Raw genomic sequence first — 57,671 nt, 5'->3', positions numbered from 1 at the left:
AGCGCCGCCTTATTCTTTTTATCAACTTCATGAGCACTATAATGAAACACAGTGGCAAACCAAAACTCAGTTTATCACGGGACTCATTCAGCATATAAACCCCGATGTCATTGTGTTTCAAGAAGTCTTCTCACCTGATAGCTTACAGATGCTGTGCGAAGACTTAGGTCTTGTTCACTTTGCCACAGTCGATGCGCCAAGTCCTGATCACGTCTACCCATCGGTACTGTTTAAACCCGTGGTCGCTATCGCATCAAAACTACCATTTAAATCCTTTGCGCCGTTAGAGCCCTGCCCCGAATTACTCGAATACCTTAATAATCAACATCAATTTAAATTCAATCGCACCCCGATAAAATGTAAGTTCGACATTCCAGGCTTTGGGTTACTGGCGTGTTATGCCGTGCACTTTAAGTCTCAACGCGTACATTCAATGGCCCACATGCTGGGAGATTCCAATCAAGATGACCCGCTACTTACATTGCTTCACGAAACCGTAGGTACGATGCAGTCGCAGATATCACGTTCACTCGAAGCTTCCATCATTTATTACGATGCATTAAAGACACAAAGGGAGAAACAGGCTGCAACATTGGTGATGGGCGACTTCAATGATGCATTAGACAGCCCGGCATTATCTTTTATGACGCAAGCCTTTCCACCCGTCCTTGCTAGTAATGGCTTTGATAGTGTCGGGTTGTTCGACAGTTTTCTTTACGCTGACAACAACCACAAAAAAAAACCAGCCAGTCATTACTATCAAGGTGAGGGCAATGTACTTGATTACATTCTTTGTTCAAAAGAGTTCAATCCCAACCGAGAAACGCCCAGGGTGAAGTCGTTACATTACTACAGTTACGATGCTCACCTTGATCCAAAGCGTATGGACGAAGATATTTGCTATTCTGACCATGCAGCGATAGCAATAGAAATAACACTGTGAGATAATTCAATTTTTGCATAATCTGGACACGAAAATGAGAACACTTGGGGTTGAAATTTCAGGCAGCGAAGCTCTGCTTTGTATGCTAACGAAAGAAGATGATGTTTTTGATATTAGAGACATTCGTCAGCGCCGCTTTACGTTAAGTAACCAAGGGACAGAACTTGATGAAATGCGCAAGTTCCAATTCGACTTTGCAAAACTAGTAGAAGATTACGGCGTAGATTCTATCGCCATTCGTCAGCGCCCACACAAAGGTAAATTCGCAGGTAGTGCGGCTGGTTTTAAAATGGAAGCTGCAATCCAGTTAATTTCAGGTGTGGACGTGCAGTTACTTTCTGGCACTGAAGTTAAAGAGCAATTAAAAAGAAACCCAATTCCTGTTGACTATGAAGACACTGGGTTGAAAAAGTTTCAAGAGCAAGCTTTCATCAATGCCTATGTTTATATTCTTCGTAAAACATACGGCAAAGAAGAATAATCATATCAAGGGCCAGCAGTTACTTAGCTACTGGCCTTTTTATTTGCATCCACATTTATCTCCCCTGTAAATAATTCAAATATAAAATACTTGTAAAAAATTTGCTTTTATTTGATTCAGCCCTCCGCGCTTTTATGCTATTAATATAACCGTAATAAACCGCAAGGAGTGGATTTAGGTGTTACCTCAACAATATGGAAAAGCCGTTATTTTTTGCGCATGTTCGCTGATATCCGTAACAGCATTAGCAAATTCAAGCGCTAACCCTGCTTCTTTAATCTTTGGTGTTAACTCAGATAAACGTGTGTTTGAAAACACACGGTCACTCGAAAGCCAAATTCCAGTCAAAGGGCATTTAGATAGCAGCTCAGCAAACATTCAATATGCAGCAACCTATCATTCTATCGTCGGCAATTATTTTGAAGCAGAAAAACTCACCTCAGGGGTGATCAATCCAGATATGTTGCTAAACGATTATCGGCTAGTTCCTGCGCTAGAAATCATAGAGCAAAAGGCTGCTGACACGCGTATCACTATGGTAAACGAGGCGTATCATAATGCTAAACACCGAGCGCTAACGATTGCCCTGTTGAAGCCTTTATATGAACAAGGCTATCGCTATCTTGCATTAGAAGCACTCACCCCGCAGGTAAGCGTTGAGCAGCAAATAAATAAACATGGCTTTACAACATACGAACATGGGATCTACACCATGGAAGCGACTTACGCTAGCTTGATATTTGAAGCCAAATCACTTGGCTACGAGATTATTAGTTACGATCACGACTCACAACAAGGTAGAGCCAAAGCCGCGGCTGAACACTTAAAAGAAAAAGTATTTGATAACAATCGTGATGCAAAATTACTCGTTCACCTCGGGTTTTCTCAACTAGATGAGCAAAACCAACTGGCGAGTGAACTCAAACAAACATTGACAATTAATCCACTCACCGTTGATCAGGTTCGCTTATCTGAGGTTCAATCAGTGAGTGGCAATACTCCTTTGCTGCTCGCACGAGTAGCAAGCCAATCTCAGCACTACTCTTCAGATCCGCAACGATTTGATCTTTCTGTAACTTGGCCCAAAACCACGAAAATCAATAATAGGCCAAGCTGGCTTTCCTCAACGTTTGATCTACAACAACAATCACTTGGTGTATGTAAAAAGGTTTTTCCATGCTATTTAGAGCTGTCATTTTTTGTCGATGACGGTAATAAGCTCGTCCCAATCGACAAAATTACAGTAGAAAAACCACATGATCTGGTCTATTTAAAGCACTATTCTACGCCACTGACTTTGAGTAGCTATGATGCTGTCACTGGTGAGCTCATTACACAAAAACTACTCAACCAAAAACAACTATAATCATTCGTGCAAATTGAGCACCAATCTGTGACTCGCGCATTTCATACTATCAAGGTAGACTAGCTTCTGAACAAATTTAGGGATCATCCATGTATCGAGTATTTGAACGCTTTACCAAACCCTTTCCCGAGCAAGAAGTTGGTCAGCCACCACACGGTTTGTTGGCTTTCTGTCGCTTCTATACTAAGGGAATGGAATTACCCTTATTATTTATGTCGCTAAGTGCTGCGATCCTCGCAATTTTGGAAGTAACATTATTTGGCTTTATGGGTGATTTGGTTGACTGGCTCTCCACTTATACACCACAAACTCTATTTGAAGCCAAACAAGCCGAGTTAATCCGAATGTCTGTGATCACGTTAGTGGCGCTGCCACTGTTAGTCTTTTTTCACAGCGCCATTTTGCATCAGAGTTTATTGGGTAATTACCCAATGGCTATTCGCTGGCAGGCACACCGCTACTTGCTAAAGCAGTCTATGACATTCTATCAAGACGAGTTTGCAGGACGTATTGCAACTAAAGTGATGCAAACTGCCCTAGCTGTGCGCGAATCAGTCATGAAACTACTCGATGTACTGGTTTATATTTTAGTGTACTTCACCGCAATGCTCGCGCTTGTTGCAAGCAGTGATATACGTTTGATGATCCCCTTGGTTATTTGGCTTGGCTGCTATATCTGTTTCCAGTTTTATTTTGTTCCTAAACTAAAACGCGTTTCTAGTGAGCAGGCTGACGCGCGCTCAGAAATGACGGGAAGGATAGTTGATAGCTACACCAATATTTCAACCGTAAAGCTTTTCTCTTATACCAAACGAGAAGAAGAATATGCCAAAGACAGCATGGATGTGTTTATTCAACCTGTTTATAAGCAGATGCGCTTAGCAACTAGTTTAAATGTTAGTATTCAGGCCTTAAATTATCTGCTGGTATTTTCCGTTGCCGCTCTTTCAATCTACTTATGGTCATTTAATGCAATAACCGCTGGTGCAATTGCGATTACAGTAGGTTTAGCCTTACGTCTAAATGGCATGGCACAGTGGATAATGTGGGAAATTAGCGGCCTATTCGAAAATATTGGTACCGTTGCAGACGGCATGAACACACTCTCAAGACCACTTGATATTGTTGACCAACAGACAGCGCCACAGTTAGATTTTAAAGCCGGAAAAATCGACTTTTGTAACACTACCTTCGCTTATAAGCGTAAAGATGCAGCGAGACAACATAACGTCATCGACAACCTGAACCTACATATCAAACCCGGGGAGAAAATTGGTGTAGTTGGCCGCTCAGGTGCGGGGAAGTCGACCTTAGTGAACTTATTACTGAGATTCTACGATACCGACGGCGGCAGCATCGAAATAGATGGCCAAAATATTGCGAAAGTAAAACAGGAAAGCTTAAGACGTCATATCGCCATGGTGACGCAAGATACTTCTTTGCTCCATCGCAGCGTGCGTGACAATATTCTTTATGGTCGCCCTGATGCATCAGAAGAAGAATTAATAGCCGCAACAAAAGAAGCGCAGGCTTACGATTTTATCCAAGACTTAGAAGACAGTCACGGTAATACTGGCTTTGACGCACAAGTAGGTGAACGCGGTGTGAAACTATCAGGTGGCCAACGCCAACGTATCGCCATTGCCCGTGTATTACTAAAAAATGCGCCAATTTTAATTTTAGACGAAGCCACTTCAGCCTTGGATTCTGAGGTTGAGCAAGCTATCCAAGAGAGCTTAGATGCACTGATGGAAGGTAAAACCGTTATTGCAATTGCCCATAGGTTATCCACGATTGCACAAATGGACAGATTAATCGTTATGGATGAAGGTCGGATAGTAGAAGAAGGAAGCCATCAATCCTTGCTAGCTTTAGGTGGTATTTACGCCAAACTGTGGTCACATCAAACCGGTGGATTTATTGGCGTTGAGTAACGCCATTACAAAATAGCGAGACCGCCTTTTCAACTAATATATCAAGCTCTGCTTCTGGAAGCGGAGCTTGCCATTTTATCGCGCGTTCCCAATAGCCTAGCTTTTTCAGTGCGCCCCAAAAGTACGCTGCGGCAAAGTCCGCATCAAAACTACCAAGACACCCTGAATTCGCAGCATCTTCGAACCATTGGATCATCGCGGCTTCACAATGACTAAACTTTTCATTTAAATTCTGTGCTTGCTCAAAGCTACGCATCGATTCAATCATCACAATACGCGACAAACGCATATAATCCTCGTCATTCAACAAAGTCATTGCGCTTTTCGCAAGATGTTGCAGTTGCACTGAAAAGTCATAGTTTGGGATAAATTGTATCGCAGTTATCGGCTTAATTCGCTCAATTAACAGCTCAACAACGGCATCAAAGAGCTCGTCTTTGGTCGAGTAATGCTTGTATAACGTGCGCTTTGATACTTCCGCTGATTGACTGATCGACTCCATCGTCGTCGCCTGCAAGCCTTTTTGAGCGAATTCTTCTATCGCTGCACATAAAATTGACTGCTGTTTTGGTGAAAGTTGCGTCATTTACTTATTCTGTCTTTAATTAATAGTGGGAAAAGCGAGCCATTGATAGCTGCTACTCACATGGTCAGTTGTATACCAAGAATCACCTCTCTATACAGAGGTAAGCCTTCTTCGTAATAAATCAACATTCCCTTTATTTTAATCAATAAAGTCGTTAATAAAAAGTACACATGATCGTATACCTAAATTGAAGAAAAGTACACGCAACCGTTTACCTTTTATTTCTTTAAGTATACACTACCGTTTACTTGTTTAATTGTCGAACAAATAGCCTTTACTTTGGTGTGGTTAAGGTATGAAATGAAGTCACTTGACTGATTGCATCCAGTTGAGTGTGCGTTATTAAAGGCAAATTGCAAGGTAGTTCCCCGTCGAAGCCGGGGCAGCATAAAATGATAATATAGGAATTGGAGTGTTCATGTATCCAGCATCAATACGCAGTCGTGTTAAACACCTATCTTTTTTAATGCTCACGTTAGGCACTTTGTCAGCGTGTTCAGAAGCACCACAGCAAGGGGGCCATGCAATGCCACCTGCGCAAGTGAGTGTACAACAAGTTACTACTCAATCAGTACCTTTCGATATCGAACTTCCGGCCACTCTCGCGGGAGATAAAGAAGTCGAAATTCGTTCTCGAGTGTCTGGGATCATCGAATCTCGCAACTTTGAGGAAGGTCAGTTTGTAAAAGCTGGTCATTCATTATTCACCATCGAGCTTAAACCTTTTGAATTAGCGGTAGAAAAAGCGCAGGCAGCACTTCAGGCAGCAAAAGCAAACGTTGATCAAACTAAGCGCGAGAGCGAAAGGCTTGAGCGTTTGAAGAACGAGCGTTCAGTATCAAAGCGCGACTTTGATAACTCAGTATCGGCTTACGATATTGCAGTTGCGAATTTAGAATCTGCAAAAGTCGCGTTGAGTGAAGCTAAGCTGGACCTTGAATATGCCAAAGTTGAAGCACCAGTTTCTGGTATTGTGGGTCGTGAGCTGATGTCAGAAGGCAGCTATGTTTCCGGTCCGAGTGTACTATTAACTGAACTTACCGACATCAGCACCATTCGTGCTCGCTTTGGCTTCTCAGAGCGTGAGCAGCTTACAATGCGCCAAGATGTAGAAAATGGCTCATTGTCATTACCGGAAAACAATGAATTTGATACTACGATTATTCTGCAAGATGGTTCACTGTACGGACAAGCTGGTAAAGTAAACTTTAGCGACGTCCGGGTAAACCGCTTTACGGGTACCAGTGAGTTACAAGCTCGTATTCCTAATGAAAATGGTGAGTTAAGACCGGGTCAGTTTGTGCGAGTTAAGCTCTCTGGTGCGGTACGCAATAATGCCGTTGTACTTCCACAAAGAGCGGTACTAGACAATGGTACGGGGAAATTTGTCTACATTGCTACCAAAAATGAACAAGGTGCAACCGTAGCCCTACCTGCGCCAGTCAAAGTTGGTGAATGGGTCAAGCTTAATAATGAGAATATGTGGGTTATTCGCGAAGGCTTAAAAGAAGGTCAACCTGTCATCGTTGAAGGTATGGCGAGGATCTTCTTCCCTGGTATGCCAGTGTCTGTGAGCGAGCAAGGGGAATAATCTGATGTTCTCCAAATATTTCATAAACAGGCCTATTTTTGCCTTTGTTATCTCTATCGTGATAGTGCTTGCCGGGCTTGCTGCTATGCGCAGTTTGCCTGTTGCACAGTATCCCGAAATTGCACCACCTCAAGTTGAGGTACGCGCGGTATACCCTGGTGCATCAGCAGATGTATTAGAACAAACTGTTGCAACCCCTATAGAAAACGCGATCACCGGTGTTGAAGGCATGATGTACATGACATCAACCAGTACGAACTCTGGCGTAACGACGATCGCAGTTACTTTTGAGATTGGAACGGATGTTGATCAAGCTGCCGTAGATGTAAATAACCGGGTGAAGCAAGTAGAAGCTCGTCTCCCTGAAGAAACTAGACGCCAAGGCGTGGTGGTTCAAAAGACATCTTCTAACTTCTTACAAGTACACGCATTCTATTCGCCAGATGGTACTCGAGAAAGTCTCTGGACATCTAACTACGTCACCATGAATATCCTTGACCGCGTCAAACGCATTCCTGGTACGACTAACGTGCAGATTTTCGGTGCTAAAGACTATGCCATGCGTATTTGGTTGCGCCCGGATATTATGAGTCAACTGCAAGTCACAGCTGACGATATTGCGGGTGCAATTAGAGAGCAAAACTCTCAGTATGCAGCGGGTAGTATTGGTGCAACACCGACATCTCAAGACGCGCAATCGCTCGTTTATAGTGTCACCGCGAAAGGACGTTTATCGACGGCTGAAGAGTTCGAAAATATCATCGTTCGTGCAAACCCTGATGGCTCAACACTGCGCCTTAAGGATGTTGCTCGCGTAGAGCTTGGTTCTAAAGACTATAACTTCCAAGGTACTATTAACGGTAAGGAAGCGGTATTACTCGGTGTATTCTTACAACCGGGCGCGAATGCGCTTGACGTGGCTAAAGCAGTAGAGGCTGAAATTGAACAGATCAAACCTCAGTTCCCTACAGGTCTCGCTCACGTTAACTCTTACGACACCACACGCTTTGTAGAAGTCTCAATTCGAGAAGTGTTAAAAACGCTTGGTGAAGCAATGATCTTGGTATTCTTAGTGGTTTACCTGTTCTTGCAAAACTGGCGTGCAACGCTAATTCCAACGCTTGCAGTTCCGGTCTCGTTACTTGGTACATTTGCAGGTCTCTATATGCTCGGTTACTCGATTAACACGCTTACGCTGTTCGGCATGGTGTTATCGATTGGTATCGTGGTAGATGACGCCATCGTAGTACTTGAGAATGTCGAGCGGATTATGCATGAGCAAGGCTTGCAGGCTAGAGAAGCAGCGGTTAAAGCGATGCAAGAAGTAAGCGGCCCCGTAGTCGCGATTGTATTGGTATTGTGTTCGGTGTTTGTACCTATCGCTTTCCTGGGTGGGTTAACAGGCGAACTATTCCGCCAATTTGCGATCACAATCTCCATCTCTGTAAGTTTATCCGGTGTGGTTGCACTGACAATGACGCCTGCACTTTGTGTATTGCTGCTTAAGCACGAGCACAAACAAGATGCCAAGTTTTTCTTGTGGTTCAATGACTGGTTCCATCGTGTAACCGGACGCTATGTTGGCACGGTTAGCTTTATGGTTCGCCGTGGTTTTGTAGGCCTAACATTGATGGTAGCGATGATTGGTGCAACGGTATTCCTGTGGCAAAAAACACCAAGCTCTTTGGTACCAGACGAAGACCAAGGTTACTACATGATAGCGGTGTTTTTGCCTGACGGCTCTTCATTAGAGCGCACCGCTAAAGTGGCCGATGAAGTGATAGCTGCTGCAAAGTCTAACCCTGCTAACGAAAACGTCGTGGCGTTTACGGGAATGGACTTCATCGGTGGTGGCTTCAAAAACAGCGCGGCGACTATGTTCGTGACACAAACACATTGGGATGAACGCGATGTGTCAGCGAAGGAACTAGTTGGTGAGCTATTTATGAAAACCGCGCATATTAACGAAGCATTAGTGCTGGCGTTTAACCCACCGCCAATTTTCGGCTTGGGTACAACAGGCGGATTTGAAGTCTTCTTGCAAAATAAAGGCGGCTCTGATCCCGCTAAATTGAAGCAAGGCATGCAGATGATCATGGCCGAGGCGCAGAAGAGCCCAATCCTTACAGGCATTCAAACGCTATGGCGTCCTGATGCACCGCAGCTAAAGGTACATATGGATCGTGAACAAGCGCGTGCCATGGGGGTTAATATCAATTCTGCGTTTAACGCACTTGCAGCAAATTTAGGTAATTACTACGTCAACGACTTCAATAAGTTTGGCCGTGCATGGCAGGTGATTATGTCCGCAGAAGCCGAGTTTAGAATGACACCGGAAGATGTAGGCCGCATTTATGTGAAAAACAATCGTGGCGAAATGGTACCAATTTCTGCATTTACGGATGTTGAGTATAGTCGCGGTCCGGAAACCATGAATCGTTACAATAACTTATCTGCAGTTAAGTTAATGGGCGAAGCAGCACCTGGCTACAGCTCAGGTCAAGCTATCGCGGAGTTTGAGCGTATCGCCAACAAAGTACTACCACCAGATATGACTTTCGAGTGGACGGGTTCCGCGTTCCAAGAAAAGCAAAACTCTGGCACAACTGGTATTGCACTCGGTATGGCCGTGATCATGGTATTTTTGATCCTCGCAGCACTTTATGAGCGCTGGTCATTGCCATTCTCGGTTATGTTAGCGCTACCATTTGGTACTTTCGGTGCCTTGGTCTCAATCTGGATTGCTGGGCTGACCAACGACGTTTACTTCCAAATCGGTTTGGTTACCCTACTGGGCCTTGCAAGTAAAAATGCCATTCTTATTGTCGAGTACGCGCTAATGAAATATCAAGAAGGATGGAGTCCAGCAACCGCAGCCCTTGAAGCAGCGAGACTGCGTTTTAGACCTATTATCATGACTTCACTTGCTTTCATACTTGGCGTAGTTCCGCTGGTTATGAGTTCTGGAGCTGGAGCAGGAGCAAGACACAGTGTGGGTACTGGCGTAATGGGTGGTATGCTCTCGGCTACCTTCCTTGCAGTATTCTTCTTGCCCCTGTTCTTTTACTGGCTAATGGCAAGACGGATGTCAGAGAAGCGTTCTAAGCAAGAACTTTCAGATGAAATCGCGAAGCATCATAAAGATGAGCATGTCGATACAGATGAAGGATTAGCTTAATAACATCCCTTAAGTTAAACCACAAAACGCCTGAATTTTCAGGCGTTTTTTATATGTCTGATAAAGCTACTACCACCTTTCCACTACCTTGCCATTACACACTTTATCACTAGCCATTAGTCGTAATTTCATGCTTTTCGTCCAATTGCACTTGATTTTGTCGACAATTAGGTTATCACTGATAAAGCATAATGATAAAAACTAGAGATCAACAGCAAGGACAAGATATGACGACCGAGAGCCAATTAATAAAAGCAGGTGCACTTACAAAGAGTTACTTCAAAGGCCCCCAAGTAGCACCGCTCACTCAACTCACCATAGGGCAATATCTAGAAAATATTGTCGACAATTATCCAGAAAGAGAAGCCATTGTTGTCTCTCATCAATCAGTTCGCTTAAATTATCGTGAGTATCTGGCAAAAATAAATCAACTTGCCGCAAGCCTTTTAGCTGTGGGGATCAAACCGGGGGATAGAGTTGGGATTTGGTCTCCGAACAACCTTGAATGGAGTCTAGTGCAATTCGCAACTGCTAAAATTGGTGTAATTATGGTGTGTATTAACCCCGCCTATCGCCCAAGCGAACTTGAATACGTGCTAAACAATGTTGAGTGTAAGATGTTAGTTATGGCGAAGTCTTTTAAACATAGCCATTACGTTGACATGATTAGAGAGCTGGCACCAGAATCCTACGACTGCATGTTTGGCGAATTATCTTCACAGCGCCTTCCCTCACTCAAACAGATTGTGCTGATTGACGAGGATATTGAACCGGGTCTAATGAATTTCAGCACTTTGTTATCTAAAGCTAATGATGCCCACTATCTTGAGGCAAATGCGATTGCAGCCAACCTAAATGCCTGTGACGCTATCAATATTCAATTTACTTCAGGTACTACTGGCAATCCAAAAGGCGCCACCCTCACCCACAGTAATATCCTCAATAACGGATTACTCGTCGCCAATGCTATGAAGCTCACAGAGCAAGACAAGCTTTGTATTCCCGTGCCGCTTTATCATTGTTTTGGTATGGTACTCGGTAATCTCGTTTGTATTAGTAAAGGTGCGTGCGCCGTATTCCCTAACGATAGCTTTGATCCGCTTGTCACCTTAGAAGTTGTTGAACGAGAAAAATGCACCGGGCTTCACGGTGTACCAACAATGTTTATCGCACAATTAGAACACTCAGACTTTACGCAGTTTGATTTATCTTCGCTGCGCACTGGGGTGATGGCAGGTTCCACCTGTCCAGAAAAGGTCATGCGCCAAGTACAAACCCAAATGCATATGACCGATGTACTCATTGGTTACGGGCAAACCGAGTGCAGCCCAATCAATAATATTACCGAGATCGATTCGCCTGTAGAAAAACGCGTGCAGACTGTTGGTCGTGCTATGCCACATACCGAGGTCAAAATTATTGACGAGCTAGGACATATTGCCCCAATTGGTACGCCTGGTGAAGTATGTGCCCGAGGATATTGTGTAATGAAAGGCTATTGGCAAGACCCAGAAAAAACGGCGGCGACCATAGATGACGACGGCTGGCTACACTCTGGCGATTTAGGGGTAATGGACGACGAAGGGTTCGTTAGCATCGTCGGCCGCATAAAAGACATGATCATTCGCGGTGGCGAGAATATTTACCCCAGAGAAATTGAGGAAGTGCTTTATCATCATCATGATATTCAAGACGCCGCTGTATTTGGGATCAAAGACGAAAAATATGGTGAGGAAGTATGTGTTTGGGTTCAACTTAAGCCCGGGCACTATATTTCGGAAGAAGATATTCGTGTATTTTTAAAAGATAAACTCGCCTATTTCAAAGTGCCAAAATACATCAAATTGGTTGATGCCTATCCGATGACGGTAACGGGTAAGCTCCAAAAGTTTAAAATGAGAGATCAAATGGAGCAAGAGTTACATCAAACAGCCTAATTTGCGTTCGACATCCTTGATGCCACGCAAATGAGTGTTGCGTGGCAAATCAAATAATCCTCTAAAACTCAATTCTCCCAATACTCTCCTTAGTTAGCCTACAAAGAGTAGGAAGTTCGGTTTAATTAACACACATAAAAGCAATAAATTATTATCATTTTGTTTAACACCTATCGACTTTTGTACCCAAAAGATATAAAACAGTTTTGTTTCCATATACAGGACAATAACAATATGTTTAAATTATCAACAGTTGCCAGTCTTCTGGCATTAAGCTTTACAACGGGTGCAATGGCACAAATATCCTATCTTGAAGACACACGCGACCAAATTAGTATTCAAGATTATAGTTATGAACAAAAAGCGCTTGTAGCTGAGCAAGCAAAACTATTACTTGACGGTTTATACGTCAATAAATATGCCAAAAACCTGTACTACGGTCTTTCTCCGGCCGGACACTTAGACCCTGTCGTTGCAGTAGACGACTTAATCAATAACATGGGAAATCTAAGTTCTTCTCAATTTCATCAGCAGCTGCAAAAGATCTTCTTATCTCAGCGAGATTTTCATTTGGACTATAACTACCCGGCACCAATGAAAAACTTTGTTTCTTTTGTGCCAGTTCATTTTGCACAAACCGTCAATACAGATGGCAGCAAGGAAGTACGCGTAAACCGTATCTGGCAAAACTACACCGTACTTGCACCAGATACATCAACGGTTTCTTTAGGTGATAAAGTCATTGCATACAACGGCCAAGCAGTAACGGATGTAGTAAACAACACACTATTCCAAGGCGGTGGGGCTAATCCAGATGGCGGGTTTGTTGGTGCGTTAAATAACTTGACTATCAAATCACATAATAAACAGATGCCGCCACAAAATGACGCGCTAACGCTTACTTTGGAATCTTACGAAACGGGCGAAATATATAGTGTTAACTTGCCTTGGTTGGTTTACAACGGAAATCCGACTACACAAGCGAATACAGAGGATAATGCAGCGCAGTTTACGCAAAGTATTAACTATGAATTTGCTACATTTAAAGAGTTAGAAGCTGCAGCACAAGATAGTGCTTTTGCCCTAGCAGCCAATGCCACTGCTGAGCCGACGGTAACATGGAATAAAGTACAAGTAGACGGCGAGTCAGTCGGCTATATTAAGATTGCCTCTTTTTCACCTAAAAATGGAACTAACACTGCCCTTGTTGCCATCATAGATATCTTAGATAACCAGCTAAGTGACACGAAAGCACTTATTATTGATGTTAGAAGCAACCCTGGTGGTAATATTCTATATAACGACTATTTACTACAACTGTTTACACCAAAACGTGTTACTCCGTCTCATGTACGTTTTATCAACACACCTGAGAACCACCATATTCTAAATAATTCCCTGTTCGGTACTTACCTAAGTGATAATTGGCACCAAGTATTAGCTGACGTACAAGGCACCAATGAACAATACTCTGCTGCAACCTCATTCATGACAAAAGATGCAGCGAACCAGATTGGGCAGGCATATTATGGTAACGTGGGGGTTTGGGCAAACGCTAACACCTACTCTGCAGGTGATATGTTCACATGTGGTATGCAAGATAACGGTATTGCAACCGTATTTGGACAGCACGAACGTACTGGTGCAGGTGGCGCAAACGTAATTGAGCACGATTTATTTGTACAGTACGTGGGTGCACCATATCAAGCGCTACCTTATGATCAAAGTATGCGGGTGTCGTGGCGTCAGTCGGTACGTCAAGGTCATCACATCAATGCGCTCATTGAGGACTACGGCTGTGTTGCCAATGAAGTTGTCAGTTATAACGTTGAAGACATATTCGATGGTGATACTCAAGATTTCAATACGATCGCTCGTAAGTTACTCGCAAAACCTACAGCGCGTGCAACGGTAGCATTTAATTCAGATAGATTTGCGTCGGTTGCTGAAACTAACGGAGTGTATAATTTTGATGTAACCAACACAGAATACGTAGACGTATACATTGATGGCACTAAAGTAAAACGTATTTCTGCATTTGCGTATGGTACTCAAGCTAAAACGATTAGCTATACATTACCAAGTAACGTAACGACTGGTACGGTGCAGTTTGTTGGGTTAGATAGTGGTAAAACACGTTTATGGAATTCAACGAGGTTTTTCTAATACTTTAGCTACCATTAATTTCTAAATTTGCAGCGGATGAAACCGCTGCATTTCAACAGTCTGTATAATTCACGTAGCGCTTACATCACTCTGAAAACTTTGCTCAGTAAAACTCACATCCCCCGCCGACAACATTTATAACAGATTGTTTTTATTTCACTTTTATTTTGGTTCATTTATTGCTGTTAATTTCTAAATTTTATATGAAGGAAACGAGCAATGACGAAGTGTCCATTAACGACCACCGCAGGTAATCCAATCGCCGATAATCAAAATAGTTTGACCGCAGGCCCTCGAGGCCCCTTATTGGTTGAAGATTACCAGTTAATCGAAAAGCTGGCGCATCAAAATAGAGAGCGTATACCAGAGCGTACCGTGCATGCTAAGGGATGGGGTGCGTTTGGAACATTTACGGTAACAAACGATATAAGCCGATATACCAAGGCTAATCTATTTGCTGAGGTTGGTAAGCAAACCGACATTCTGATGCGCTTTTCAACGGTAGCCGGAGAAAAAGGGGCTGCGGATGCGGAGCGTGACGTAAGAGGTTTCTCAATAAAGTTTTACACTGAAGAAGGAAACTGGGATTTAGTTGGTAATAATACCCCCGTATTTTTTGTCCGTGATCCGTATAAATTCCCAGATTTTATTCACACCCAAAAGCGCCACCCAAAAACCAACTTGCGTTCCAACACCGCGCAATGGGATTTTTGGTCACTGTCGCCAGAAAGCCTGCATCAAGTATTAATTTTAATGTCTGACCGTGGCTTGCCAACGGATGTGAGACACATGAGCGGCTATGGCTCACATACCTTTAGTTTGATTAACGAAGACAACCAAAGAGTTTGGGTGAAGTTTCATATGAAAACCCAACAAGGCCACCAGCATCATACCGATGAAGAGTCAAAATCAGTAATTGGCGAAAGCAGAGAGAGTTTTCAAGAGGACTTGCTTGAGGCTATAGAGCGCGGAAATTATCCGAAATGGGATATGAAAATTCAGGTGATGACTGAAGCACAAGCAAAACAGTTCCGACACAATCCGTTTGATTTAACCAAAGTCTGGCCGCATGGCGACTTTCCACTCATCGATGTTGGCACACTCGAATTAAATCGCGTACCAGACAATTATTTTGCAGAGATAGAACAAGCTGCATTTAGTCCGTCTAACGTGGTGCCTGGAATTGGATTTTCTCCCGATAAAATGTTGCAAGCACGCATTTTCTCCTATGCCGATGCTCACCGCTACCGACTCGGTACGCATTATGAGGCATTACCTGTTAATCGCCCAAAATGCCCTGTGCATCATTACCACAAAGACGGTGCAATGCGGTTCTTTAACAATGAACCCGGTGGTAACGAAGATGCTTACTACGAGCCTAATTCGATGGGAGGCCTAAAAGAGAGCCCAGAGTATAAACGCCCTGCTCTTGAGCTTGAAGGAATGGCGGATAGATACGACCACCGCAAAGACAATGATGATTTTTCACAGCCTCGTGCTCTATATTGCCTATTTGATGATGCCCAAAAGCAGCGCTTGTACGGCAACATAGCGCGCGCTATGGCGGGTGTACCTGAGCATATCATTGAACGCCAACTTGGGTTATTTAAATCTGTTCACGAAGAACTTGAAGCCGGTGTTAGAACGACACTAGATCAATAAAGAAACTATCCAATCTGAACAAAAAGCTAGCACCTGAAGTGCTAGCTTTTAAAGCTGCTAAATTTGTGACCATGCCTTTTTGGTTCCAAGCGCGTAAGCCCCACCTATTACTAAGCAAATTGAGGAACTCACCAACCAAAACGTCATGCTGTTATCTGGGATCGTTGGCATGATAAAAACAAACCCAATTCCCCTTATTAAAAAGATTGCACTTATTACACACAAAGCGACTTTCATCAAAGGTAATTGTCGGATCCGTTTCGCCCCTGAAAACGCGTAGCATGACCAGAGCAGTAAAATCGTAGCGATAACGGCAGTGATAAGGTGAGGGTAAATAAGCCCTTGATCGGCCATAGTAGCCATTTCCTCGCCAGCACCAAAAAAGCGATACCAAGGCGCGCCAAAGATAATGCAGCCAATGTGCGCCACTGCCGCAATGGCTGTACACACACCCGCGAAGAGTAAAAAGTAGTTGGTCGTTTGAGTTTGCGCGTTCAAGTTCATTTCCCTATATTGTCAATTTGCTTGAGTATCGCTGCTCTGCCTTTGCCTGTCGATAGATATGCGTTTAGCAGAAAATGAGGCTAACAAAATAAATTTGTGAAGCTTGTTATTTGTAGGTCGTGATTTATCACGACAAAAGATTTCCGCTGCCTAAAATACGGCATTAAAACCAAAAAGATCGCGGGGTGAACCCGCTCCCACCCGATATGGGTCAGTGCAATATCAACGCTATGCTTTAGGCGCAACGAGGGGCAGATCAAACTGCACCATTAGACCACCTTTCTCGCGATTAAATAGCTTAAGTTGTCCACCGTGGGCAATGGCGACTTCATTACAAATACTCAGTCCTATGCCTGTGCCACTGGGTTTGGTAGAAAAGAATGGCAGTACTGCTTTTGCTAACTTTTCTTCTTCCATCCCTGCGCCTCTATCCACGACTACAACGATCAGGCGTTGATAATCAACCAGCAGTTTAACGCCTATTTCATCTATCTTAGATCCCGACTCATGGGCGTTTTTAACTAAATTAATCATCACCTGCTCTATCTGTATGGGATCGAAAAAGGCGCACTCAACAGAAAGTGGAGCCAGCAAAGTAAAGTCATAAAGCTTACCAACGGTATCAAGTAAGGGCTGCAAGGGTTGCTCTGTAATATTAGGCGCGGGCAACCTCGCAAACTCGCTATATTTAGCGACAAACTCACTCAAGTTTTCGGTGCGGCGATTAATGGTTGCCAGCATTTCAGGCAACAGTTGAATAAGAGCGTGGTTTTGCTCTTCAGCACTGCGCTCAACAATTGTATTTGCGGAGTTAGTCAGTGAAGAAATAGGCGCTAATGAATTATTGAGTTCATGACTGATAAGACGGATGGCATTTTTCCAAAGCCCTACTTCTTGACGGCTCATTTCGCTTGATAGATTTTGACACATAAGCAACACGTGCGGCTGGTGGTTGAGTGTTATGCTCTGCCTTGAAAAGTAATAGCTTTGCTTTTCATCATTGGCTTGAAAGGTCACAAACCCGGATTCTTTTTGTAGCAAAATAGTTTGCAGTTTAGGATCTGCATTTGCGATGGCATGATGAAGCACAAGGCCACTTAACGACTTTTTGTTATTAAGTAATTTTCCTGCTTTATCATTAGCGTATACCACTTGATCAAATTGGTTTAGTAATAAAATAGATACCGGTGACACCTGCAAAATGGTATCAAGTAGTAACTCCCTTTGGCTGGTGGCGTGGCGCTGCTTTTTTAGTGTTGTCGATAAACGATTATATTCCAAAATTAAATCAGACATTTCTATGCTTTCAAAATGTGTAATTTGAACTGAGAAGTCTTGATCTTTAAAACTGCGGATCCCGTCCGTTAAGCAATCTATGATCCGCTGTTGGCGAGAGAAAAAGTAACTGATACCGACAACGCCTACTACCGCCGCAACAAGCAGCCCCACCGGAATTGACAGAGTAATTGGTATTGCAAATGAAACTGCTAGCCATAAAATAGCCGCAAACACCAATAGTGATACAAACAGGCATGCAGACACCGCTGCTTGAAGAGACACCGTCATTTTAAACCAAACTTCTCCATTCTCCGGTATAGTGCTTGCCGACTTAATCCAAGCTTTCTTGCGGCTTTACTGACTACGCCATCAGCGCTGTCTAATGCAGCTTCGATATCTGCTTGTGTATATTCAAGCGGCTCTACATGTTGTGGTGTTTGAATTGCTAAATGCTCACACTCAATTTCTTGCCCGGGGCTCAGCAACACAGCACGGCCTATGGTGTTTTCAAGCTCCCTGACATTTCCAGGCCAAGTATGATGCTTTAACTGCTTCATTGCTGCGTTACTCAAACTCTTATTGCTAGGTAAAAAGTGATCCACTAACACGGCAATATCTTCTTTTCGCTCAGATAGTGGCGGCAATTTAAGCTCAATCATATTGATCCGATAATACAAGTCTTCTCTAAAACTACCTGCGCGAATGGCCTCTGGTAAATTACTGTTAGTGGCACTGATCACCCTAACATTTACCCTTTTCGTGACCGTGCTGCCAACGCGTTCAAACTCACCACTTTGTAAAACCCTTAGTAACTTTTGCTGACCTGTCAAAGACAAGTTGCCGATTTCATCCAAAAACAAGGTGCCTCCATCAGCTGCTTCAAAGCGCCCAGCCCTCGATTTTTGTGCGCCTGTATAAGCACCACTTTCAACCCCAAATAACTCGGCCTCAATGAGGTCCGCCGGAATGGCCCCCGCATTCACTTTAATAAAGGGTTTATGTTTATAGCTGCTATTGGCTTGCACAATTTCTGCAATTTTCTCTTTTCCAGCGCCGTTTGGTCCTGTGATCAGAATTGGCGCATCGGAGTGCGCAACCTGAGTCGCCATTTCAAGCAAGCTCAACATGGCCGGATCGGCAACCACCACACCACACAGGTCGTATTGCGCTTTTAGCTTTTGTAATCTGGCATTGCGCTGATTAGCAGCGCTACTTACTTGCTCTTGTAGTTCTCGCATTTCGAGCAAGTTTTTCACTGAGGTGACGAGTTTATGATCTTTCCAAGGTTTAGCTAAGTAGTCTGCCGCACCATCTTTAATAAGCTCCACCGCCATTTCAAGATTCGTCCAAGCGGTCAGTAAGATGATGGGTAAGTCTGGCTCTAAATCTCGAATGGCTTTATACAGGGCTTTACCTTCCGCGCCGCTGGTGGTGTCTCGGGTAAAGTTCATATCTTGAATAACTAAGTCGAACTGTTTGCTACGAACCTTCTCTAGGCCCAGCTGCGGAGAGGTAACACCTTCACACGGAATATCATTGAGCAACAAAAGGACTTTAATGGCTTGAATTACATCCGGATTATCGTCAATTACCAATACACTCATGAACGCTTTTGATCCTAATTTGTAGATTTAGCCCCTTTCGGGGCTTTGTTGTTTTTATTATTAACTGGATTTAGTTACTTGTGCCGGCGACACTTTCGCAGCTTCTTTGGCAGGCAGGTACACTGCCAATGTACTCACAAGCCAAGTAAAAATAGCTACCCCAACCAATAACGGGATCTCTACCACACTTTGCACGCGAACATTATTCATCAAAAAATAGTAAAGCAAAATCGAGAGACCAAAGCCTAGCACTAAACCGATAAAGACTAAAATTGTATTTTCTTTAATTAAAGACCACATCACTTTGCCTTTAGATGCACCTAACGCACGAAGAACACCATGATCTTTCTTTCTTAGGCTAACAGAAAAACTGACAAGTGCGATAATACCAAGCGCGGTGACCACGCATGCTATGATGCTTATACCTGCCATGGTGAGTGCAAAGGTGCTACGGCCATCCCACAAACGTTTTTTTGCTCTGGCAACAAACTCTACACGCTCAACCATTCGTCCGTTGGTGTGATAAAGTGCCGTTTCAACTTCTTCTAGCACTCGCTCAGACACGCCTTTTTCAACTCTGACTAAATAATTTGCCCGTTGACGGTTACCCCAAATAACCTCAGGTACAACCCCCGAATTGTAGGGTTGTTGATTGTATGTTGCGCCTTCTCCAAGCATTTTACCTTTATAAACACCAACTACTTGATGTGGAATGCGTTGTCTTGAAATATACACCGTCTGTCCAAGAGCAGAGTCATCACCAAATAAGGACGTGGCAAGGTCGTCACTTATCATAATAACGCCTGCATTTTTTGTTGCCTCATCACCTTTGATAAATTCACTGGCATAAAATCTACGCCCCTCAACGAGCTCAAGTCCAAGTACATCTACCCCTTTTTCATCTAAGCCAAAGTAGCCGAACACGCTGTAATCCGTTTCTGGTTGAGTATCTTTAAAAATAGTCCATCCAGGGCCTAAGCTGTTTAATACCAGCTCTCTACCAGCATAAGATGCGGCAACGACCCCAGGCACATTTTCAATCGCTTGAATATCCTTTTCTATAAGCGATTGCACGTCTACCGAGGTATCAAATACACGCGTCGTTACATTGAGAATTTGTTGCTCTTCCAACTTTGAAGGAATTAACCAGTTTTGCAGCGTTGCATAGCTGATAAACGCGGTATTGCTGACAATCATCACAGTGATCGCGATCTGTAGAATGATTAACAGTGCAATACTTTTTTGTTTTAAGATCAGTTTTAAAATATGTTTAATCGCCATACTTACCCCCTTAACTCTGCAGCTGGTGATACACGGCTACTACGGTATACCGGATATAATCCAGATATCCCAACCGCCAAGAAAATGCCTATGGTGGTCAAAAGTGCCAGCTCAATATCGAACTGATAGATTTGACGAACTTGCTCGGCAAACGCCATATAATCTGCCTGATACATACGTAGGTGGAACATCAATTCAAGTCCCGCGAATGCCAATACAAAGCCAAGTGCTACGGACGCAACCGTGAGCATCAAGATCTCTAAAAAGTGAATTTTCATTATTACCCCACGGTTTGCGCCGAGCGCTCGATAAAGGGAAATAAGCTTGCGATTGGCTTGGAATTTGGCGAGCAAAATGCCAACCGTATTCACTAAACAAATACCAAACAGAAAATACGAAAACGTTAGGTAAATGGCTTCCCATGCCAAAAAGCGTTGGATCAAAATATAGAGCTCGCCCATGCTATAAAAATCGGTGAGATTATTATGTTGAAAACGGCCTACCGCTTGCTGATTTGTAATATAGTTATTCAACCAAGTTTTTAGTTCTGCAAGATGTGCCGCACCCATATCATTTTGGTACTGGAACCAAACCGTCAAATAACCACATTCAGCACTTTTCAGCATGTCGATACTGCCGCTGCGTGGGTTGGTTGCGGTGTATAATTCATTTGTGCGGCAGCTTACTTGCCCCGTTCTTGGAAAGTTTTGCGTATAGGCATAATTTAGCGGGATAAAAGCATCGTGATTGTAATTATTACTAAAGCTCAAATCTTGGAAACGACGTTTATAATTACTTAAATCAACCACGCCCACGACTTGTATTTGTTCGCCTTGAACTTGAATAAACTGCCCAACAGAATTCGCCCCACCAAAAAGATGGTCGTTAGCGTTTTTACTGATCACAGCGACCGCTTCACCACTTTGTTGGCTTTGTTCACTCCAAGAAGCTCCGTGGATAAACGGCGCATCTAGTACACTAAACATATCTCTATCTGTACCAGAAGCTTCTACACTAATAGGCCTAACTGAGTTATCCGCCAGCCCCACAATAAACTCTGTGGTGTAGTTAAATGATAGATGCTCGTATGGTAAATCCGCTTGCTTAAGCGCCTCTGCATCTTGATATGTCCAGCGAGGAAATTGGTTAAAATCGACAACGTCTTGGTCGCCATCAAAAAAATTCAGACCCGCGGTGTACAAGTAATCACCCTTATGACCAATCACCTCACTGCTGCTTTGTTTTACAATGGCTGACATCGTCAACATCAAGGTGATCCCAACTGCAAGGTTGATCACCATCAGTGCGCTTAGCTTGGGTTTTTGCTTTAATCCCTGCCAAGCTAATAGTATTAGCTCTTTCATCGCTTACTCCTACACTGCCAGTTCGGTTAGCTGAGATTTAGTGATGTCGGTTAGCTCACCATCAAGAATTTGGATATTACGACCCGCTCGTCGTGCCAGCTCATTGTCATGGGTTACCATAATCAATGTGGTGCCCGCCTGATTCACTTCTTGTAATAAATCCATCACTTGTCTTGCCATTAAGCTATCTAAGTTACCCGTTGGCTCATCCGCAAGTAGGAATCTAGGTTTCCCTGCAAGCGCTCTGGCAATAGCCACACGCTGCTGTTGCCCACCACTTAGTTGTGCAGGATGATGTTTCATTCGGCTTGCAAGCCCAACGAGTTCAAGCGCTTCTTCAATGCGCTTTTTACGCTCACTGGCTTTTATTCCCCTAAAAATAAGGGGGACTTCAACGTTGTCATATAAAGATAAGTCGCTGATAAGATTAAAGCCTTGGAAGATAAAGCCAATTTTTTCGTTTCTTAGCTGTGACAGCTTTTTATCGTTAAGATTGGCAACGTTTTCACCATCTAAAAAATAGTCACCACGCTCAAAACGCTCTAATAAACCCGCAATATTCAAAAAAGTGGTTTTACCCGATCCTGACGGCCCTGTAACCGCAATAAACTCCCCTTCTTCAATGGTTAAATTAACATTGCTGAGCGCATGGGTCTCAATCAGATCTGTGCGATAAATTTTGCTTACTTCATTCATTTTTAACATTGTCTATTCCTTCTCATTCTTATTCGGTACGCAAGATGAGGCTACTTCCCGAGTAACACTCGCGCTTTGTTATTGAACGGATCTAAACTTGAGATCACGATTTCTTGTCCTTCACTCAGGCCCTCGATAATCTCAACTTCAGAAATACTTTTTACACCTAGCTGAATGGGTGTTTGATCAGCCTGTTCACCGACAACCGTATAGGTAAAACGCCCTGCGCCAGTTTCAACAAATGCGCCACGCCTTACTTTGAGCACGTCTTGCTTTTGCGACAGGATAATTCTTGTAGATACCTTTTGGTTTTGGCGAAGACCGCTTGGTTGTTCATCAAAACGTACTCGCGCACTGACACGGCCAGCTTCAATTTCAGGGGAAATAGCGACCAGTTTTGCATGATATTGATATTGATTGATAAATACTTCAGCGGCCATGCCGACTCCCAGATTGTCGGCGTAAATTTCTGGTATTTGCGCTTCAACCTCAAGCTCTGAAAGGTCAACCAAGGATATTAGCGCCGCATCTCGCTGTACAAATTGCTTTTGCTGAACATGCACCGTACCAACAATACCGGACAACGGCGATATAATGTTAAGTGCCGCTACCTGACGCTGCACTTCTTCTAAAATATGCTGTTGTCTGGTTAGGCTCAGCTCGCTACTTTTTAGCTCAAACGCAAGTCGCTCTTGCTCAAGCTTTAGCGAATCGATGGCGTGACGCTCTTGTAATTGCGCACGCTTAAGTTCAACCATTGACTGTTCAAGCTCTAGTTTTGAGATAATTTGCTTTTCGATGCTTTGTTTTGAGCGCGCCATTTCCCGCTCCGCCGCTTCTAAGTCTACTTTCGCCATTTCCATGCGTTGTTCGGTATCGAGTAGCTGCTGTTTAATCGAGATCCGTTGGCGCTCAACTTCGGTTTGTAAACGCTCAAATGTCGCCTCTTCTTGTAGTAAACGGTTGGTTAGCTCTGGACTGTCGATACTAAGTAACGCTTGCCCAGCTTTGATGGCATCACCGGGTTTAACGTTTAGCGTTACTGTGCCCGATGCGATGGCGTATAAGTCTGGATTATTCGCAGCGAGCGTACGCCCTTCAACACGAATATCTTCGCTGATATCACCTTTCACTACCGTGGCAAGACGTACTTGCTCCCGCGATACCGTCTGCTCTGCAGATAAAATCGTGTTAATGCTTGGCCAAGCACTAGTTAATCCACCTAAGGTGATGCCAACGGCCAACAACGCAATCACAGGCTTTTTTATGGTTCGCTTTTTTGCGATTTGTTTGTCTTGCGCACTTGTATCTTTAATCATGCTACCTCCTTGCGGACAAGTGGGTGTCCGCGATTATCATGTGTAACTAATTACAAGTAGCATGCCATAATTTATATTATTGTTTTATATGGTATTTATGAGATTTAACGGCTTTATTCAAAGGGATTGGACGGACACCGGACAGTTTGCGGACAATAGCAGAACAGGACTAAAACAGGTAGGTCGTGATTTATCACGACACCAGATTTTTGAGGTAACCGCACTCAAAAGAACGCGGGATGAACCCGCTCCCACCTAATACTGCTGCGCGTTTAGCACAAGGTTTGCCCTAGTAGCTCAGCAACACAGCTAGATCGCGATTAAAACTGGTAGGTCGTGATTTATCACGACATCAGATTTTTGAGGTAACCGCACTCAAAAAATCGCGGGATGAACCCGCTCCTAATCAATGTTGATGCGCGTTTAGCGTTAGGGGTAACCTGCTAACACACAAAAACTATTGGTGCTGGCTCACATCCCACAATTGCTTTAGCTCTTCAATAATGGCGGGGTCGTCAATGGTAGATGGCACGATAATGTCTTCTCCGTCTACTAGCTGGCGTAGGTTCTTTCTGAGAATTTTACCCGAACGGGTTTTGGGTAAACGCTCAACCACTTTAATAGTTTTAAGGCAGGCAATCGCGCCGATTTTTTCGCGGATCAGGCTTCTTATCTCCTCGGCAATTGCCGATTCAGTGGTGTTTACGCCATCTTTCAATACCACCATGGCAATGGGTACTTGGCCTTTTAACTCATCTTTACCGGCGAATACGGCGCATTCTGCAATTGCATTGTGGCCAGCAACGATTTCTTCCATTTCACCGGTTGACAACCTATGTCCGGCTACGTTGATTACGTCATCGGTACGGCCCATAATAAACAGGTAGCCGTCTTCATCAAAATAGCCGCCGTCACCAGAGAGATAATAACCAGGGTATTGTGATAAGTAACTGCCTTTAAAGCGCGCCGTGTTATTCCAAATAGTGGTTAAACAACCGGGAGGGAGTGGTAATTTCACCGCAACAACACCTTGTTGATTGGCTTCACATGTACTGCCGTCCACATCAAGGATCTCGACTTGATAGCCCGGTGTAGGAACTGTGGCACTGCCCGCCTTTGTAGGCATCAATTCAATCCCAACTGGGTTACACGCAATTGCCCAGCCCGTTTCCGTTTGCCACCAGTGGTCGATCACTGGCAGCTTTGTGGTGGACTGTAGCCAGTCGTAGGTAGCAGGGTCTAGTCGTTCACCAGCTAAAAATAGCGTTTTTAGACTGCTGGTATTGTAATTAGCCAAAAGCGCAGCGCTCGGATCTTCTTTTTTTATGGCACGAAATGCCGTGGGCGCACTAAAAAGTGCTGTCACTTGGTATTCTTCTACCACTCGCCAAAACGCCCCTGCATCTGGGGTTTTAATCGGTTTTCCTTCATATAATACGCTGGTGCAACCATAAATCAGCGGGCCATAAACAATATAAGAATGCCCCACAACCCAGCCAATGTCGGATGCAGCCCAAAACACTTCACCGGGCTTCATGCCGTAAACGGTTTTCATACTGTAGTTTAATGCCACAGCGTGACCGCCCTGCTCTCGTACTACTCCTTTGGGTGTGCCTGTGGTACCAGAAGTATACAAAATATAAAGCGGATGCGTGCTTGGTAACGGCACGGCATCAAAGGATTCAGGCGTGTTTGCCACCACAGTCCAATCTAGGTCCCTTGGCGATGACATCTGCGCTTGGTATGCCTCACGCTGTAACACAATGCAATGCTCAACTTGATGTTTTGCCGCCGAAAGCGCCTCGTCCAGCATAGGTTTGTATTCAATGGTGCGGCCTACTTCAATTCCGCAAGAAGCACTGATCACTAGCTTTGGCTTCGCATCATCTATTCTCACCGCAAGCTCATGAGGTGCAAAACCGCCAAACACCACGGAATGAATAGCACCCACGCGCGCACAAGCAAGCATGGCAACGACCGCCTCAGGCACCATGGGCATATAAATTACGACCCTATCCCCTACGCTTACACCAAGTTGATTTAAGCCAGCCGCAAAATGGCTCACTTGAGAGAGCAACTCGCGATAGCTAATTTTGCGTTTGGTATTCGTCACCGGCGAGTCATAAATTAATGCAGTTTGCTCGCCTTGGCCTTGGTGTACATGGTGGTCGAGTGCCAAATAACTGGTATTCATCAAACCATCACTAAACCAATGACTCAGCCCCTCTTGACCTTGGTTATGTCCGATTTTTGGTGGCGTATGCCAATCAAGCCGTGCCGCTTCTTTAAGCCAAAACGCTTCTGGGTCTTGGGTAAATGTGTGGTATGCCTGTTGATAGGTTATTGTTGTCATAATAAGTTACTCAGTTTCGCTGGAACTTAGTAAAGATAGATAAAAAACCGCCAAGTTTTGATGAGACTTTAGTCTTGCGAGGATGATATAGATCAAGGTTGATGTTAGGGAAAGGAGCAACCTCTAGTACAGGTGTTAATGAGCACTTGTTCTTCTAATTCGATATATATGTAATCACAGCGTCCTGAACAATAGCCATGAGAATAGATATGACTATTATTCAGAAATCCACTAGGGCCTATACAACCAAATTTACCTACTGCTCGCTTTCAAGCTTTAGCAGCAACGCTTTGATATCATCTTTTGCGCCGGTGATATGTTTTTTCAAAAAGTCGCAAGCCCCTTTGGTATTTGTATCGCGGCATAGCTCTAATAGCTGGCGGTGTTCCTCTGGTGCGGTTTTAATGCCGCCCGCAAGTAGGATGTGCATGCGCACGTAGCGCTCGGAGTTTTTACTGTACACATCTACCAGTTCGCGAGTTTGTGGGCGCTGCGCTTTGCTGTAGAGTTTGCTGTGAAATTCGGCGTTGAGTTTGCCCGTTGCCAGCTGTGTATCACCAGCGGCAGTGGCTTCTTCAAGCTCGGCTAAGATGGCTTCAGCTTCGAGCAGGTCGCGTGCGGTTAACTTGTCGATTGAGTGGCGTAACAGCTCAGCTTCTAACAATGCGCGTAGATCAAATATTTCATCGATTTGTTCGGCACTTAAGCGCGTGACCGTCGCACCTTTGTGCGCTTCAAAGTTAACTAAGCCTTCGGCTTCTAGTTGCAGGAGTGCTTCTCTAACGGGAATACGGCTTACATTTAACTCATCTGCCAGCGCGGCTTGCCTCAGCGGCTCGCCCGCTTTGATTTCGCCAGTGAGGATTTTTTCACGAATTGCTTCAGCAACTAATTGAGTTCGAGTTTTATGTACAATCGCCATAGTATTTAGTAATTATTGTTTTATGAACTCATTATAAACGTATCTGAGTTCAAATTGCATGTTTGTCGAGTATATAAGTTTGATGTGCGAATTATGTCTGAATAAATAAGCCCATAGCAGTACTATGGGCTTGGTTTGCTTAACTTTGTATACAAATTGGTCTTACGAATCGTTTGAGCGCTTCTAACCCTACCGATGTTGAACGTACATCGGTTGATGACGGAAACGGCCCACCGTGGTTCATGGTGGCGCACACTTCAACGCCCGTGGGCATTTGCCCGTAAATTAATCGACCTACGCGGTATTGTAACGCTTCTATAATATCTTCGGCTTGATGTAGGTCAGACTCAGTGCCATGAATACTGGCGGTGAGCTGTCCATCTAAGCCTGCGATTAAGTCTTCAAGCTGCGCTAAGTTGTCATAGCTCACCACTAAAGCACTTGGTCCAAAGACTTCTTCTTTAAGCCTTGCATCGGTTGCAAAGCTTTCGCTATCCGTTAGGAACAAGTGGGCGCTTGCGTGAAACGGCTGTGCTTGCTCACCTGCGCTTAATAAGATGACCTGAGGGTGTGTTTTTAGCGCCGTGATGCTGTTTTGATAAGCTTTTAAAATGCCTGGGGTCAATAAGGTATCTGAAGGCGCTGCACTAATATTTTGCTTAGCCGTCTCAATAAATGTTTGCGAACTACTACTTGGCACCAACCAAATACCTGGGCTAGTACAAAATTGACCATTACCCATAAGTAAGGATTGGACAAATTGTGCACCAAGCTCTGCGCCTTGCGACTGTACCTTTTCAGGTAAGACAATTTGCGGGTTTACGCTGCCAAGCTCACCGTAAAGCGGGATAGGTTCATGGCGCTTCACGATGGTGTCTTGCAATGCTTTTGCAACGCCAAAGGAGCCTGTAAATCCAACCGCTTTGATAGGCTCGGCTTTAACCAGGCAATGTGCGACATCGTATGCTTTCGCTTGCAGCATAGAAAACACCCCGCTGGGCATATCGCACTTGCTTATTGCTGCGGCAATGGCTTTAGTCATTAGCTCACACGTTGCTGGATGTGCTGGATGACCTTTATATACCACAGGGCAGCCAGCGGCTAACGCAGCTGCAGTATCGCCCCCAAGCGTAGAGAAGGCATACGGGAAGTTTGACGCGCCAAACACTGCAACAACGCCAATAGGAATATGCTTAAGCTGTGTTTTTGGCTTAGGCAGCGGTGTGCGATTTGGGTCCGCTTGCTCTTCCTTAGTCAGGCAAAGCTCAGCTAGGTTATCTCTCAGCGCTGCGGCAAATGCGTTTAATTGGTTTACCGTGCGGCCACGCTCGCCCTCGAGTCTTGGCCTTGGTAGGTTAGTTTCTGCCATTGTTGTGGTTATTAGCTCATCACCTAAGGCGAGAATTTCTTGGGCTATGGTCTCTAAAAATTCTGCACGAGCAGTCATCGACGTTTTACGATAAGCCTTAAAGGCCTGCTCCGCTGCATTAATGGCTTCTTCTACTTGTGCTTCACTGGCGTTAAAAAATGCTTGCGTTAACGGTTCATTGGTTGCCGGGCAAAACGCGTAAAACGTTGTTGCCGCTTGTGCGGCTTGCCACGCACCGTTGATGTAGCTCTTTCCTGATAAATTCATTGTTAGCTCCTGTTTTCTTTCAGTCTTAATGGCTAGAGCACCTGAAAACCAAATGCATATGGGTCTTCGTCATCTACAGTGATACAATTACTCCCCGTTTGACGTGCCCAGCCTTGAATACTTGGCAGAATTGCGGCTTTTCCCGCGACTTCAGTTGTGCCTTCAACCTTGCCGATAAATTGGCTGCCTATGATGCTCTCGAGAACAAAAGTATCGCCCTCTTTTATCAGTCCTTTTGCAAACAACTGTGCCATTCGTGCACTTGTGCCGGTACCACAAGGCGACCTATCAATCGCTTTATCGCCATAAAATACCGCGTTGGCCGCATGACTATCTGGATGTTGTGGCTTACCTGTCCATAACACGTGGGAGGCACCACACACGGTAGAGTCTTCAGGATGAATTGGATTTATTTGCGCGTTAACTGCCGCGCGCACTTTGGGGCTCCACGCCAGTAATTCGGCGGCGCAACTTTGATCCACACCAGCAAATAGACTTTGAGGCTCAACAATAATGTAAAAGTTACCGCCATAGGCAATATCAACGATGAGCTCCCCTAACCCATCAACATGGACAGGCACCGCTTGGTAAGCCAAAAATGCCGGCACATTGTAGAGCCTTACCCAAGTCACTTTACCTGCTTTCATCTCATAATAAGCATTCACGCGCCCCGCTGGGGTGTCAAGCTTGAGTACACCCTGTTCCTTTGGAGTAATAAGGCCGCCTTCAAGGCCAAAAGTGACTGTCCCGATAGTGCCATGCCCACACATAGGCAAGCACCCAGAGGTTTCGATAAATAGGATTGCCACATCCCCATCAGCAGTGGTCGGTGGATATAAAAAGGCACCCGACATCATGTCATGGCCTCTAGGCTCAAACATCAGTGCGCGCCTTATCCAATCGTAGTCACGTAAAAAATGCTGGCGCTTTTCACTCATGCTCTCGCCCAAAAGCGTTGGATGACCGCTTGTGACCAAGCGCACGGGATTGCCACAAGTGTGGCCATCTATACAATAGTAGGTGCCTAAAATCATACGCTTAGTCCAAGTTATATTGGCTTAAGTCAATTCGATTTGCCATCGCTTCATCGTACAAACGACTCACGTAAGCTTTTTGCTCTTGGGTGAGTGGCAATCTTGGAGAACGAGTCACTTCACTACCGCGTCCAGCCAAATGTTCTGCATATTTGATGCACTGCACTAGTGTTGGAATAGTATCTAAGCGTAGCAAAGGTAAAAACCAACGCCACAGCGCGCGCGCTTCCTCATAGCGACCTTGTTCAGCAAGTTTATAAATAGCCACTGACTCGCGTGGGAATACATTGGTCAATCCCGAGATCCAACCTGTCGCTCCCAGCATCAGGCTTTCCAGTGCGATATCATCAACACCACCAAATACCACGTAGCGATCGCCAAATGCGCTAAATAGCTCGCTAATACGACGGGTATCTTCCGTTGCTTCTTTTACAGAAACAATATTGGACTCCTCAGCTAAGGTTTTCATGCCTTCAATAGACACATCGACACCGTATGTCACCGGATTGTTGTAAATCATAATAGGTAATGCTGTGCTTCGCGCTACCTGTTGGTAATGATGAATCGCTTCGCGCTCGGTTGAGCGGTAGACCATCCCCGGCAATACCATTAGTCCATCTATGCCGAGCGCTTCTGCATCCTTGGCAAACTCGACAGCAAGCGCTGTTGTGGTTTCAGCCACACCACTAAGCAGTGGCACTCTATCACCTACCACTTCTGTTGCCGCTTTTAAAACTTGGCGTTTCTCGTCAGCCGTGAGTGAGCAGTTTTCACCGACGGTGCCTAATACTATGATGCCATGAACCCCTTCGTTAATCAGGTTATCTATCATCTCTTTGGTAGTATCAAAGTTGATACTTTCATCATCATGGAATTGAGTGGTTACTGCTGGATATACACCCTGCCAATTTACGTTCATGGTTCTCGCCTTTCATTAGGTTGTTTAGTTATTGTGCTTGCCATCATAGGTATATTGTATACAATAATCAATATTCAAAAGGCAGATTTTTTAGCCATCAACTCAAATGACTAGCCTAAATGTCTGTAATATTATGATTTATAAATGGTAAATTTTTTCTTTTAGGTATTTAAACGAGGCCTGATTGATGTCTATGTGGAAATACAATTTAGGATGGTGAGGTAAATTGTGGAAAGTAATAATAAAATTGCAGTGATAGGCGCAGGGATCATTGGGATCACCACCGCGCTGCAATTAGCTCGACGAGGCCACGCGGTTACCTTGCTCGATAAAAATCAGCCCGCAGAGGGATGCTCTAAGGGTAACGCGGGGCATTTTGCCACAGAGCAGGTATTCCCCATGGCAGACGCAGCTTTACTAACAAAGGTGCCTGGCATGTTAGTCAATCCGGTGGGGCCTTTGCGAATTGAGAGCACCTCTTTGCTCAAAAATATTCCTTGGTTTGTACGATTCTTAAAGCAAATGAAAAGCAGCTGCTTCCACAAAGGTACAATCGCACTTAGAAGTTTAAATGAACGCGCACTACCCGCATATCAGCGTTTACTTGGTGATAAGTATCATACACTTATATCTAGCAACGGCAGTTTACTGGTATTTGAAGGTGACGAAAGCTCTGCGCGTCAAAGCTATAACAAATACGCCGAACAAGATATCTCAGTGAGCTTACTTACGGGTGATCAAGCCCGAGAAATGGAGCCGAGCCTATCAAGTGCCATTACCTCGGCACTGTATTTTGATAAAGTCGCGCATAGCACAGATCCCTACGCTCTCTGTTTGACGTTATATGAACAGTTTATGCAGCTAGGAGGAGCATTCAAACAAGGCTCAATCGACAATATTACCCACACAGAGCGTGGCTACACACTTCACTCCAAAAGCCACAAGATGACCTTTAACAAAGTAGTTGTAGCAACGGGTGCTGCAAGTAAAACGCTCTGTGCGTCTTTAGGTTACTCACTGCCCATGATTGCCGAGCGTGGTTATCACAACATGTTGGCAGTGAATAATACGCTTACACGACCTGTCGCATCAAGTGAGCGAGGGTTTATCATGACGCCTATGTCACAAGGTTTGCGACTGGCCGGAACGGTAGAATTTGCTGCACTGGAGAGTAAACCCAACTACAGCCGTGCTCGCGCATTATTGCATCATGCAAGTATATTGTTAAACTCATCGCTGCCACAGCAAAATGATAACTTGTGGGTTGGCTGCCGTCCCTCACTCCCAGATTATTTACCTGTCATCGGACAAGCGCCAAATCATCACAACCTTTATTTTGCACTGGGTCATCAGCACTTAGGACTGACCCAAGCCGCAATTTCAAGTGAATGTATCGCAGATCTTATTGACAACAAGCCCAACGACATCGATCTTACTCCCTTTAGTATTGCTCGATTTAATTAGCTAAGGATCACGAAAATGAAAGGTATTGCATACCAGAGCGCGCAACAGGCGCTAGATAACTTAGAAGATATGACAAAAGGCGTAGCGCCAATTGGCGAAAGCGAGTATTTAGCAAGAATAGAGAAAGCTCAACAATATATGCAGCAGAACAACATTGATGCACTCTATTTAAATGCTGGTACAAATTTAAAATACTTTACTGGTTTGCAATGGTACGCCAGTGAGCGTTTGGTCGGTGCTATTTTACCCGCCAATGGACAAGTTCAGTTTATCGTCCCGTTTTTTGAAATTGGCTCTATTAAGGATTATTGGCTGATTGAAGGCCCTATTCATGCTTGGCAAGAAGAAGAATCTCCTTACGAGCTCCTCGCAAACGTACTTAACACACTCAATATTGATAGCACAGGCACACTCGCCATTGACGAAAGCACTGCGTTTTTTGTTGCTGATGGGATCAGACTCGCGGCACCTGAGCTTTCGCTTATCAATGCAAAGGCAGTAACCGCGCATTGTAGAATGCATAAGTCGGCTAATGAAATTGCCCTTATTCAACGTGCAATGGACATGACACTTGCCGTACATAAAGCAACGGCATCTATGCTGTATGAAGGGATCACCACAACCGAAGTTGAAGCCTTTATTAATGAAGCACACAAAAAAGTGGGGGCACCGGGCAATTATTTTTGTATTGTGCTATTTGGTGTGGCGTCGTCATTCCCACATGGTGTAAAAAATCCACAAACGCTGAAAAAAGGCGATGTGGTTCTCGTCGACACAGGTTGTAAGTTACACGGCTATCTTAGTGATATCACCCGTACTTATGTTTTTGGCGACCCCAGTGAAAAGCAAAAGTCCGTTTGGCAAATCGAGAAGCAAGCGCAAATTGCAGCATTTAATGCAGCCAAAATTGGTGCGCCCTGTGGCGCTGTTGATAAAGCCGCTAGAGAGTATATTGCCAGCAATGGGCTCGGTCCTGATTATCAACTACCTGGTTGCCCACATCGCACTGGACACGGTATCGGTTTAGATATCCACGAATGGCCTTATTTAGTCAAAGACAACCCTGAACCGCTTGCAGCTGGAATGTGTTTTTCAAATGAACCTATGCTGGTTATTCCTGATGAATTTGGCATTCGCTTGGAAGACCATTTCTATATGACCGACGATGGTCCGCGTTGGTTTACTGAACCTGCACATAGCATAGACAATCCTTTTGGGGTTGAATAACCTTAGTGATGGCTAAATGATGAGATGCTCTGATAAGCAGCTCATCATTTATCGTGATTGATTTAAGCACAGGTTAATTGGTATAAACTTAATATCTTCAATCTACTGCGTCACAACTTATGATAGCAACTACACCACCACCACCCTATTACGCCGTAATTTTTACCAATATTAAAAATGAAGACGACGAGGGCTACGCCCAAACCGCGTCGAGAATGGTCGAGCTTGCACAGCTTCAACCTGGATTTTTAGGATTAGAATCTGCGCGTGAAGAGATTGGGATCACCGTTTCTTATTGGCGCGACCTAGAATCAATCAAAGCATGGAAAGCCAATGCTGAGCATATTGAGGCACAAAAAAACGGCAATAAAAAATGGTATCAAAGCTATACAACTCGTATTGCTAAGGTAGAACGTGAATATAGCTTATAAGGCTACTAACGATTACCACCACCGACTAAATTGTCTTGCTCTAGCTGTTTTTATCTCTAGCAAGACAACTTCAAATTACGACAAAAGTCCTTCAAATAGCAACTAATATAAAAATTGCAACTTTTAAATAAAAAACTTCATAAATTACTGGTGGCATATTTTAAAAACTCTTCTATGATAAATTCTCAAATCAACGTAAGTTAACATTTTAAAGGAAAATAGAATGAAATCACTCATTGCGTTATCTATGGTATTAGGAGCATCGGTAGTATCTGCCCAAGAAGTTACTTATTATTCAAGTGAGTGCTATTATGCAGCTAATGGGATAACAAGCGTTAATGGCGTACTCTATAGTTATTCAGCTTCGGAGCGTTCAAATACGCCTTGGTATTTGACTGAAGAAGAAGCCACATGTGAAGGTGGTAAGGTGATACTTGGCACTTACAGGAGCTTTTTTGGTTCTTCAGTAATGTATAGAGATGTATATACCCCACTGCAAAGCAGTAAATTAAATACTAAAACCGTTAACGAGTAACCCCTAAATTATAATAAACCACTATAACTCCTATTTTTCTAATAGTGGTTTATTATTATAATTAATTTATTTTCTTTATTCTATTTTTAATTCTTGATAACCCTTGTGCCGTGCATCCTAGATAGTTTGCCAAATCTTGATTAGTAATCTTCATTACCCAATCAGTTCTATACTCAAGTAAAAATCGGTAGCGTTCTTCAACTGTGTTTAAAAGTAAAAAAGCTTCCTTTGCCTCTTTAAAGAGTAACTGTTGTTGAAACAACTTTAATTTAAGCTCTGTTGTTGTCTGCTGCTTGAACAGGTTCAAGGGAACGTGCACTAATATCGCATCTTCAATTACAGCTAGTTGAAAGTGGCTGGGTAAGTCCCTTATCCATTCGGCATACAAAATACATAGCTCACCTGGAAAATAAAACTCCTTATGCCTTATCTCTCCACCCTCGCTGATAGCTGAGGAAACTAGCTTCCCCTTTTCGATAAAATAGCCAATATCCTGTTTAGCACCTTGTGACAGCACTATTTCGCCTCGAGCATGTTTTGTTCTAATAAATTCAGGATGTTCATCAGTGAACGCTAAGAGTTCAGCTTTCATTGTTTCACAGAGCTGACCTAAAGTTTGGTAAGGCATACACAGTCCTCTCACTGAAGTCAAATTAATTACACTCGCTGTGATAATACCAATTTTTTGATCTACTTAAGTAACCAGAGCTTCAGGATAACAACTTGTTCGCTAGCAGCTGTTATCCCTTACTACTGCGTTAAATTTTCTTGCAATAGGCCAGCTATTGACGCACAAATTTGCCTTGTATTAAGAAATAAATTGTGGCTTGAGTGATATTACACTTTTGAACTTGGATATTTTAGTGGATTAACTAACTTCTTATCCCGAGTTCAGGTTAAGTAGATCAAAAAAGGCTCCATAAGGAGCCTTTTTAACGTGTGGTATTAACTTACCAACCCGCTTTCTCTTTTAGTGCAGAACCGATTTCTGCAAGAGAGCGAACTGTTTTAACACCCGCGGCTTCAAGTGCTGCGAATTTCTCGTCAGCTGTACCTTTACCGCCTGCGATAATTGCACCAGCGTGACCCATACGCTTACCTGGAGGAGCTGTAACACCTGCGATGTAAGAAACAACAGGCTTAGTTACGTTGTGCTTGATGTACTCAGCCGCTTCTTCTTCAGCTGTACCGCCGATCTCACCGATCATTACGATAGCTTCAGTTTGCGGATCGTTTTGGAACATCTCTAGTACGTCGATGAAGTTAGTGCCCGGGATTGGGTCACCACCGATACCAACACAAGTAGATTGACCGAAGCCAGCGTCAGTTGTTTGCTTAACTGCTTCATAAGTCAAAGTACCAGAACGTGACACGATACCTACTTTACCAGGTAAGTGGATGTGACCTGGCATGATACCGATCTTAGTTTCACCTGGAGTGATAACACCTGGACAGTTAGGACCAATCATGCGAACGCCAGTTTCTTCTAGCTTCACTTTAACATCAACCATATCTAGTGTAGGGATGCCTTCAGTGATACATACGATTAGTTCGATACCTGCGCTGATCGCTTCAAGGATAGCGTCTTTACAGAACGCCGCTGGTACGTAGATAACAGATGCAGTTGCACCAGTTGACTCTACCGCTTCACGTACTGTGTTAAATACAGGTAGACCTAGGTGAGTTGTGCCGCCTTTACCAGGAGAAACACCACCAACCATTTGCGTACCGTACTGGATAGCTTGCTCAGAGTGGAAAGTACCCTGACCACCAGTGAAACCTTGACAGATTACTTTAGTATCTTTGTTAATTAGTACAGACATTATTTGCCCTCCGCAGCAGCAACTACTTTCTCAGCAGCGTCAGTTAGTGACTCAGCTGCAATGATGTCAAGGCCAGAGTTAGCTAGTACTTCACGACCAGCTTCAGCGTTAGTACCTTCAAGACGTACAACTACTGGTACGTTTACGCCAACTTCTTTAACCGCACCGATAATACCTTCAGCGATCATGTCACAACGTACGATACCACCGAAGATGTTAACTAGTACTGCTTTAACATTGTCGTCAGAAAGGATAATCTTGAATGCTTCAGATACACGCTCTTTAGTCGCGCCGCCACCAACGTCTAGGAAGTTAGCTGGCTTGCCGCCGTGTAGGTTTACGATGTCCATAGTACCCATCGCAAGGCCTGCACCGTTAACCATACAACCAACGTTACCGTCTAGTGCTACATAGTTAAGTTCAAAGCTTGCTGCGTGTGCTTCACGAGCGTCTTCTTGTGAAGGGTCGTGGAATTCACGGATCTTAGGCTGGCGGAACAATGCGTTGCCGTCTACACCGATTTTGCCGTCTAGGCAGTGTAGGTTACCAGCGTCTGTGATCACTAGAGGGTTGATTTCTAGTAGAGCAAAGTCGTGGTTGATAAACATTTGCGCTAGACCCATGAAGATCTTAGTGAATTGCTTAACTTGAGTTGGGTTCAAACCTAGTTTGAACGCTAGCTCACGACCTTGGTAAGCTTGAGGACCTACTAGTGGGTCGATCTCAGCTTTATGAATTAGTTCAGGCGTTTCTTCTGCAACTTGTTCAATTTCTACACCACCTTCAGTTGATGCCATGAACACGATTTTACGTGAACCACGGTCAACAACAGCACCTAGGTATAGTTCATTTGCAATATCAGTGCAGCTTTCTACTAAGATTTTAGCAACAGGCTGACCTTTCTCGTCTGTTTGGTAAGTAACTAGGTTTTTACCTAACCAGTTTTCAGCGAATGCGCGGATTTCGTCTTTGCTGTCTGCAAGTTTAACACCGCCAGCTTTACCACGGCCGCCAGCGTGTACTTGACACTTAACAACCCACTTGTCTCCACCGATTTTACCAGCAGCTTCAACTGCTTCTTGAGGTGTATCACAAGCAAAGCCTTCTGATACAGGTAAACCATATTCGGCAAAAAGTTGTTTTGCCTGATACTCATGCAAATTCATGATGCTTTATCCAATTTTTTATACTAAAAAAGCTGAATATTTATGCAAATAGTCAGCTATCCCAAATTGCGCACATAGTATAGATCCCAAGGCTTCTGATGAAAACCCCACTTAGACCAAAGGCGCAAAAAAAAAGCTGTATGCGAGCATACAGCTTATTCTTTAAACAAATATTATACGTCTAGTAGTAGACGTGTTGGATCTTCAAGCAACTCTTTAATTGTTACTAGGAAACCAACTGACTCTTTACCATCGATTTGACGGTGGTCATAAGATAGTGCTAGGTACATCATAGGTAAAATTTCAACTTTACCGTTTACTGCCATAGGACGTTCTTGGATTTTGTGCATGCCCAAGATTGAAGACTGTGGCAAGTTGATGATAGGCGTAGATAGTAGTGAACCGAAGACACCACCATTGGTAATAGTGAAGTTACCGCCAGTCATATCGTCAACAGTTAGTTTGCCATCACGACCTTTAATAGCCAATTCACGAATATTCTTCTCGATTTCAGCAACAGAAAGCTTATCGCAATCACGTAGTACTGGAGTCACTAGACCACGAGGTGTTGATACCGCGATGCTGATGTCAAAGTAGTTGTGGTAAACGATATCGTCACCGTCGATTGACGCGTTAACTTCAGGGAAACGCTTAAGTGCTTCAGTTACCGCTTTCACGTAGAAAGACATGAAACCTAAACGAATACCGTGGCGCTTCTCAAATACCTCTTGGTACTGCTTACGAAGATCCATGATTGGCTTCATGTTTACTTCGTTGAACGTCGTAAGCATTGCTGTTGAGTTCTTCGCTTCTAGTAAGCGGTTAGCGATTGTCTTACGTAAACGAGTCATAGGTACACGTTTCTGAGTACGCTCACCTACCGGGGCAGCTGGTGCAGAAGCCGCAGGCTTAGACTCTGATTTTGCTGGTGCTTTAAGGAAAGCGTCCACGTCTTCTTTAGTAATGCGACCGCCTTTACCAGAACCTTTGATCTTAGAAGCATCAAGGCCTTTCTCTGCGATAAGACGACGAACAGATGGTGTTAGTACATCTGAGTTTTCGTCAGAAGCAGCAGCTGGTGCTTCTTCTTTCTTCGCACTTGATGATGCAGCTGGTGCGCCACCGGCAACGATTTTACCGATAACTTGATCACCTAGTACTGTCTCACCTTCAGCGTGGATGTGCTCACCCATCACACCGTCTTCAGGTGCAACAACTTCAAGAACCACTTTATCTGTTTCAATATCAACTAGGTTCTGGTCGCGGCTAACCGCTTCACCTGGTTGAACGTGCCAAGTTGCGATAGTAGCGTCTGCTACTGACTCAGGAAGTACAGGTACTTTAATGTCCACTTCTTTACCTTCTGCTGCTGGCGCCGATTCTGACGCTGCTGGTTTTTCATTTGATTGAGCAGGCGCTGCTGCTTCATCAGCAGCACCTAGTTGTGCAATAACTTGTTCGCCAAGAACGGTTGCGCCTTCCTCTTCAGAAATTGCAACGATAACACCATCTTCTGGTGCTACAACTTCTAAAACGACCTTATCCGTTTCGATGTCAACTAAGTTTTGATCACGAGTCACTTTATCGCCAACGCTTACATGCCATGTAGCAACCGTTGCATCGGCAACAGACTCAGGAAGAACAGGAACCTTAATTTCGGTTGTCATCTCTTATTCCTTATTTCTTAATTGTTAAAGCGTCAGCAATTAACGCGTTTTGTTCTTTAGTATGTGTAGACATGTATCCACATGCTGGTGCAGCTGAAGCCTTACGGCCTGCATAAGTCAGATTTGCGCCAGCTGGGATAGCTTCCCAGAAATGATGCTGTGAACAGTACCAAGCACCTTGGTTTTGTGGCTCTTCTTGACACCAAACAAAATCTTTTACGTGCTGGTAGCGAGCCATGATCTCATCCATCTCTTTGTGAGGGAATGGATATAGCTGTTCAACACGAACGATAGCCACGTTGTTAAGCTCTTGCTTACGACGTTCTTGCAGTAGTTCGTAATAAACCTTACCGCTACAGAACACAACACGCTCAACGTTTTCAGGATTGATATCATCAATCTCATCGATCATATTATTGAATACGCCTTCGGATAGCTCTTCTAGGCTAGAAACAGCTAATGGATGACGTAATAGCGACTTAGGCGTCATTACAATCAGAGGACGACGTAGTGGACGAACCGATTGACGACGTAGCATTGCGTATACTTGCGCTGGTGTTGACGGCACACATACTTGCATATTGTGGTCAGCACAAAGCTGTAAATAACGCTCTAAACGCGAAGAACTGTGCTCTGGACCTTGACCTTCATAGCCATGAGGAAGAAGTAGTGTTAGACCACATAAACGACCCCACTTCTGCTCACCTGAACTTAGGAATTGATCAAATACGACTTGAGCACCGTTGGCGAAGTCACCAAATTGCGCTTCCCACAGTACCAAAGACGTTGGCTCTGCTGTCGCGTAACCATATTCGAATGCAAGTACCGCTTCTTCCGAAAGTACTGAATCGTACACTTCGAACAAGCCTTGGCCTTCACGAATGTTTTGCAGCGGAAGATAAGTAGACGCGTCTTTTTGGTTATGAACTACGGCATGACGATGGAAGAATGTACCACGGCCAGAATCCTGACCGGTAAGACGAATATCAGTGCCTTCATCAACCAAGGTCGCGTAAGCCAATGTCTCAGCCATACCCCAATCAAGCATTTTCTCGCCTTGCGCCATAAGTTTACGATCATCGTAAATCTTTTTAACGCGAGATTGTGCTTTATGAGCTTCTGGGTAGCTCGCAATCTTTTCGCCAAGCGCTTTGAGTTTATTTAGCGCAACTTTTGGCTCATACGGCGTGTCCCAATCGTGACCAACATACTTAGACCAATCTGATGAGTGTTTGGTTTCTTTTTGAATTTCTTCTACAACACAAACGCCTTTATCAAGACCATTTCGGTAATCGTCAGCAATTTGTTTCGCATCGTCTTCAGAAATCACGCCTTCGCGTACAAGTTGATCAGCATACAATTGACGAGGTACTGGGTGCTTTTTGATCTTCTGATACATCAGCGGTTGCGTTGCATTTGGCTCATCCGCTTCGTTGTGGCCGTGACGACGGTAACATACTAAGTCAATCACCACATCACGTTTAAACTTGTTACGGAAATCAAGTGCAACTTGTGTAACAAAAGCAACGGCTTCAGGATCGTCTGCGTTCACATGGAAGATAGGTGCCTGAACCATTTTAGCGATATCAGTACAGTATTCAGTCGAACGAGTATCTTCGCGTTTTGACGTAGTGAAACCAACTTGGTTATTAACTACGATACGGATCGAACCGCCAACGCCGTATGCACGCGTTTGCGATAAGTTAAACGTTTCTTGAACAACACCTTGACCTGCGATTGCAGAGTCACCGTGAATTGTGATTGGTAATGCTTTAGAACCACTTTGGCAATTCAAACGGTCAAGACGAGCACGTACCGACCCCATTACTACCGGGTTTACGATTTCAAGGTGAGATGGGTTAAATGCCAATGCCATATGAACATTGCCGCCCTTCGTACCGAAATCTGAAGAGAAACCCATGTGGTATTTAACGTCACCAGAACCTGCGTGTTCGCCGTATTTACCAGCAAACTCGTCAAATAGTTCTTGTGGGTTTTTACCCAATACATTCACTAGTACATTTAGACGACCACGGTGGGCCATACCAATTACGGCTTCTTGCTGACCGCTTTCACCAGCACGGTGAATAAGCTCTTTCAGCATAGGCACAAGTGAGTCACCGCCTTCTAGAGAGAAACGCTTAGCGCCTGGGAATTTTGCGCCCAAGTACTTTTCTAAGCCGTCTGCAGCAGTTAAACCTTTGTAGATTCTTAGTTTGGTTTCTTTGTCGAATTGTGGCTTCGAGAAGGACGATTCCAAACGCTGTTGTAACCAACGTTTTTCTTCGGTAGACGTGATGTGCATGTACTCAGCACCGATAGAGCCACAGTATGTCGCTTTAAGCGCAGCGTACAAGTCTTTGAGTTTCATTGTCTCTTTGCCACAAGCAAAAGAGCCAACGTTAAATTCTTTATCTAAGTCTGCATCGGTTAAATCATGAAAAGCAGGGTCAAGATCGCGAACACGTTCTCTATCCCAAATCCCTAAAGGATCTAGGTTTGCGTTCTGATGACCTCTGAAACGGAATGCATTAATTAACTGCAGAACTTTAACTTGCTTGGCATCAGCAGAACCCTCTGCGGAAACCACGACTTCTCTGTGTTTGTTTTTAGCAAGCTCCGCAAATTGCGCTCTTACTTCTGAATGTTTAGTGTCAACATCCACTCCATCAACTTTAGGTAGTTGATCAAACACCTCTCGCCACTCTTCTGGCACTGAAGCTGCATCATCTAGATACGCCTCATATAGATCTTCTACGTACGCAACGTTACCGCCGTACAAATGCGAAGATTCTAGCCATGCCTTCATCACACCTTCGTGCATCTATTAGCCCTTTTATCTAGCGCAGAAACTCAAACGAAAACAAGATGGCAAGCTTTTGCTTGCCATCTTAGCTAGTAGTATGTGTTATACCGAACGGTTTAACAACATTGATTTAATTTGTCCAATTGCCTTAGTTGGATTAAGGCCTTTTGGACATACGCTAACACAGTTCATAATACTGTGACAGCGGAATACGCTGAACGCGTCATCAAGACCAGCAAGACGTTCTTCTGTCGCTGTATCGCGGCTATCAGCCAAGAAACGATAAGCATGTAGAAGACCCGCAGGACCGATGAACTTATCTGGGTTCCACCAGAAAGAAGGACAAGACGTTGAACAACATGCACAAAGAATACATTCGTACAGGCCATCTAGCTTTTCACGTTCTTCAATAGACTGAAGACGTTCTTCACCACCAGTTGGCTTGTCGTTGATCAAGAATGGCTTAACCTTCTCGTATTGCGTATAGAACTGGCTCATGTCGATTACTAAGTCACGGATCACCGGAAGACCTGGTAATGGACGAATGACGACCTTGCCTTTACCACCGTTCTGCAAAGCAGAAATTGGAGTAATACATGCAAGACCATTTTTACCATTCATATTAATACCGTCAGAACCACATACCCCTTCACGGCATGAACGACGGAAAGATAAAGATGGATCTTGCTCTTTTAACTGCATAAGAGCATCTAACACCATCATGTCACGACCTTCCTCTACTTCTAGAGAATAGTCTTGCATGCGTGGTGCCGCATCTTCATCAGGATTATAACGATAAACAGATAATTCTAAAGTTGCCATCGCTTAGCTCCTAGTATGTACGTGCTTTCGGTGGGAATGCTTCACGAGTCTTAGGCGCGTAGTTAACTTCACGCTTACTCATAGACTCAGACTCTGGGTTGTAAATCGAGTGACACAACCAGTTTTCATCATCACGCTCTGGGTAATCGAAGCGAGAGTGTGCACCACGACTTTCCGTACGGAAGTTCGCAGCAACCGCTGTCGAGTACGCTGTTTCCATCAAGTTATCTAACTCTAGACACTCAATACGTTGCGTGTTGAATTCAGCAGACTTATCGTCAAGACGTGCGTACTGTAGACGCTCACGAATTTCTTTAAGTTCTTTAAGACCTTCAGCCATTGCGTCACCTTCACGGAATACCGAGAAGTTAAGCTGCATACAACGTTGTAGATCTTTCTTGATTTGTACAGGATCTTCACCCTGACCTTTCGCAGAAGTTTCCCAACGGTTAGTACGCGCAAGTGCTGCGTCTACGTTATCGTTGCTTGCTTCTTTAGCGATTTCAGCATCTTTCAAGTAAGTACCAAGGAAGTTGCCCGCCGCACGACCAAATACGACAAGGTCAAGCAGTGAGTTACCACCTAGACGGTTTGCACCGTGTACAGATACACACGCAATCTCACCTACTGCGAATAGACCTTCAACGATCTTTTCGTTACCTTGACCGTCTACGTTTAGCACTTGACCGTTAACGTTAGTTGGTACACCACCCATCATGTAGTGACAAGTTGGGATTACTGGAATTGGCTCTTCTGCTGGGTCTACGTGTGCGAATGTCTTCGCTAGATCACAAACGCCAGGAAGACGTAAGTTAAGTGTCTCAGCACCTAAGTGGTCAAGCTTCAGCTTGATGTGCGGACCCCAAGGACCATCACAACCACGACCTTCACGGATCTCAGTCATCATTGAACGTGCAACAACGTCACGTGACGCTAGGTCTTTCGCGTTTGGCGCATAACGCTCCATGAAGCGCTCGCCATCTTTATTTAGAAGGTAACCACCTTCACCACGACAACCTTCTGTTACTAGTACACCCGCACCTGCGATACCCGTTGGGTGGAACTGCCACATTTCCATGTCTTGCATTGAAATGCCAGCACGAACCGCCATACCAACGCCGTCACCCGTGTTGATGTGCGCGTTAGTTGTTGATGCGAAAATACGACCCGCACCACCAGTTGCGAGGACAACTGCTTTTGATTTGAAATAAGTGATTTCACCTGACTCGATGTCGATTGCGGTGACACCCACTACATCGCCATTGTCATTTTTTACTAGATCTAGTGCATACCACTCAGAGAAAACGTTTGTTTTGTTTTTAACGTTTTGCTGATATAGGCAGTGTAGCAACGCGTGACCAGTCCGGTCCGCTGCGGCTGCTGTACGTGCAGCTTGCTCGCCACCAAAGTTTTTCGACTGACCACCGAAAGGACGCTGATATACGCGGCCGTTCTCAAAACGAGAGAAAGGTAGACCCATGTTCTCAAGTTCAGTGATAGCTTCTGGACCTGTTTTACACATGTACTCGATAGCGTCTTGGTCACCGATGTAATCAGAACCTTTAACCGTATCGTACATGTGCCATTCCCAGTTGTCCTCGTGAGAGTTACCTAGCGCAACGGTGATACCACCCTGTGCTGATACTGTATGAGAACGAGTTGGAAAAACTTTTGAAATAAGAGCACAAGTTTTGCCTGATTCCGAGATAGCAAGTGCCGCGCGCATACCCGCACCGCCTGCACCGACTACAACTGCGTCAAATTCACGTACGTTATATTTCACTTAAACACCCCACAGAACAAACAGACCAATAGCTACGTAAGCTAAAGCCATAAGGTTTAATACAAAGCCAAGAATAGTGCGAGTTGTTGAGTTCTTAACGTAGTCAGTTAGAACCTGCCACAAACCGATGCGTGTATGTACCATGATGCATACTAGTGTGATCATCGTTGCTGCTTTCACAGCTAAGTTTGAGAACAACCCTGACCAAGCTTCATAAGTCAGTTCAGGAGTAATTAGAAGATAGCCTACGATGAATACCGCGTAAGCTAGGATAATTAACGCAGTTGTACGTAGTGACACGTAGTCTTGTACGCCATCACGCTTTAGAGTCGCTTGATTTAAGACCATATCCATACTCCAGCCAAAATTGCTACGATAACCCAAAGTGCTAGTGCAATCTTCGCGCTATTGTTGCCTGATTCTAATTCTTCCCAATGTCCCATATCCTGGATCATGTGACGGATACCACCGATGATGTGGTAAGACAATACAGTTAGGGTGCCCCACGCGATGAATTTCGCGATAAAGCCAGACATCAGTTCTTTTACAAACTCGAAGCCTTCAGGAGAAGAAAGGGATTCAGACCAAGCCCAAATCACAAAGGTCAAAGCGAAGAAGAAAGCGACACCGGTGACACGGTGAAGAATCGACGCTTTAGCCGTTGGTGGCATAGATATAGTCGTAAGATCTAGATTTACAGGTCTTTGCTTTTTCACAGTTACTTGCCCATCTTTGCCCACAAAGGAGCTCATCTACTTGTTTTTATGAAACCCACCTACATATTGCAAATGTAGGTGGCACACTCTAGATAAACCAATTAGGACACCAAAAAGTTCACTCGAGTGTAAAAATTGATGTAAAAATAGGTTTACCCACAGACGATACGGTATAAAACCGTTGACAGTATATAAGGCTATGCGCCCTTTTACAATTCTTGTTTAGATAGAGACGCTTGCGAATTAGCGAATGGTCTAATATTTAATCGCCGTAGAATATTTATTATACATTTATGCATAAATCACAGAAAAATTGACTTTTAACCTAGGTTATAAGTTAGAATGATCTGAATTTGCTTAACATTAGTATCACAACATAACAATCAGAATATTGTTATTAAATAGGAGACAAATAGATGGCAGATAAAAAAGCCACAGTCCATATTGATGGTCACGATCCGATTGAGTTACCAATTTACGAAGGTACAGCTGGTCAAGACGTAGTTGACGTTCGTTCTTTAGGTGCTCACGGCCTATTTACGTATGACCCAGGATTTATGTCGACTGCCTCTTGTGACTCGTCTATCACTTACATTGACGGTGCCAAAGGTGTACTGCTTCATCGCGGTTATCCAATTGAGCAACTTGCTGAAAATTCTAACTATATTGAACTTTGCTACCTACTATTAAACGGTGAATTACCAAGCGAAGAACAACTAGCTGAGTTCTCAGATGAGATCACTCGCAACACAATGATGCACGAGAAGATTGCTGCGTTTTTCCAAGGCTTCCGTGTAGATGCACACCCTATGGCAATGCTATGTGGTGTAGTTGGTGCGTTATCTTCGTTCTACCACTCAGATTTGGACATTTCTGATGAAGATCAACGTATGCGTTGTGCAATCAAATTAGTAGCTAAGCTACCAACAATTGCTGCAATGGCGTACAAATATAACGTTGGCCAACCGTTCGTATATCCACGTAACGACTTGAGCTACGCAGAAAACTTCCTTCACATGATGTTCTCTGTGCCAGCTGAAGACTACAACGTCAGCCCTGTACTTGCTAAAGCAATGGATCGTATTTTCATGCTTCACGCAGATCACGAGCAAAACGCGTCAACTTCAACAGTTCGTCTTGCTGGCTCTTCAGGTGCAAACCCTTACGCGTGTATCGCGGCAGGTATTGCATCACTTTGGGGCCCTGCACACGGCGGCGCAAACGAAGCATGTTTAACTATGCTTGAAGAAATTGGTTCTGTTGATCGTATTGACGAGTACGTTGCAAAAGCAAAAGATAAGAACGATCCGTTCCGTCTAATGGGCTTTGGTCACCGCGTTTATAAAAACTTTGACCCACGCGCGACAGTAATGCGTCAAACGTGCCACGAAGTACTTAAAGAGCTAAACATTCAAGATCCACTGCTTGACGTAGCAATGAAACTTGAACAGATCGCCCTAGAAGACCCTTACTTCATCGAGAAGAAACTATACCCGAATGTAGACTTCTATTCTGGTATCATTCTTAAAGCAATCGGTATTCCAACAAGCATGTTTACGGTTATCTTCGCGATGTCTCGTACTGTGGGCTGGATTTCACACTGGAACGAAATGCTTTCTCAGCCAGGACACAAAATTGGTCGTCCGCGTCAGCTTTACAAAGGCTACACGTCTCGCGACTACAAAACACAAAACGACAGATAATCTCGTTATTGTGTTTGAAAAGGCCGCTTAATGCGGCCTTTTTTGTTTTAATATCGCCGCGTATTCGTTAGAATCGCGCTGCTCAATTAACTCAGGTACGTTATGACTGACATCCAATCTCTGCGCAACGACTTTCCAATTTTGAACAAACAACTTGATGGACAGCCGCTTTGCTATCTTGACTCTGCTGCAACTGCGCAAAAACCGAACAAAGTCATTGATGTCATAAAAACTTTTTATCAAGATGAGAATTCAAACGTACATAGAGGTTTACACACGCTTAGTGAAAACGCCACTGTTCGCTACGAAAGTGCCCGAGAAACAATTGCCAATTTTTTAAATGTTGAAACACGAGAAATCGTATGGACCAGCGGCGCAACTGAATCACTAAACTTGGTGGCTCATGGCCTGAGTGCACGCTTAAATTCAGACAGCGTCATTGCCATCAGTCCCTTTGAACATCACGCTAACATAGTGCCTTGGCAAGAAGCTTGTCAGCGTACCGGCGCAACTTTACTGGTGTTACCTATGTTAGCCGGCGTCCTCGATGAGCAAGGCGCAATTGCGATGTTAAAGCAGCATAAACCTGATGTGTTAGCGATGGGCCATGTTTCAAACGCACTTGGGAATATTCATCCAATTGAGTCGCTCATTTCGGTTTGCAATGCCTTAGGTACCATCACGGTTATCGACGGCGCACAGTCTTTACTGCATTTAAGACCTGATCTGAAAGCGCTGGATTGCGACTTTTATGTTTTTTCAGCTCATAAAGCGCTTGGACCAACAGGTGTCGGCGGACTTTATGGTAAATACCAGCAACTAAATGCGCTCCCCGTATATAAAACCGGCGGCGAAATGATAAAAGAAGTGAGCTTCGAGCGTTCCAGCTATAGAGAGGCACCTGGCAAGTTTGAGCCCGGCACGCCCAATATTTCTGGCGTTATCGGTTTTGCCGCAGCGATAGATTATGTAAACGAGATTGATCCCAGTGCACTTCAACGATACGAGCAAGCGCTCTATCACTCCCTTTTAGAAAAGCTAAGACAGATCGATGGCATCACGGTTTATGGCGATACACAAAACAATGTTGGCGTAGTCAGTTTTAACTATAAAAGCGAGCACCACTACGATCTTGCCACACTACTCAATACATACGGCGTAGCAGTCAGAAGCGGACACCATTGTACTCAACCTCTTATGAAAATGCTCAAGGTTAACGGGACAGTACGTGCAAGTTTGGCTTTTTATAATAACCAAGATGATATTGAGCATTTTATTAATGCATTAAATGCCACAATCGAATTGCTAGATTAAACTTATGAATATCGAACATATCACAAAAAAATTATCTGAAAGTCATGGCTGGCAAGCCAAATATCGTGAAATTATGCTGCTAGGTAAACAACTTCCAACTCTTCCTGATGCACTGAAAGTCGACTCAGCATTAGTGTCAGGCTGTGACAGTAAAGTTTGGCTCTATCTGGACTTAGATGAAAGCGCGCAGCAGCTCGTACTTATTGCTGACTCAGATACGCGCATTGTCAAAGGATTACTTGCAATCATCATTGCAGCGTACGCAGGTAAAACGCCAGAACAAGCAAACCAGTTTAATGCTTATGAACTGTTTGAGTCGCTTGGATTAATTGCTCACCTAAGCCCATCTAGGGGTAATGGTATACGTGCGATTGTTGAACAGATCCAAGTGCAGGCAGAGATATTAAAATAACGTGATATAAGGTGCTCAAACGAGCACACTTATTCGCTGCTTTTGCTTTGTTTATCTAGGTACTTACGTATTGCTTTGGACGCCGCAAAAAAACCAAAACTTCCAGTTACCATAGCAGCAGAGCCAAACCCGGTCGCGCAGTCCATATTTTTCCCACCTTCAGCTTGTTGCTTTGCTTTGCACACAGTGCCATCGGTACTTGGGTAAACGAGCTGCTCTGTAGAATACACACAATCGACGCCAAATTTACGTTTTGGATTATCGCTAAAGTTATATTGTTTTCTGAGAATATAACGTACTTTTGCCAGCAGCGGATCATGGGTCGTCTTTGCCACATCCCCATACTGGATCTGGCTCGGATCGGTTTGACCGCCTGCACCACCTGTAGTGATCACCGGTATTTTCTTGCGCTTACAATGCGCGATTAGCGCCGCTTTCTCTTTAACCGCGTCGATACAGTCAATAACATAATCAAAGCCTTGAATGTAGTTTCTAATGTTATCTAACATCAGAAAATCATCGATCAGGGTAACTTCACAATCTGGGTTAATCGCAAGACAGCGATCTCGCATTGCTTCAATCTTTTGCATCCCGATGCTTTCGCTATGAGCATGTAACTGACGGTTAATGTTGGTTACACAAATATCGTCCATATCGATAAGCGTAATTTTACCTATACCCGTTCTCACTAACGCTTCTACAGCCCAACTGCCAACGCCACCAATACCAATGACACAAAAGTGTGCTTTACTTAATGCTTCTAACTCGGCGTTACCGTATAACCGACCAATGCCGCCAAATCTTAGTTCTCTATTCGAATCAGTCATGTTACCACTCTAATTGACTTGGATTTTGCCAACTTGCAAAGATTTCATGTGCCAATAAATGGCCAAATGCACCATCACCTTCAGGCGCCGCTTGATAGTGTTGATGGTTACCTTGCCACTCAAATTCAAGGCAAAATGCGTGAAGATACGTTCTATCTGCAGGCTCTCCACTATAGGCTAAATCACCTAAAATTGGCGCACCGATGCTTTTTAGTGCCACCCGAATTTGGTGTGTTTTACCGCTAAACGGCTTAACGATACAAGCGCGTAGGTTGGTCGCAACAGAGCATGAATAAAATCGAGTCACCGCAGGATTTAGCTTAGTTTTAATCAGTTTATAGGTGCCTCTGCGCGACTTAGCCATATCGCCTTTTATCCAACCTTGCTTTTTCTTCGGTTTCGCACTAACTAACGCCAGGTAAAATTTGTCTATTTTTCGAGCGGAAAACAGGCTCGTCAGCTGCTTTGCAGCCTCGCTAGACTTCGCTAAAAGGATGAGTCCCGACGTGACTTTATCGAGGCGGTGAACCGCAAATAAGGGATAGCCTAGTTGCTCCGTCAGTAAGGCAACAAAACCTGCACCGTCCTCACTATGGAAGCTCAAACCTTGTGGTTTGTATGCAACCACATAGTCTACCTCGTCCGCAATGAGATTAAACTTTTCCATTCAGTATCTCTTGAACCCGTGCCAAATCTTCGGGGGTATCCACTCCAGCATGCACCGGCTTAACCGCTTTAGCGACCTTAATTTTGTATCCATGATACAGCACACGTAGCTGCTCTAGTGACTCTTGCACCTCTAGCGGTGAAACACTTAGCGATAAATAGGTTTGAATAAAGCCCGCACGATAGGCATATATGCCAACATGACGTTTAAAATGGCTCACTGGAATGCTATTTTTGTCGAGCGTTAACATGCTGTTACGCTGAAACGGAATAGACGAGCGAGAGAAATACAGTGCGTTGTCTTGAAGATCAGACACCACTTTCACTGCATTCGGATTTAACACCTCTTCTACATCTTCCACATCGACGCATAGCGTCGCCATCGGTGCATCAGAATGATGCAGTAGTGCTGCCACTTGTGCGATGTTATCAGGCTCTAGCAGTGGCTCATCACCTTGTACATTAACCACCAAGGTTTGTTCGTTCAGCTCCAGTTGTTCAACAACTTCGGCGAGTCGCTCAGTACCTGATTGGTGATCTTCACGCGTCATGAGCACATTATCAGTGAAGTTTTGCGCAGCCTCAAATACCGCACTGTGATCGGTTGCGATATAAACCGCTGCCGCGCCAGATTGAATAGCCTGTTCGTAAACACGCTGGATCATTGATTTGCCGCCGATATCAGCAAGCGGTTTACCAGGCAGCCGGCTTGAAGCATAACGCGCCGGAATGACGACTACGAATTCCACTGCTCAACCTCATCACTGCTCAGCTCGCGCGCTTCGTTTTCCAATAACACAGGAATATCGTCTTTAATTGGATACGCAAGCTTGGCTGCTGTGCTGATCAACTCTTTGTTTTCTTTGTCATATCTTAATTTGCCTTTACATACTGGGCAGGCAATTATTTCTAGTAATTTGGTATCAAAGGCCATGATAAATCTCTTTCTTTTTAAGTAAATTTAATACCGCTTTTTCAAGCGCTGATGTAGGTTTGGCATCTACTTTGAGGTAATACCAATTATCTTTTGCAAATGTGCGACACTTTACCGCATCTTTCTCTGTCATAAAAATAGCGCCGTTTTCAATTTGCGAGAATTCGGACGCTTGATATGGATGATGGTCCGCAAAATGTAGACTTTCACTCAGAACAATCCCCCTATCTCGGAGCGTATTTTCAAATCGCGCGGGGTTGCCGATAGCGCAGACTGAAGCACCAACCATTTCTATGTTGGATGCCGGACTATCATCTGTAACACGAAAAAAACCAACCGCCTCTAGCGTATAGGAGTAACTTTCGCATCCACCATTATATACGGCAAGATCGACACTCTGAATACGCTTAGGTAATTCCCTAAGCGGCCCTGCAGGCATCCATAAGCCATTACCAAAGCGTCGCTCAGCATCAACAATACAGAACTCAATATCTCGTGCCAATTTATAGTGCTGTAGCCCATCGTCGCTGACGATGATGTTTACATCGCTATTATCTAATAATTTCTCGATACTGGCTTGTCTATCAGCACCAATCATCACTGGGCATTTCAACCGCTTGGCGAGTAAACAAGGTTCATCACCGCCCTCTTCCGTTGAGGTCGCTTCAGTGACTAAAAACGGAGTTGAACTGGGTTTCGCACCGTAGCCTCGACTGATCACCCCAACCTTAAAACCAAGCTTTTCAAGAAAAGGGACTAACCAAAGCACAAATGGCGTTTTGCCATTACCGCCCACACTGATGTTACCGACAATAATAACCGGAACAGGCGAGCGGTACGCGGGGCAAATACCGAGTTTATAAAGCCCCTTTCTCACCGAGCTAATAAGTCCAAATAACAGGCTTAGCGGAAGCAATAATAGTGTTAGTAGTCCCGGTTTTTTATACCAACTTTGCTCTATTTTTGATGCCATTTATTGCTCACCAAACTGCATTTTGCAAAGTGCATGATAAACCCCTTCCTGCGCGACTAATTCAGCATGCTTGCCTTGTTCGATGATCTTGCCTTTATCTAGCACATAGATGCAGTCACAACGCTCGATTGTCGATAACCGATGGGCAATTACTATGGTTGTTTTATCAGCCATCAGCTCTTCCAACGCTTGTTGGATCAAACGCTCAGATTCTGTGTCTAATGCTGATGTGGCTTCATCTAAAATAAGGATAGGTGCATCTTTCACAATAGCACGCGCGATGGCGATACGTTGTCGTTGTCCGCCAGAAAGCATTACGCCATTTTCACCAACAACAGTATTTAGGCCCTCAGGAAGATCTTTAACAAATTCCCAAACGTGGGCTTGTTTTACGACTTTTTCTAGGGCTTCTTGCGATAAGGGTTGCTTTAACGAGTACATTATATTGTTTGCAATGGAGTCATTAAACAACACCACTTGCTGCGACACGATGGAAAACTGCGCGCGTAGATCCGCAAGCTGGTAATCATTTATATTCGTGCCGTCTAACTCTATACTGCCCGCTTCAATATCATAGTAACGCGGTAAAAGATTAGAAATCGTTGATTTTCCTGAGCCACTTCTACCCACCAACGCGATACTCTGCCCGGCTTTGATTTCAAGGTTTAATGACTCAATTACCGGATCGTTTTTAGATGGATAAGTAAAAGTTAAGTCTTTGACTTGTAGGTTACCTTGAGCACGAGATAAGGACTGAGTGCCAGTGTCCTTTTCTTTTTCAAGATCAATCACCGCAAACACACTTTTCGCCGCAGAGATCCCGCGTTGCAGGTCACTATTTACATTGGCAAGTTGTTTTAAAGGACGCAGCATCATCATCATAGAGGTGATCAAAGTGACAAAGGTGCCCGATGAAATTTTATCTACCATAGAAGGCATCGCAACAATCGCGAGTATCACCGCCATTGCGCTCGCCGCTATGATTTGGATGATAGACACGCTCAGCGCTTTAGTCGCGTCCATTTTTACGCGTTGCTGACGATTATGATTATTAACTTTAGCAAAGTGAGAGATGGTTTTATCTTGACCACCAAAGCCATGGATGACTTTATGACCCGCCATCATTTGCTCAGAGCTTTTCGTCACTTCTCCCATCGCATCTTGAATATTCTTGGAGATTTTCTTAAAACGCTTGGATACTACTGTGACTATCACCGCCACGATTGGTACCACAACTAAGAAAATGAGCGATAGCTGCCAACTTGCATAAAACATAGTGATGAGTAAGAAAAATACAAATGCACCTTCACGGATCAGCACTTGAAGCGCCTTAGTGACGGCTTGCTGTACTTGTTCAGTATCAAAAGTGATTTTTGATATCAATTCACCATTAGAATGTTGATCATGAAACGACACAGGTAGATACAACATATGTTCAAATAGTTGCTGTCGCAACGCACGCACAACCTGAGACCCAACATAAGACAAGCAATACGATGCCATGTAGTTAAAGATACCACGTCCAATAACTAACGCGATGACAACAAAGGGAGCCAGTTTTAGTACATCGCGATTCCCTGCAGTGAGGCCCTCATCGATAAACGGATCCATTAGCGCAACGAACGAAGCGTCCATCGCAGCGTACCCTATCATGCCAATTACTGAAAATATGGCAGCGAGTTTAAAGTCTTTTACATAGCTAAATAATCTAGCGTAAATCTGCTTGTCGGTTGGTTGCATTGCCAGCCTCTACTTTTCTATATGGCATTATTGTAACTTTCAAATCGTTAAAACTGAATGGATTATCTGAGAAACCAGTAATTTTCCACTTCCCGAGCTCGTTCAACTGTAATTTCTTGAGCAAAAATTGAGATCTTTATATGGCCATCTAAGGCAGTATCCAATAGTGTGCTCCCTACTCTTTGGTATCTTTCAATCACTTTCTCATTGGGAATTTTCCAAGGCGAATAAAAGGCACGAGAAAATATCGCAATATCTGGGTCAACCGCTTGAATAAACTGCTCGCTCGAAGAGCTGCCACTACCATGGTGTGGAACCAGTAATATATCGGCCTTGAGTGCCTCTTTTTCTAGATCAAGTAACTTAGTTTCAGTGACTTTCTCAATATCTCCTGGTAATAAAAGCGTAAACTGCCCATCAGAGATACTAACTACACAAGAATTATTGTTGTCATTGTTCGACATTTCTTGAGGCCAGATCACTGATATGTCTAGCCCTTGAAATTGATGTGTTCCAAGCACACAGCTATCAGCAGCACTTGCGGGGTGAAAACGCTGTAACGATTTCCCGCCATCAAAGGCAACGAGGTCGTCAACGCCACCATTATGGTCACCATCGTTATGACTAATGATGGTATCTTGTAGCGTAATTCGATTATTCAAAAGATAGGGTTTGATCACAAACTCAAACATTGAAAAATAGCCAAAATACTTGGCCCCCACATCATAGAGCAGCCCTTTGTTATTGCGAGAAACCAATACAGCGGTTCCGTGACCGACGTCAAAAATATCGACTTGCCATAGCGGAGAGGCTCGAAATAGATACTGAACGAGGAAAATTAATATAGGTAATAAACCAAAACAATTTCTGAATAAAAACAGCAACAACGCACTTAAGTAGCTGGTTATGAGAAACACGGACGAAACGCTGGGTATATCTACCCAACTTACTGGAGAGTTTTGCAATAGCTCAAACAGAACCACTAACCCACTATCAACTAGATGAAGTGGAAGTTGCCAACCAATAGCGTGCAACGCAGTAACATGAAGCAGTAGTAGCGGAAATACAACGGCAGAAACCAACGGGATCACTATGATATTCGCAGCCAATGAAATGATGCTCGCACCAGAAAAAAAATAGAGGTTGAGTGGCAACAGACAGATAAATAACGCAAGCTGCAACTTAATTAACGCAAGCAGTTTCGCACCTAAACCTCGGCCAACTTTTGTCACTAACGTTACGATAATAGCTACCGCAAAAAAGGAATAATATAAACCAGGATTGAGTAGTGAAAACGGGTCTACCACTAAGACGATTGTCAACGCAGCCGTTAACACCTGAAGTGCTTTAAGGCGCACGGCAAAGAGGTAACATGCAACCCATACCATTGCCATGATCACAGCTCGAGTCGCCGATACACTGTAGCCGCAGAGAATGACGTACCCAAAACACAACAGTAACGCAAAAACTAAACACCACTGATGCAAGTTGGCTGCTTGGGAGATTATTACCGGGGCACAATGCAGCACGACTTTTATCAGCAAAAACGCGATTGCAAATACCATTCCGATATGAAGCCCTGAAATCGCTAACAGATGGCTCAAACCAAGACTTCTAAATTGTGTTTTGTTTTCGAAGTCGACTTTGCTTGTATCGCCTGTTAATAAAATATAATACAGCCAAGCATAGCTGAGCCCATTGAGCTTTTTATCTATGAATAAGCGGTAATTATCACGCCACGTAGTGTCCTTCACTAACAAATTGATTGTTTTGATACTGCCCTTGAAATACATATGCTTTCTAAACGCGTGCAATTCAGCGTTAAAAAGTCCGATATTAGCTCGGCTACGATAACGCTTAAGCTTCACCGTAAATTCAATGTGGTCACCAACTGTCAACATAGGCGTTGATGAATCACGATAAAGCTTTGCATTTACCGTACGCCAACGCGCAAACTGGTAGCCTTCAACTTGCTCTAGCTTTACCTTTAACGCTTCACCAATCACAGAATTATCAACCTCAATAACTTTACCCGAAGCAGTAACAAGCTGCGATTGCCACATTTCTGGTATTTTTAGCTGATAAAAAACAAAGTAATGGCTAAGAACAATGGAAATCCCTAAAATAAATCCTGCCAATATAGGACAAAAAAGCTTAGAATAGCGGCCCATGAAGTAGAGGAATATGCTTATTGCGGCTAATCGCCAATTGTCGAGAAGAAATACCGCACTGAAGCAACCTAGAATTATTCCAAAACATATCAGAATCCAAGTAGATGGCAGCTGCAAATGGCGAAAAAAACGATTCAACGCTTTTTACCTGATCATAATAAAATCAAACAACAGAAATCATTAAAAATCTTTGGGAAGTTACTGCATGATGCCAACCTCTGGCATTTAAACCGGCGCTCAGCACGTGGCGCATTCTCGGTGGGGCTATTTTTCGCATTCATCCCTGTTCCTTTTCAAATGGTACTGGCAGCAGCACTTGCGATTCCATTTCGCGTCAACTTGCCTTTGTCTATTGCTCTCGTTTGGATCACTAATCCACTCACGATGCCGCCGATATTTTATTGCTCTTACTTAGTCGGTGTATTTGCCCTTGGCCAAGAACAACAGCCATTCCATTTTGAGGCGAGTTGGGAATGGCTTGCACAAAGCCTAACAACGATTGGGCCTGCATTTATCGTCGGCTCTTTGATCTGCGCAACACTTGCCGCTATTATCGGCTTTTTCGGTATCGATTACCTATGGCGACGTTCAGTGAATAAAGCATGGCAAAGCCGCGGCCAAGGCTAATACCAGTATAGTTAAGATTTGTACCGGTTGAACAAAATATCGAATTGAATTTGCTAATATTTCTTTTCAAACACAAAAAAAGCCCTTCCGGGCTTTTTTATCGTCTAAATTGTACTTTAGGCTTTACGACGTCTTCTCAGCGCCACTAGTGGTAACGCGAGTAAACTAAGCCAAGACCAGCTTGCAGATTGACGCTCATATGTTTCTGCCTCAGGTGGTGTACAGTTTTCTGGTTCACCAGAAATTGGGGTAAGTAGAACAGGTAAACTTACCGACTCATACTCAGTCTCGCCCTTACTGTCCTTCTCAATTTCACCCAATGTATTGCGTCTTTCAACCGTTTTGGTCGCAATCGCATATATCTTGTTGTCATCAGTGATCTTCACAGCTTCTGCAATGGTGTAAGGGAAAGAATCGTTCTTACAAGGAAGAAGTGAGTTTATATTCACTAGTTTTTCTGCGCCAATTTCATATAAAAACGCTTCGCGACGACGGTTAGAACCACTCTTTTCTGTAACACCTTGACCTACAACAAAGCCATTATTGTTGATATCTGTGATTGCTGTCGCCGAACCCTCGAAGTATGCAGGCATTTCTTTGAACTCAGCGGTATTCGCATTAAAATAAAAACCTGTTGAGTCATAATCTCTTGAACTACCAGTAAAACGTCCAAACACACCAACAATCGTGCCATTGTCGTTCACATCTACCGCTTGGCTGTATTCGATATAACTCTCAACCTCTTTAATACGCTTAATTTCATTATTAGTAAAGTAAACGGCTTGTTCGTAAGGTAGAAGGTCATCGTTACTTTGACGACGTGCACGAGAATAACCAACCGTTAATCCCGTCCCATTAGTTGCCACAGCCATGCTTGAATAGGCTCGATCATCATCTTCATCTGGTGTAAAACCAAGTCCAAGATCCGTTGCACTGACTAAGTTAAAATCGTTATCAAACGTCCACTTGTAGGCTCGAGTATGATACGGCGAGGTCAACCTTTGAATACACACATCGACTGGTTCATCCACACCATCACAACTATCTTCTATATTTTCTGTTGCTCTTTGCGATAACGAAGTTGAACTTTGCCCCACAACAATATAGCCG

General features: G+C 44.0%; 47 protein-coding genes (2 of these 47 only partly in view). 17 read left to right on the top strand and 30 right to left on the bottom strand.

Going from position 1 to position 57,671, the window contains the following annotated elements; genetic code table 11:
• The 4 genes from CTT31_RS08385 to CTT31_RS08370 form a co-directional block, all read left to right on the top strand.
• Nucleotides 1-943 carry the 3' portion of an endonuclease/exonuclease/phosphatase family protein gene (locus tag CTT31_RS08385; RefSeq protein ID WP_260492345.1) on the top strand. It extends 50 nt beyond the left edge of the window, so only the last 943 of its 993 coding nucleotides appear in the window; its start codon lies off the left edge, out of view; the stop codon is at nt 941-943.
• Nucleotides 944-977: 34 nt separating this feature from the next.
• Nucleotides 978-1,424: a DUF3010 family protein gene (locus CTT31_RS08380; protein ID WP_010604871.1), complete on the top strand. Its 447-nt coding sequence runs from the start codon at nt 978-980 to the stop codon at nt 1,422-1,424.
• Nucleotides 1,425-1,602: 178 nt separating this feature from the next.
• Nucleotides 1,603-2,790, top strand: coding sequence for a hypothetical protein (locus CTT31_RS08375; RefSeq protein WP_260492344.1), 1,188 nt, complete (start codon nt 1,603-1,605; stop codon nt 2,788-2,790).
• Between the two features lie 89 nt (nt 2,791-2,879).
• Nucleotides 2,880-4,724 carry an ABC transporter ATP-binding protein gene (locus tag CTT31_RS08370; RefSeq protein WP_211859789.1) on the top strand — a complete coding sequence of 615 codons (1,845 nt, stop codon included), beginning with the start codon at nt 2,880-2,882 and terminating at the stop codon, nt 4,722-4,724.
• On the opposite strand, the gene CTT31_RS08365 is transcribed toward CTT31_RS08370, so the two are convergent.
• On the bottom strand, nt 4,708-5,310 hold the full coding sequence (locus CTT31_RS08365; protein WP_010604874.1) for a TetR/AcrR family transcriptional regulator: 603 nt from the start codon (nt 5,308-5,310) through the stop codon (nt 4,708-4,710). The genes CTT31_RS08370 and CTT31_RS08365 overlap by 17 nt on opposite strands.
• 418 nt (nt 5,311-5,728) lie before the next feature.
• Between CTT31_RS08365 and CTT31_RS08360 the strand changes: the two genes are divergently transcribed.
• The 5 genes from CTT31_RS08360 (at nt 5,729) to CTT31_RS08340 (ending at nt 15,844) form a co-directional block, all read left to right on the top strand.
• Nucleotides 5,729-6,901 (top strand): efflux RND transporter periplasmic adaptor subunit, encoded by a 1,173-nt coding sequence (locus tag CTT31_RS08360; protein WP_039495769.1) that lies wholly within the window; start codon nt 5,729-5,731, stop codon nt 6,899-6,901.
• 4 nt (nt 6,902-6,905) lie between these two features.
• On the top strand, nt 6,906-10,079 hold the full coding sequence (locus tag CTT31_RS08355) for an efflux RND transporter permease subunit (RefSeq protein WP_211859788.1): 3,174 nt from the start codon (nt 6,906-6,908) through the stop codon (nt 10,077-10,079).
• 227 nt (nt 10,080-10,306) lie between these two features.
• Nucleotides 10,307-12,016: an AMP-binding protein gene (locus CTT31_RS08350; RefSeq protein WP_260492343.1), complete on the top strand. Its 1,710-nt coding sequence runs from the start codon at nt 10,307-10,309 to the stop codon at nt 12,014-12,016.
• A gap of 234 nt (nt 12,017-12,250) precedes the next feature.
• The gene (locus CTT31_RS08345; RefSeq protein WP_260492342.1) at nt 12,251-14,182 is read left to right on the top strand and encodes a S41 family peptidase; all 1,932 of its coding nucleotides are present in this window, start codon (nt 12,251-12,253) and stop codon (nt 14,180-14,182) included.
• A gap of 219 nt (nt 14,183-14,401) precedes the next feature.
• Nucleotides 14,402-15,844, top strand: coding sequence for a catalase (locus tag CTT31_RS08340; protein ID WP_260492341.1), 1,443 nt, complete (start codon nt 14,402-14,404; stop codon nt 15,842-15,844).
• A gap of 57 nt (nt 15,845-15,901) precedes the next feature.
• On the opposite strand, the gene CTT31_RS08335 is transcribed toward CTT31_RS08340, so the two are convergent.
• From CTT31_RS08335 to CTT31_RS08280, 12 genes are all read right to left on the bottom strand, one after another.
• The gene (locus CTT31_RS08335) at nt 15,902-16,348 is read right to left on the bottom strand and encodes a hypothetical protein (protein WP_211859784.1); all 447 of its coding nucleotides are present in this window, start codon (nt 16,346-16,348) and stop codon (nt 15,902-15,904) included.
• Between the two features lie 228 nt (nt 16,349-16,576).
• A complete protein-coding gene (locus tag CTT31_RS08330) occupies nt 16,577-17,914 on the bottom strand; it encodes a sensor histidine kinase (RefSeq protein ID WP_260492340.1) in 1,338 nt (445 codons plus the stop codon).
• Nucleotides 17,911-19,230 carry a sigma-54-dependent transcriptional regulator gene (locus CTT31_RS08325; RefSeq protein ID WP_260492339.1) on the bottom strand — a complete coding sequence of 440 codons (1,320 nt, stop codon included), beginning with the start codon at nt 19,228-19,230 and terminating at the stop codon, nt 17,911-17,913. The genes CTT31_RS08330 and CTT31_RS08325 overlap by 4 nt, the downstream gene beginning before the upstream one ends.
• A 60-nt stretch (nt 19,231-19,290) precedes the next feature.
• A complete protein-coding gene (locus tag CTT31_RS08320; protein ID WP_017217287.1) occupies nt 19,291-20,511 on the bottom strand; it encodes an ABC transporter permease in 1,221 nt (406 codons plus the stop codon).
• 2 nt (nt 20,512-20,513) lie between these two features.
• On the bottom strand, nt 20,514-21,875 hold the full coding sequence (locus CTT31_RS08315; protein WP_260492338.1) for an ABC transporter permease: 1,362 nt from the start codon (nt 21,873-21,875) through the stop codon (nt 20,514-20,516).
• 9 nt (nt 21,876-21,884) lie between these two features.
• Nucleotides 21,885-22,580 carry an ABC transporter ATP-binding protein gene (locus CTT31_RS08310; RefSeq protein WP_010604884.1) on the bottom strand — a complete coding sequence of 232 codons (696 nt, stop codon included), beginning with the start codon at nt 22,578-22,580 and terminating at the stop codon, nt 21,885-21,887.
• 41 nt (nt 22,581-22,621) lie between these two features.
• Entirely contained in the window at nt 22,622-23,890 is a 1,269-nt protein-coding gene (locus tag CTT31_RS08305; RefSeq protein ID WP_260492337.1) for an efflux RND transporter periplasmic adaptor subunit, read from the bottom strand.
• A 457-nt stretch (nt 23,891-24,347) separates the two neighbouring features.
• The gene (locus CTT31_RS08300; protein ID WP_312026963.1) at nt 24,348-26,243 is read right to left on the bottom strand and encodes a propionyl-CoA synthetase; all 1,896 of its coding nucleotides are present in this window, start codon (nt 26,241-26,243) and stop codon (nt 24,348-24,350) included.
• Nucleotides 26,244-26,499: 256 nt separating this feature from the next.
• Nucleotides 26,500-27,165, bottom strand: a complete 666-nt coding sequence (locus CTT31_RS08295; RefSeq protein WP_260492336.1) for a GntR family transcriptional regulator — start codon at nt 27,163-27,165, stop codon at nt 26,500-26,502.
• A 139-nt stretch (nt 27,166-27,304) separates the two neighbouring features.
• On the bottom strand, nt 27,305-28,801 hold the full coding sequence (locus CTT31_RS08290) for an aldehyde dehydrogenase (NADP(+)) (protein ID WP_260492335.1): 1,497 nt from the start codon (nt 28,799-28,801) through the stop codon (nt 27,305-27,307).
• Nucleotides 28,802-28,833: 32 nt separating this feature from the next.
• A complete protein-coding gene (locus tag CTT31_RS08285) occupies nt 28,834-29,835 on the bottom strand; it encodes a 4-hydroxyproline epimerase (RefSeq protein ID WP_260492334.1) in 1,002 nt (333 codons plus the stop codon).
• Between the two features lie 4 nt (nt 29,836-29,839).
• The gene (locus CTT31_RS08280) at nt 29,840-30,754 is read right to left on the bottom strand and encodes a dihydrodipicolinate synthase family protein (RefSeq protein ID WP_069019092.1); all 915 of its coding nucleotides are present in this window, start codon (nt 30,752-30,754) and stop codon (nt 29,840-29,842) included.
• Between the two features lie 228 nt (nt 30,755-30,982).
• Between CTT31_RS08280 and CTT31_RS08275 the strand changes: the two genes are divergently transcribed.
• The 4 genes from CTT31_RS08275 (at nt 30,983) to CTT31_RS08260 (ending at nt 34,411) form a co-directional block, all read left to right on the top strand.
• Nucleotides 30,983-32,218 carry an NAD(P)/FAD-dependent oxidoreductase gene (locus CTT31_RS08275; protein WP_260492333.1) on the top strand — a complete coding sequence of 412 codons (1,236 nt, stop codon included), beginning with the start codon at nt 30,983-30,985 and terminating at the stop codon, nt 32,216-32,218.
• 15 nt (nt 32,219-32,233) lie between these two features.
• Nucleotides 32,234-33,445 carry a M24 family metallopeptidase gene (locus CTT31_RS08270; RefSeq protein ID WP_260492332.1) on the top strand — a complete coding sequence of 404 codons (1,212 nt, stop codon included), beginning with the start codon at nt 32,234-32,236 and terminating at the stop codon, nt 33,443-33,445.
• Between the two features lie 119 nt (nt 33,446-33,564).
• Nucleotides 33,565-33,876, top strand: coding sequence for an antibiotic biosynthesis monooxygenase family protein (locus CTT31_RS08265; RefSeq protein WP_211859772.1), 312 nt, complete (start codon nt 33,565-33,567; stop codon nt 33,874-33,876).
• 223 nt (nt 33,877-34,099) lie between these two features.
• On the top strand, nt 34,100-34,411 hold the full coding sequence (locus CTT31_RS08260) for a hypothetical protein (RefSeq protein ID WP_010371443.1): 312 nt from the start codon (nt 34,100-34,102) through the stop codon (nt 34,409-34,411).
• Nucleotides 34,412-34,472: 61 nt separating this feature from the next.
• Here CTT31_RS08260 and CTT31_RS08255 read toward each other — a convergent pair whose 3' ends face one another.
• The 9 genes from CTT31_RS08255 to sdhC form a co-directional block, all read right to left on the bottom strand.
• Entirely contained in the window at nt 34,473-35,039 is a 567-nt protein-coding gene (locus tag CTT31_RS08255) for a Crp/Fnr family transcriptional regulator (protein ID WP_045990491.1), read from the bottom strand.
• Between the two features lie 322 nt (nt 35,040-35,361).
• The gene (gene sucD, locus CTT31_RS08250; RefSeq protein ID WP_010371451.1) at nt 35,362-36,234 is read right to left on the bottom strand and encodes a succinate--CoA ligase subunit alpha; all 873 of its coding nucleotides are present in this window, start codon (nt 36,232-36,234) and stop codon (nt 35,362-35,364) included.
• Nucleotides 36,234-37,400, bottom strand: coding sequence for an ADP-forming succinate--CoA ligase subunit beta (gene sucC / locus CTT31_RS08245; RefSeq protein WP_010371452.1), 1,167 nt, complete (start codon nt 37,398-37,400; stop codon nt 36,234-36,236). Before sucC ends, sucD begins: the two co-directional genes overlap by 1 nt.
• A 173-nt stretch (nt 37,401-37,573) precedes the next feature.
• On the bottom strand, nt 37,574-39,067 hold the full coding sequence (gene odhB / locus CTT31_RS08240; RefSeq protein ID WP_095729280.1) for a 2-oxoglutarate dehydrogenase complex dihydrolipoyllysine-residue succinyltransferase: 1,494 nt from the start codon (nt 39,065-39,067) through the stop codon (nt 37,574-37,576).
• Between the two features lie 10 nt (nt 39,068-39,077).
• Complete coding sequence (gene sucA, locus CTT31_RS08235) at nt 39,078-41,891, bottom strand: 2-oxoglutarate dehydrogenase E1 component (RefSeq protein WP_211859771.1); 2,814 nt, start codon at nt 41,889-41,891, stop codon at nt 39,078-39,080.
• 84 nt (nt 41,892-41,975) lie between these two features.
• Nucleotides 41,976-42,695, bottom strand: a complete 720-nt coding sequence (locus CTT31_RS08230; RefSeq protein WP_102056724.1) for a succinate dehydrogenase iron-sulfur subunit — start codon at nt 42,693-42,695, stop codon at nt 41,976-41,978.
• A 10-nt stretch (nt 42,696-42,705) separates the two neighbouring features.
• Nucleotides 42,706-44,478, bottom strand: coding sequence for a succinate dehydrogenase flavoprotein subunit (sdhA, locus tag CTT31_RS08225; RefSeq protein ID WP_010371464.1), 1,773 nt, complete (start codon nt 44,476-44,478; stop codon nt 42,706-42,708).
• Entirely contained in the window at nt 44,479-44,826 is a 348-nt protein-coding gene (gene sdhD / locus CTT31_RS08220; protein WP_010371467.1) for a succinate dehydrogenase, hydrophobic membrane anchor protein, read from the bottom strand. It lies immediately after the preceding gene.
• Nucleotides 44,817-45,194 carry a succinate dehydrogenase, cytochrome b556 subunit gene (gene sdhC, locus CTT31_RS08215; protein ID WP_125252744.1) on the bottom strand — a complete coding sequence of 126 codons (378 nt, stop codon included), beginning with the start codon at nt 45,192-45,194 and terminating at the stop codon, nt 44,817-44,819. The genes sdhD and sdhC overlap by 10 nt, the downstream gene beginning before the upstream one ends.
• 416 nt (nt 45,195-45,610) lie before the next feature.
• Here sdhC and CTT31_RS08210 point away from each other — a divergent pair, with 416 nt between their 5' ends.
• The 3 genes from CTT31_RS08210 (at nt 45,611) to CTT31_RS08200 (ending at nt 48,623) form a co-directional block, all read left to right on the top strand.
• Complete coding sequence (locus CTT31_RS08210) at nt 45,611-46,897, top strand: citrate synthase (RefSeq protein ID WP_010371472.1); 1,287 nt, start codon at nt 45,611-45,613, stop codon at nt 46,895-46,897.
• Between the two features lie 102 nt (nt 46,898-46,999).
• A complete protein-coding gene (locus CTT31_RS08205) occupies nt 47,000-48,211 on the top strand; it encodes an aminotransferase class V-fold PLP-dependent enzyme (protein ID WP_260492331.1) in 1,212 nt (403 codons plus the stop codon).
• Between the two features lie 4 nt (nt 48,212-48,215).
• Nucleotides 48,216-48,623: a SufE family protein gene (locus CTT31_RS08200; RefSeq protein WP_069019088.1), complete on the top strand. Its 408-nt coding sequence runs from the start codon at nt 48,216-48,218 to the stop codon at nt 48,621-48,623.
• 29 nt (nt 48,624-48,652) lie between these two features.
• Here CTT31_RS08200 and tcdA read toward each other — a convergent pair whose 3' ends face one another.
• From tcdA to CTT31_RS08165, 7 genes are all read right to left on the bottom strand, one after another.
• Nucleotides 48,653-49,450 (bottom strand): tRNA cyclic N6-threonylcarbamoyladenosine(37) synthase TcdA, encoded by a 798-nt coding sequence (gene tcdA / locus CTT31_RS08195; RefSeq protein WP_260492330.1) that lies wholly within the window; start codon nt 49,448-49,450, stop codon nt 48,653-48,655.
• A gap of 1 nt (nt 49,451) precedes the next feature.
• Complete coding sequence (locus CTT31_RS08190; protein ID WP_260492329.1) at nt 49,452-50,117, bottom strand: TIGR01621 family pseudouridine synthase; 666 nt, start codon at nt 50,115-50,117, stop codon at nt 49,452-49,454.
• Nucleotides 50,104-50,865 (bottom strand): 3-deoxy-manno-octulosonate cytidylyltransferase, encoded by a 762-nt coding sequence (kdsB, locus tag CTT31_RS08185; protein ID WP_211859766.1) that lies wholly within the window; start codon nt 50,863-50,865, stop codon nt 50,104-50,106. Before kdsB ends, CTT31_RS08190 begins: the two co-directional genes overlap by 14 nt.
• Entirely contained in the window at nt 50,853-51,050 is a 198-nt protein-coding gene (locus CTT31_RS08180) for a Trm112 family protein (protein ID WP_010371492.1), read from the bottom strand. The genes kdsB and CTT31_RS08180 overlap by 13 nt, the downstream gene beginning before the upstream one ends.
• Nucleotides 51,040-52,023, bottom strand: coding sequence for a tetraacyldisaccharide 4'-kinase (gene lpxK, locus CTT31_RS08175; protein WP_260492328.1), 984 nt, complete (start codon nt 52,021-52,023; stop codon nt 51,040-51,042). The genes CTT31_RS08180 and lpxK overlap by 11 nt, the downstream gene beginning before the upstream one ends.
• Nucleotides 52,024-53,763, bottom strand: coding sequence for a lipid A export permease/ATP-binding protein MsbA (msbA, locus tag CTT31_RS08170; RefSeq protein ID WP_211859764.1), 1,740 nt, complete (start codon nt 53,761-53,763; stop codon nt 52,024-52,026).
• A 62-nt stretch (nt 53,764-53,825) separates the two neighbouring features.
• A complete protein-coding gene (locus CTT31_RS08165; RefSeq protein WP_260492402.1) occupies nt 53,826-56,051 on the bottom strand; it encodes a DNA internalization-related competence protein ComEC/Rec2 in 2,226 nt (741 codons plus the stop codon).
• Here CTT31_RS08165 and CTT31_RS08160 point away from each other — a divergent pair, their 5' ends adjacent.
• The gene (locus CTT31_RS08160; protein ID WP_010371507.1) at nt 56,052-56,561 is read left to right on the top strand and encodes a DUF2062 domain-containing protein; all 510 of its coding nucleotides are present in this window, start codon (nt 56,052-56,054) and stop codon (nt 56,559-56,561) included.
• A 116-nt stretch (nt 56,562-56,677) separates the two neighbouring features.
• Here the strand turns inward: CTT31_RS08160 and CTT31_RS08155 are convergent, their stop codons facing one another.
• Nucleotides 56,678-57,671, bottom strand: the 3' portion of a protein-coding gene (locus CTT31_RS08155; RefSeq protein ID WP_211859763.1) for a DUF3466 family protein. Its footprint extends 731 nt past the window's final position; the window shows 994 of its 1,725 coding nt (coding positions 732-1,725); its start codon lies beyond the right edge, outside the window; the stop codon is at nt 56,678-56,680.

It is taken from the genome of Pseudoalteromonas maricaloris, assembly GCF_024746855.1.
Lineage (GTDB): Bacteria > Pseudomonadota > Gammaproteobacteria > Enterobacterales > Alteromonadaceae > Pseudoalteromonas > Pseudoalteromonas maricaloris.
This window is presented reverse-complemented; position numbering and strand designations above follow the sequence as displayed.

Coding starts and splice junctions, on each gene's coding strand:
- CTT31_RS08280 (WP_069019092.1), bottom strand. CDS start 30,754: ATGAACGTAAATTGGCAGGGTGTATATCCAGCAGTAACCACTCAATTC.
- CTT31_RS08345 (WP_260492342.1), top strand. CDS start 12,251: ATGTTTAAATTATCAACAGTTGCCAGTCTTCTGGCATTAAGCTTTACA.
- tcdA (WP_260492330.1), bottom strand. CDS start 49,450: ATGACTGATTCGAATAGAGAACTAAGATTTGGCGGCATTGGTCGGTTA.
- CTT31_RS08360 (WP_039495769.1), top strand. CDS start 5,729: ATGTATCCAGCATCAATACGCAGTCGTGTTAAACACCTATCTTTTTTA.
- CTT31_RS08320 (WP_017217287.1), bottom strand. CDS start 20,511: ATGGCGATTAAACATATTTTAAAACTGATCTTAAAACAAAAAAGTATT.
- CTT31_RS08260 (WP_010371443.1), top strand. CDS start 34,100: ATGAAATCACTCATTGCGTTATCTATGGTATTAGGAGCATCGGTAGTA.
- msbA (WP_211859764.1), bottom strand. CDS start 53,763: ATGCAACCAACCGACAAGCAGATTTACGCTAGATTATTTAGCTATGTA.
- lpxK (WP_260492328.1), bottom strand. CDS start 52,023: ATGGCATCAAAAATAGAGCAAAGTTGGTATAAAAAACCGGGACTACTA.
- CTT31_RS08335 (WP_211859784.1), bottom strand. CDS start 16,348: ATGAACTTGAACGCGCAAACTCAAACGACCAACTACTTTTTACTCTTC.
- CTT31_RS08355 (WP_211859788.1), top strand. CDS start 6,906: ATGTTCTCCAAATATTTCATAAACAGGCCTATTTTTGCCTTTGTTATC.
- CTT31_RS08285 (WP_260492334.1), bottom strand. CDS start 29,835: ATGATTTTAGGCACCTACTATTGTATAGATGGCCACACTTGTGGCAAT.
- sucA (WP_211859771.1), bottom strand. CDS start 41,891: ATGCACGAAGGTGTGATGAAGGCATGGCTAGAATCTTCGCATTTGTAC.
- CTT31_RS08330 (WP_260492340.1), bottom strand. CDS start 17,914: ATGACGGTGTCTCTTCAAGCAGCGGTGTCTGCATGCCTGTTTGTATCA.
- CTT31_RS08380 (WP_010604871.1), top strand. CDS start 978: ATGAGAACACTTGGGGTTGAAATTTCAGGCAGCGAAGCTCTGCTTTGT.
- CTT31_RS08315 (WP_260492338.1), bottom strand. CDS start 21,875: ATGAAAGAGCTAATACTATTAGCTTGGCAGGGATTAAAGCAAAAACCC.
- CTT31_RS08325 (WP_260492339.1), bottom strand. CDS start 19,230: ATGAGTGTATTGGTAATTGACGATAATCCGGATGTAATTCAAGCCATT.
- CTT31_RS08200 (WP_069019088.1), top strand. CDS start 48,216: ATGAATATCGAACATATCACAAAAAAATTATCTGAAAGTCATGGCTGG.
- CTT31_RS08365 (WP_010604874.1), bottom strand. CDS start 5,310: ATGACGCAACTTTCACCAAAACAGCAGTCAATTTTATGTGCAGCGATA.
- CTT31_RS08180 (WP_010371492.1), bottom strand. CDS start 51,050: ATGGCCTTTGATACCAAATTACTAGAAATAATTGCCTGCCCAGTATGT.
- CTT31_RS08300 (WP_312026963.1), bottom strand. CDS start 26,243: ATGACAACAATAACCTATCAACAGGCATACCACACATTTACCCAAGAC.
- CTT31_RS08205 (WP_260492331.1), top strand. CDS start 47,000: ATGACTGACATCCAATCTCTGCGCAACGACTTTCCAATTTTGAACAAA.
- CTT31_RS08295 (WP_260492336.1), bottom strand. CDS start 27,165: ATGGCGATTGTACATAAAACTCGAACTCAATTAGTTGCTGAAGCAATT.
- CTT31_RS08230 (WP_102056724.1), bottom strand. CDS start 42,695: ATGGCAACTTTAGAATTATCTGTTTATCGTTATAATCCTGATGAAGAT.
- CTT31_RS08310 (WP_010604884.1), bottom strand. CDS start 22,580: ATGTTAAAAATGAATGAAGTAAGCAAAATTTATCGCACAGATCTGATT.
- sdhD (WP_010371467.1), bottom strand. CDS start 44,826: ATGGTCTTAAATCAAGCGACTCTAAAGCGTGATGGCGTACAAGACTAC.
- CTT31_RS08190 (WP_260492329.1), bottom strand. CDS start 50,117: ATGGAAAAGTTTAATCTCATTGCGGACGAGGTAGACTATGTGGTTGCA.
- CTT31_RS08305 (WP_260492337.1), bottom strand. CDS start 23,890: ATGATTAAAGATACAAGTGCGCAAGACAAACAAATCGCAAAAAAGCGA.
- CTT31_RS08265 (WP_211859772.1), top strand. CDS start 33,565: ATGATAGCAACTACACCACCACCACCCTATTACGCCGTAATTTTTACC.
- CTT31_RS08350 (WP_260492343.1), top strand. CDS start 10,307: ATGACGACCGAGAGCCAATTAATAAAAGCAGGTGCACTTACAAAGAGT.
- CTT31_RS08210 (WP_010371472.1), top strand. CDS start 45,611: ATGGCAGATAAAAAAGCCACAGTCCATATTGATGGTCACGATCCGATT.
- sucD (WP_010371451.1), bottom strand. CDS start 36,234: ATGTCTGTACTAATTAACAAAGATACTAAAGTAATCTGTCAAGGTTTC.
- CTT31_RS08370 (WP_211859789.1), top strand. CDS start 2,880: ATGTATCGAGTATTTGAACGCTTTACCAAACCCTTTCCCGAGCAAGAA.
- CTT31_RS08255 (WP_045990491.1), bottom strand. CDS start 35,039: ATGCCTTACCAAACTTTAGGTCAGCTCTGTGAAACAATGAAAGCTGAA.
- CTT31_RS08160 (WP_010371507.1), top strand. CDS start 56,052: ATGGCGAAAAAAACGATTCAACGCTTTTTACCTGATCATAATAAAATC.
- sucC (WP_010371452.1), bottom strand. CDS start 37,400: ATGAATTTGCATGAGTATCAGGCAAAACAACTTTTTGCCGAATATGGT.
- odhB (WP_095729280.1), bottom strand. CDS start 39,067: ATGACAACCGAAATTAAGGTTCCTGTTCTTCCTGAGTCTGTTGCCGAT.
- CTT31_RS08290 (WP_260492335.1), bottom strand. CDS start 28,801: ATGAATTTATCAGGAAAGAGCTACATCAACGGTGCGTGGCAAGCCGCA.
- CTT31_RS08340 (WP_260492341.1), top strand. CDS start 14,402: ATGACGAAGTGTCCATTAACGACCACCGCAGGTAATCCAATCGCCGAT.
- CTT31_RS08270 (WP_260492332.1), top strand. CDS start 32,234: ATGAAAGGTATTGCATACCAGAGCGCGCAACAGGCGCTAGATAACTTA.